The organism is Blautia sp. HCP28S3_G10 (assembly GCF_052065235.1).
Lineage (GTDB): Bacteria > Bacillota > Clostridia > Lachnospirales > Lachnospiraceae > Blautia_A.
This window is the reverse complement of the sequence record NZ_JBQHUL010000007.1, coordinates 1-57,671: the sequence shown is the minus strand read 5'-3', so window position 1 is coordinate 57,671 and position 57,671 is coordinate 1. Positions and strand designations below refer to the sequence as shown.

The following is a 57,671-nucleotide window of genomic DNA, read 5'->3' as shown; positions in this document are numbered from 1 at the left end:
ACTTCATAGTTGAGTGCCGTTCCAACCTCATCACAGTGGTAGTTTGCAGCCATAGATTCATCGATACCAAATTTTCCGGCTTCTGCCGCCGCATCAATATTTGCGCCGAGGAAAAGGAACTCCCAGCCGTAACACTCTTTCTGACGCTCAATCATGTGACGCACCTTATCATAGGTGTAACGGTGGCTGACATTTTCCATGCCATCAGTTGTGATGATAAAGAGGGTCCTTTCCGGCACATCTTCTTTTCGGGCATATTTATGAACATTCCCGATATGGTGGATTGCACCACCAACAGCATCAAGAAGTGCCGTGCAGCCACGTACGAAATATTCCTTATCCGTAAGGTTCGGTACATCTGCAATAGCAACACGGTCATGAATAACCTCTGTTTCGTTGTCAAACAGCACGGTGGATACCACGGCATTACCAGGCTCTTTACGCTGCTTTTCCAACATAGAATTAAAACCTCCGATAGTGTCCTTTTCCAGTCCCGACATGGAACCACTGCGATCTAAGATAAACACAAGTTCTGTCATTTTGAAATCCTCCTGTTCTTTATTGTGATTTCATTATAAAAAAAACAGGAGAATGAATGGTCACATGGTATGCGACATTTTTATGCGCCGATAAGCGGCTGGTCAAAAGCAAACAGAACTTCATTTAGTTCAAACACATTGTAATTCCTGTTTACCAGAAAATACTCCACAATCACATCAAACTTACTACTGTGAGAAAGGGCAAATCCTGCTCTGCCAATAAAGTCCTTTGCTTCCTCAACATCCAGTTCCAGTGCAAAGGCGAAAGCCAGTGCAGTTATCTTTGATGGTCTATAGTCCATATTATTTCGGATTTTCGAGAACAGCTTTCTATCCACATTTGCTTTTTTATAGATTTCGGAATCTTTCTTTCCGGTACGGTCAATCAGTTGCAGGAGTGTTTCAGAAAAACCTGCATCCAGATTTTTAAACAGCTGCCCAAAATCATCAGAATCCATCGGTATGGCTGCTCCTGCAGGCATATCAGGGCATTCTTCCAATGCCTGTGACGGGCAAATATCTTCATAGATTCGATTATTTCGTTTCAGCCGTTCTCTTATACGCCTTGTTTCAACGCGAGAACCATACACGCTTTCCGTTCCATATTCATCAAGCGTTTTGCTGCAGATATAATTTTCATCAATATAACTGCTGACGGATTTGAACAGTTTTTCCGAAAGGGCAAATGCTTCTTTGCCAAACACAACAAGATAGACCTGCATTTCATTTTCCAGCAGGAAAGTACTGATTTCACGAACCGCAATTTGCAAAGCGAGGGGTTTCGGAAATCCGTAATTACCTGTAGCTATCAAGGGAAATGCGATGGACTCGCACTCATGCTCTTTAGCCAATGCCAATGACTTCCTGTAACACGAAGATAAAATTTGCTCTTCTCCGTGATTGCCATCCTCCCAAACAGGTCCTACAGTATGGATAACATACTTAGCCTCCAAATTGAATCCTGGTGTAATAAATGCATTACCGAAAGTAATGCAACCGATTTTTTGTCTTGCCAAAAGCAACTCAGGTCCAGCTTTTTTATGTATTCCGCAGTCAACGCCAGAGCCGATGACAGGGTTGGGATTTGCAGTGTTCACCACCGCATCTACTTGCATATTTACAATATCATTTCGTACTATTTCAAAAGGCATAGGTGACCTCCTTGTTCAGAAGCATGTCGGTTGATCCTGCAACATATCTCAAAAGATTTGTCATTTCTATTACAATACAACAATATCCATAGCCACCTTACAGAGATACAGATTTATTCCGATGCATGAAATGATTTCAAATCTATTGCTATATAACTGTGCTGTTCCGTATAACCATCTCCCGGATTTATTGCACTCAGATTTTGTGCGTCAACAGTCTTTCAAAATAAATTTATGAATAATCTCACCGACACCATCATGATTATTGTCATTAACTGTCACATAATTTCCATATTCCCGTACCCCTGGAAAGGCATTGCACATCACAGCTCCGATCTGTGCTGCTTTCAGCATTTCGATATCATTTTCCGCATCTCCGGCAGCTACGGAGTTTTCGATCGGTATTCCCAGATACTGGCACATCCATTTTACGGCAAAGCCTTTGGATATTCCCTGTGGAACGATTTCCAGATAGGCATCATTGGAATAAAATCCGTGTACAGTTTCCTTCAGCTGATCTACCACTTCTTCTTTGAAACGGTCTTCTCCCTCACGGTCATCATAGCTGATAGCAAGGATTTTATACATATCTGCCGGGACTGCTTCTTCAACTGTATTGACAATCTTATAAGGCTGTCCCGTTCCTTTTACATAACGCAGAAGCTCCGGGCTTTTTTTCAGTGAAAGTACATGTGTGTCTGAATATCCCTGTATATGGAGATTTCTTTTTACCGCTTCGCTGAAAATATATCTGGCTGTCTCTCTCGGAATATTTTTTCCATAAATGGTCTTTTTATGAAAAGGATCATAAATCTGTCCTCCATTAAATGCAATTACATAACAGCCTTCTTTTATAAGTCCTGTTTCCTTCGCACATGTAAGTCCGCTGGCAAGTGGACGTCCTGTAGTGATCACAATCTTATGTCCTGCTGCAAGAGCATCATCTATTGCTTTCTGTGTTTGGGATGTAACTTTTTTCTGATCATTCAGAAGCGTTCCATCCAGATCTGTAAAAAGTATTCTTGTCTGATTATTCATGATATTCCTCCATATACCTCTGCGTATTTTATTTATCTGTAACATTCAGGTATTTTTCTATAACGCTGCGGTTCAGGTTTTCTCCGATCACAATAATGACTTCCTGACCGACTTCCATCTGATTTACTGTAGTCTTGTGTCGTGCAGCATTTATCTCCACCCATTGGTTTTTGTCTTTCCTGACAAAGCCTTTGATTCTCCATACAGAACCACACTCCGGATCCGAGAAAATTCTCTCTGCTTCTGTACAGAGTTTTTCTTCTGTTATCGACTGGTTCATAAAATACAGGGAATCGAATACTGATGTCTCGTCCAATTCCATTTTCTCATAGGTTGCAGCTGTATATCCGCAGGAAAATATTTTTTCAAAATCTTTATCTGTAAAATCTTCCCAGTTTTTCGTGATCACTTCATCTTTCAATGTTCTTTCGCAGTGAATTTCTCTGAGTGCACGGTTGAGATGTGCTATTGTATTACTTATTTCTTCTTCTGATGCCTCCTGGCATCTGCTCAATATCACACTGCCTGCACTGGCAGCCTCTGATGCAAGTACATAATCTGCCTGTGATGACAGATTTTGTGCAAGTGCAGCATCTGCAATTGTGATCACATTTCCTATCTGATACCAGCGATCCAGTGGTTCTTCATATAATGCATCAAAAAAATCATCTACGTCAAATACACCCGACGGTTCGATAAGCACTCTGTCATAACCGCTCATCCCCATTGCAATGAGTTTTGTCCTGAATCTTCTTCTGTAGCAGTCTTTATCGCATCCACCTGAGACCATTTCCAGCTCACAGTTATCTCCTTCAAGATCATGGAGCAGCATCATATCTATATTAACTGGTCCAAGGTCATTTTCAAGTATGCCGATATTCAGCCCCTGTTTCATCAGATAACGGGCGTATTTTTTTATAAATGTTGTTTTTCCGGACCCGAGGAAACCGGTTATCAGGTCAATTTTTATCATGTTATATTCTCCTGTTCAAGCTTTTTCTATTCTGCTCAGTTCTGTTTTTATCTGTGCCGCAAAAATCCTGTGTCCTTCTTCTGAAAAGTGTACCCCGTCGAATAAAACTGGTATGTTCCAGTTTTCTGTACTGATAAAAAGCAGGTTCAGTTTTTCTGAAAGGCGTCTGTATTCTGTATGAAGCCTTCTGGATTCTTCGTACAGTCTGTCGCTGTCCACCCATGCTCCGTATTCCATACTGGCAGGGGATATCAGCCCCAGGTGAATCTGTTTATTTATAATGGCTGGCTGTTTCATTATTTCTGTCAGAAAGTTTCGCATTCTGTCTGTAACGTCTTCTGCTGTAAAGTTCTGATTATCCAGAAGATCATTGGTTCCCAGCATAATCCATATATATGGTGGATTTTCCTGTTTTGTCCAGTTCTGTATCTGTTCACAGGCAAATTTAATCTGGCTTTCTGTATGGGGTATGCTTCTTCCGCAGATTCCGTGGTTGCGGATATCCCAGTCTGTCTGGTTTTTAAGTATTCCGGTCCATCTGATCTCGGCCGGGTACTGGTCTCCCAGGAAGGACCTGGGATCATAGCCGTATGTATTGGAATCTCCGTAAAATATCTGGATTGTTTTCATAATTTTTCTTCTTTCGAGGTTGTATGCTGGTCTGTATTTGTGTTTTATATGTGTGCCTGCAGCCATGCTGCCACTGCTGCTTCTATGATCAGTATAACCGGTATTCCTATTTTGAACAGGGGTTTTCGGGTTTTGTGATGGAAGAAGCTCATTCCTGCCAGTGCACCAATACCGCCTCCTGCCGCTGCAAGACCGATCAGGGTTTTTTCGGGTATTCTCCAGGCGCCTTTGCGGGCTTTGGCTTTATCTATGCCGTAGGTTATGAATGTGATGATGTTGATTATTATGAGGTATATTATTTCTGGTTTCATTTTCCGCTCCTGTGTTTTGTAGATGAATTTATGGTCGGTTCAATAATATCAGAATGATTGTTGGAAACTGTATTTAGTTGATTTAACTGTTGCAGATAGGTTGTATATATGGTTGTTTCAATAGTCACGGAAGGCTCTGTCGGGTAGTTCTGGTGAGCAGGGAAGGATCGGCTTCGTGGTGAGAAAGTTCTAAATATGCCGGTCATCTGTTAAAAGCATGAAAAAAAGGCTCTCAAACTCGCTTCGCTCAGACAATCGGCCTTTTTTCATAACACAGCTGCCTGGCATATCAAGACCTTAAACTCACCTCTCAGATATCCTCCCCCTCTCACCAGAACTCCCGACCTTCCTTCCTGAGTATTGAAAAATCTTCCATGAATCTACCTGCGTCTTCCATATCTTCCGTCATGCATACTAACTCAACGATTTCCGTGAACCTGCTGGAGAGGTGTGCTACATGGTAAGTCAGCCCTGGAAGATGTTCTGAGCTCAGGGCTGTGCGATGCTCTGCAGGAATCGATGGTATCACTTGGATATTCAGTTTCTGTGTTATAGCTTCACAATCACACTGTCTGAGCGAAGCGAGTTTGTGATTTGAAGCTATGTTTTTAGCAGAAAATGAATGTCCTAGTGATTCTCGGTTCCGAAGCCTGTCCACGGACCTGACTCAGAATCATCTTCCAGGAGCGTCACTCATCTGCCCACTCTCCGCAGTTACACAAATCTTCTTCCCAACACCCGCAGATTCTCTCTCCGTGCCATATAATCCGGCAGTTCTGCCTCAACCACTTTCCAGAACTTCGCCGAGTGATTCATCTCTTTTCTGTGTGCCAGTTCATGTACTACCACATAGTCCAGTACTTCTGATGGCATCAGTACCAGCTTCCAGTTAAAGTTCAGATTACCGCCAGAACTGCAGCTTCCCCATCTCGTCTTCTGCTCACGTATAGTGATCCTGCCATAGGAAACACCCATGCGTCTTGCAAAATATGCAGCCCGCTCCGGAAATACCTGCTTTGCCAGCCTGATTCCTTCCGAACGCTGTCTGTCAGTAATTTCCACCCGCTCTTCCTGATACTGTTCCACCTTCGCCATGTTTTTTCTGATCCAGTCCTCATGTTCTCTGACAAAACTATCTATTTTATTTTTTGCCAGGTGCAGAGGTGCCCGTACGATCAGCTGACCATCTGTTTTTATCTGAACAGACAGTGATTTTCTTTTTGAACGAATCAGTGTATATTCCGTATTTTCCATTTTATCTGTTCCTTTGTTATCTTTAATAATTTTATCAGAAATTAACTCTTCTGACTATGATTATAACACATCTTTTAGTTAGAATAAGTGTTCTTTTGTAACTGTTCACAGGTAATATCCCGCGAGGTGTTTTGCCATGAATATGGCAAAATCCCGAGACATACGGGCAAAATCCCATCACCGAAGGTGATTTGGAATGGATTTTGACCAAGTTGCTGTGAACGGAGTGAACAGTAACGTTCTTTTTATTTGTGTGCACCAAAAAGAGAACCCGAATTTCAGGTTCCCTTTTCATATATTACATCTTTACTTTTCGAAAAGATCTACAAGTTCCTGCGCATCATCATAACCCTGAGTCTGAAGTTCTTTTACAAACCACTCATCTACACCGTCTACTGCTTCTTTAAAGGAATCAATATCCATATCCTCTTTCTGAGTAAATGTCACACCATTCTTGGATTCCCAGCGGCTCATGATCTCTTCGTCACCGGAACGGTTGATGTAACGTTCATATTCTACAGCTTTCTGGCCTGCTTCATCTACAACAGCCTGCTGCTCAGCTGTAAGACTGTTATAAATGTCTTCATTGATACAGAAGAACAGACAGTCATAAATTGCATCCCATATGGAGCAATACGGCTGCACTTCCTGTACACTTGCAGCATCAATTGCCGGAAGCGGATTCTCCTGACCTTCCACTGTATTCTGCTGCAGTGCTGTATAAGTTTCTGACCAGTTCATGTTTGTGGCATCTGCACCCCATCTCTTATAGCATTCCATAAGAAGGTTTGATCCTGCCACACGGATCTTCAGGTTTTTCATATCATCTACTGTCTTCACTTCATGTTTGCTGTTGGTCAGCTCACGGAATCCGTTTTCTGCGATTCCCATGCAGTGAAGTCCGTATTCTCCAAGGATCTCTTTCAGCTTATCTCCTGCTGCCCCGTCAAACTTCGCATCTGCGTCATCGTAGGAGTCATAAATAAACGGCAGGGATACTACATTAAATCTCGGGTCAAATGCTGAATAGATCAGGTTTGAATGCATGGAAATCTGTACCGGATCTCCGTTCATCAGTGCCTGGATTCCTTCGGACTGATTTCCATTCGTCAGCTGGTCTGCTGCATAAACATTGACTTTGACTTTTCCTCCGGTAGCTTTTTCCATAAGTTCTCCAAACTTACGTCCGCCATCTGCCCATGTACTTGTTTCAGTTGTGGAGCATGCAAAGTTCCATGTCATCTCCGGCCAGTCAAGATCGCTGTAATCAGCAATTGTATTAAAGGATTCTGATCCGTCACCGGAATCTTTGGAACCAGAGCTGTCGGACTCAGAAGACTGATTTCCTGTATAAGAACCATTCTTTGCAAGTGCTTTCGGAAGTGACACAGACACTGCCGGAACGTATGTAATAACCAGAAGAACAGCAACACTGACTGCGATCATAGGTACAACTGCTTTTGAAATTTCCTGTAAAGTTACTTCCAGACCTTTTTTGATCTTGACACTGATAGCAACAAAAAGGTTTACACCTACCGGAGGTGTTACCTGTCCAATTGCCAGGTTGACAGTGGCCATAACACCAAATGCAACCACATCATATCCAAGTGCCTTACATACCGGAAGCATGATCGGTATAAAGATATACATAGCAGAGTTTGCATCAATAAAACAGCCTGCGATCAGGAATATCACATTTACAATAAGAAGGAAAACAAACTGGTTATGTGCAATGGAAGCCAACAGTTCTGATGCTGCTGATGCAATACCGAATTTTGTACATACAAATGAAAAAAGTGATGCACAGGCAACGATCAGCATAATTCCGCCGGTCGTCTTTGCAGAACCAATCAGAATATCAAAAAGATCTCTGAAAGAAACTTCTCTGTAAATAACCATACCAACAAAAAGTCCGTATACTACAGATACAGCAGCGGCTTCTGTGGGTGTAAAAATACCACCGTAGATTCCTCCAAGTATAATAACAGGCATCAGAAATCCCCAGAATGCATCTTTGAAAGCATCCCATCGTTCTTTTGCGGAAGCTTTTTCTCTGGACGGCTGGATATTGTGTTTCTTTGCCTCAAGTAATACTACAAGTGCAAGTGCCACACCCATAAGAATTCCAGGTACGATACCTGCCATAAACATATCTGCGATAGACACACCTGTAATAGACGCATATACTACGAATGCAATACTTGGCGGAATGACAATGGCTATAGAACTTGATGTTGCCATCAGAGCAGTCGCAAACGGTGCAGAAAATCCACCCTGTTCCACCATTGCAGGAATCAGTACCGCACCAAGAGCTGCTACAGTTGCAGGACCGGAACCGGAAATTGCTCCGAAGAAACATGCAACGATAACGCATACGATAGCAATACCACCCTTTTTGTGTCCAACACAGGTATCTACAAATTTGATCAGTCGTTTGGAGATACCTGCCTTTGCCATAATATTTCCTGACAGAACGAAAAACGGAATTGCCAGAAGCAGGAATTTACTGATTCCTGAATATATGTTAGTTGCAACTATTGTAAGTGATGTTCCTGAATAAAGGATCGCACATACTGATGAAAGTCCCAGACAGATTGCAATCGGCACACCAAGGATCAGGAAAATAAAAAATGAAATAAACAGAATTACGCTGATCATTTATTTATCCTCCTTTTCATCTTTTGTGCAGAAATCCAGGCAGAATTCTATAAAATGCAGAATCATGCAGCCTGCTCCAATTGGAACGAAAGACCAGAATATCCACTCTGGCCAGTCCAGTACGAATGTTCTCTTTCCATTCTGAAGCTGGGTAATTACTTTATCCATTCCATATTTAAAAAGAATTGCTGAAAAAATAATACAGAGAACTGTGATAAGTATCATTGATGGTTTTTTCAGCTTTTTCGGAAGACGGTCTGTAACCAGAGTAAGGCTTACCAGTCCACCTTCTTCTCTTGCAGCCAGTGCAGCTGCCAGAAGCGTGATCAGTACAAACACCGCTACTACAAGTTCCTCTGTAAAGGACCATGAACGATGAATGACTTTACGGGAAAAAACATTTCCCACTGTCAGCACCAGAATAAGCAGAAATGTGATTACAAGCACAATTTTTTCTACCGTTGCAAGTGCATTCATGAATTTTTTGTACGCTTTCATGCTCTTCCTCTCCTTCATTATTTGCGGACAATTTTGCGCAAAAAAAATCCATCCCCGAAGGGACAGACTTATCCTTACGAAACCACCCTGTCTCTTTCTTCATTATAATAACAGTATTAATCACACTTTTACTGTTAAAAGAACAGGAATATTTTACTGCTATTTGTCGTTGCAGTCAAGACATTTGTATGCATCTCGCAGTATAATTATACAGAATTTTCGTTTTTATTACGTTTATAACTACATTTATATGCAAAAAACAGCAGCATCAGTCTCTCGTCATAAGCATCAGCAAAGTTCCTTTTTCATAAGTTACCACTGCTTCTTCATCCTCTATCTCATTGCTTACAGTCAACCCACTGTCAGACGTTGTCAGATGATGTCCATTCAACGGATATTTGAACCCTTTAAGCGTCAGTCCTGTTACATCTCCTCCTATGGAAAAGAAAGATACATATTTACCAAACTGCATATCTTTTTTCAGAACTGTACCGCTTGGAATGAGTGTAATGTAATTATATGCATCCACAAGATCAACGACAGTACCTTTGTTTTCTGCCATTACAAGCAGACCGAAGTTTGCCAGAAGATGATCGATTCTGTTTCCAGTCGCACCAAGAACAGTAATCTGTTTTGCCCCTCTGGCAATTGCATAATTAGTCGCTGACTGCGTATCTGAATCATCTTTTTCAGGTTTCAGTCTGCATATCTCAGTATTTTTCAGCGAATCCAGATAGACTTTTCCCTCAGGGGAAAGGCTGTCAAAATCTCCAACTACTACATCCGGGCTGTATTCCGTACCTGCCAGAAACTCCAGTCCTCTGTCTGCCGCAATAATACACGTATTTTCTTTTTTTCTTTTTTTTAAAAAAGCAAGGGCAAAATCCTTCTGGATACTGCCCCCACTTACTATGATCACATCATTCATATGATACCTCAGTCAAGTTTTGATTTGATCTTTTCCATCTGTACTTCAATCTTTCTCACATTGTCAGCAAGATTGCCATTAAATACATATGAACCGGCTACAACAAGATTTGCACCTGCTTCCATTACTGTTACAAGTGTTTCCTCATTGATTCCGCCATCTACCTGGATATCAACATCAAGTTCTTCTTTGTCAATGATTTCTTTCAGTTCCTGAATTTTCTCAGTACATTCCGAAATATATTTCTGGCCTCCAAATCCTGGCTGTACAGTCATAATGAGAACCATATCCACATCTTCAAGAAGATGACTGATATCATTTACAGGTGTTGCAGGTTTAATTGATACTCCAACCTTTACTCCTGCATCACGAATCAGTTCAATCGCTCTTTCCAGATCTTCACATGCTTCTGCATGAACAGTAATAGAATCCGCTCCACAGTCCACAAAATCCTGAATATAGCGCTCCGGTGCACTGACCATTAGATGTACATCAAAAAACATTTTGGATTCTTTACGTATGGAGCGGATCACCGGCATTCCAAAAGAAATACTTGGTACAAAATCGCCATCCATAACATCAATATGGAGCCATTCAACTCCCTCTTTTTCCAGTGTCTGAATCTGTTCGCCCAGACGGTTGAAATCCGCTGACAAAATCGAAGGGCACAACTGATATTCCATTTAGTATCTCCTTTTCTCTTTCAATTCTTCATATAAACTAAGATAATCTTCATACCGTATCCTGCTGATTTCGCCTCTTTCAAGAGCCTCTTTTACTTCACAGTCCGGTTCATGAATGTGTCTGCATCCCTGGAAACGACATTTTTCTTCATATTTACGGAATTCTGGAAAATAATCTTTAAGTTCCTGTTCTTCCATCCCCATTATATACAGAGAAGAAAATCCCGGAGTATCCATCAGAAATGTATTTTCGCCCACTGGAATCACCTGCGAATGACGTGTTGTATGGCGGCCTCTTTTGAGTTTTCTGCTGATTTCTCCTGTTTCCATTTTTATCTCTCCCTGAAGGAGATTGGTAAGTGAAGACTTACCAACACCGGAAGGGCCGGCCACAACAGTTGTCTTTCCTTCCAGTATCTCACGAATTTCATCGGTTCCTTCTCCGTCCAGCGTACTGGAAAGGATCACTCTGTATCCGCATGATTTATATACTTCATAAAGTTCTCCGGCTTCTTTTTCAGTAACCAGGTCTTTTTTGTTGAAGCATATCACCGCCGGCACCCCTTCCTGTTCCATCATGATCAGGAAACGGTCCAGCAGCATAAAATTCGGTTTTGGTTTATCTGCTGCAAAAATCACAAAAGCCTGATCTACATTGGCAACTGCCGGCCGGATCAGCGAATTTTTACGTGGAAGAATACTTACAAGATTTCCTTCTTTTTCCACCTGATCCAGTATCGTGATTTCTACATTATCTCCTACAAGAGGCTTCTGGTTATCTTTACGGAAAATCCCCTTTGCCTTACATTCATAAAGTTCTCCGTCTTCTCCATATACATAATAGAAGCCGGCTATTCCTTTGATTATTTTACCTCGCATGTATTACTCTGCTTTCTTGAAAGTAAGCGGATACTGACCAAGCTGCTGGAAGTTTCCATCGATCAGTTCTGATACATACAAAGTTCCATCTGCAACTCCCGGTGCACCTGTAACATCAAGCGTATATGGAAACTCTATCTTCTGTCCATCTACGATCTTGGAAGATGTTGTCTCACCGTTTACATCCTGGATCAGTTCAAGACGGATTGCTCCCCCCTGGAAACCTGTCGGTGTATTCAGAGTCTGCGTACATTTCCATACCTCTCCGTTTGCAGCGGCAGCGCTCTGCTGTGCAAGGCTTGACTCGGAAGAAGTGTCTGTAGTTGTTGTATTTGCAGATGTGTCAGTTGTTCCTGCGGAAGACTGGCTTTCTTCTGTTGTGGAAGGTGCCTGATTTCCACTGCTGACTGTAATAGTGATCGGCTGATCCGGATCTGCTGAAGATGGATTTTCATCTGTATTTCCAGCCGGATCCTGAGAAATAACCTCACCTGCCGGAACTTCCGAACTCTGTTCTTCTTTAACCTGAATATCTAACCATTTACCTAAGCTTGTGATTGCATCATTTTTTGTATACCCAACAACATTAGGTACTGATACGCTGTTTCCCCAATCCAGACCACGACTGACAGTCAGTGTCACCGTATCACCAGCAGATACACTTGATCCTTCTTCCGGTGAAATAGACATGACATATCCAGGTTCAACAAGTGGATATGGAGGGTTACTAACACCGTCATCTTCACTGTATTCTTTCTGAACAGTTACGTTAAGACCAAGATCTTCCAGTGTCTGCTGTGCATCTACTCCTGTCTGGCCTGAAACAGTCGGAATAGTAAGCGCCTGCTGGCCTTTACTGATGTAATATTTAACAGTTGTATATCTTTCAACTTTTGTTCCCTGTGGGATATCCTGAGAAGAAATCTTTCCTTTTTCCTGGGTAGAACTTTCTTCTCCCATAAGCTGCTTGCCAAGTTTTACTTCTTCCAGAAGTGCTGTTGCCTCTTCTTCTGTCTTACCAATCAGGTCAGGAACTGTTACCATATTATCATCTTCATCTGCAGCTTCCTGCTGTGCCTGTTCTGTCTGTGAGCTGTCTCCTCCGATCAGACCGGAAGCCTTACCAATAAAGTAAATTGCACAGACAAGGATTGCAGCGCCCACAAGGAGCATGGCAATCGTCAGGCCACGGCTTGCAGCCTTAGGATGTTTTTCTTTCTTTGAAGCTTTACGTCTGGGGACATATTCTTCGTCATCATAATCTGTTTCGTTGATCTCATCTTCGAGCTGAGCCACTTCAGGCTTGCGGCTGCGGTTCTTCGGAGAATGTTTGATCTCACCCAGCTCTTCATCTGAAATTACAACTGTTTTGGCTTCATTATCAACAGAAGATAATTTCACGAAATCCCCCTGTGGATCAATCAGAGAATGCTTCAGATCAGCGATGACATCTTCCATTTTTTCGTAACGTCTGTTTACGCTCTTCTGTGTACATTTCAGAATGATCTGCTCAAGGCTGTATGGAAGATCTTCTGTATAAACACTTGGCGGAACCATTTCTTCCTGAAGATGTTTAATTGCAATAGCAACTGTTGTGTCTCCGTCAAAAGGAACTCTTCCTGTTACCATTTCATAAAGTGTGATACCAAGTGAATAGATATCGCTCTTTTCATCACTGTATCCACCTCTTACCTGCTCCGGAGAACTGTAGTGTACAGAACCCATTACATTGGAACTGATCGTATTGGAAGACGCCGCACGCGCAATTCCGAAATCAGTAACTTTAACTTTTCCGTCTGTGGAAATAATAATGTTCTGCGGTTTTACATCACGATGAACAATCCCATGATTATGAGCTGCTTCCAGTCCCATCGAAACCTGGATTGCAATACTTGTTGCTTCTTTAATAGAAAGTTTGCCTTTTTTGGCAATGTATTCTTTCAGGGTGATTCCCTCGATCAGTTCCATTACAATGTAATAAACACCCTCATCATCACCTACATCAAATACATTAACAATGTTTGGATGGGTAAGACCGGCTGCTGCCTGTGCCTCACTGCGGAATTTGCGGATAAAAGTAGTATCCTCTCTGAATTCCGGCTTCAATACTTTAACTGCCACATAACGGTTAAGTTTATGGTCTTTTGCCTTATATACATCGGCCATCCCGCCGGTGCCTATTTTTCCTAAAATTTCGTAGCGTTCTGCTATTATCATTCCCGTCTTCAACATTTTTCCACCTCATTCGTGAATGGTTCTACCAATATGACTGCAATATTATCTTTTCCGCCGTTCTGATTCGCCTCCCTGAGAAGCTGCTCACCTTTCTGCGACAGTTCTTTTGTATGGTCCAGTATGATTTCTTCCAATTTACTGTCCTCTACCATATTGCTCAGACCGTCGGAACACATAAGTATCACACTGTCAGGTTCCATTTTCAGGTCAAAAAAGTCAATATCTACGGTTCTCTCTGCGCCAAGCGCTCTTGTAATAATATTTTTGTCCGGATGATTTCTTGCTTCCTCCGGTTTGATCTCTCCAATCCTCACCATTTCCTGTACCAGTGAATGATCTTTCGTGATCTGATGGATCTGTCCCTGGATAACGTAAAGACGACTGTCTCCCACGTTTGCCACATAAGCATAATGACCTACTATCGTAGCCACTACCATGGTCGTTCCCATTCCACGCAGTTCATCTTTCTGCTGTGCCTGAGTAAGGATCTCCGTATTAGCAGTCTCAATGGCATGACGAATCACCTTGATAGGGTTAAAATCCGCATCTTTCTGAATCTCTTCAACCAGTGTGTGAACAGCATGAGAAGACGCATAGTCTCCCGCATTATGGCCGCCCATTCCATCGGCTACAACAAACAGATTCGGAAGATTTCCCACCGGATTTTCGGAAACAAACACATAATCCTGGTTCATTTTCCGCTTCTGCCCTACGTCCGTAGCTGAATATACCCTCATGTCACTTCTCACTTTCTGTTTTTTCCATGTATCTTTTTCTTAACTGACCACAGGCACCGTCTATATCGCTGCCCATTTCCCTTCTAATAGTACCATTTATTCCACATTTTTCAAGATTTATTTTGAAATTCTCTACTGCCTGGCGGGTTGAACGCACAAAAGAACGCTCCCTCACAGGATTCACCGGAATCAGATTTACATGGCAGTTAAGTCCCTTAAGCCGGTCAGCAAGCTCCATGGCATTTTCTCTGCTGTCATTTACTCCTGCAACAAGACTGTATTCAAAAGTGATCCTGCGCCCTGTTTTTCTGAAATAATGCCTGCATGCTTCCAAAAGTTCATCTATGGAATATTTATTGGCAATCGGCATAAGTTCACGTCTTTTTTCATCATTTGGCGCATGCAGGGAAACAGCAAGTGTCATCTGAAGTTTTTCCTCAGCCAGCTCATAAATTTTCGGTACAAGCCCGCAGGTAGAAACTGTAAGATTTCTCTGACTGATATGAATACCTCCATCTTCAGTCAGTATATGGATGAATTGCAGAAGGTTATCGTAATTATCCAGTGGTTCTCCGGTTCCCATCACAACAACATTGGAAACCCGCTCGCCTGTAGAAACCTGTATTCTGTAAATCTGATCCAACATTTCTGAAGGAAGAAGATTTCTTGTCAGGCCGCCAATTGTGGAAGCGCAGAATCTGCATCCCATTCTGCAGCCTGCCTGTGAAGAAATACAAACTGAATTCCCGTGCTTATATTTCATAAGAACACTTTCGATCATATTCCCGTCAGCCAGCCGAAAAAGATATTTTCTTGTTCCGTCAATCTTTGAAATCTGTACATCCAGTGCTTCCAGAACCGTGATGGGATAATCTTTCTCGAGTTTCTGTTTCAGTCCTTTTGGCAGATTGTTCATTTCATCGTAAGAAGTAACCAGATGTTCATGAAGCCAGCTGTAGATCTGTTTTGCACGAAACGGTTTCTCACCGATATTTACCATAAGCTCTTTCAGCTCTTCCAGGTTCATTGATTTAATATCTGTCATATTTATTTCCTTCTGAATTTTGCTATAAAGAAACCGTCTGTTCCATGAACACCGGGAAGAAGCTGAAGATATCCAAGTCCTGTAGTCTCGGAACGAAGTTCTTCCGGAATAAACTGATCGATACTTTCAAGCTTAAACGGATGATTATTCATAAACCACATCATATTCTCTTCATTTTCTTCTTTTGCAATGGTACAGGTGCTGAAAATCAGCACACCTCTCGGTTTCACATATTCTGCTGCTTTATCCAGGATATTTCTCTGAAGGATCACAAGTTCTTCTTCTTTCTGTGCAGTAGAACGATATTTGATCTCCGGCTTTCTTCCTATAACTCCGTATCCTGAACACGGAACATCTGCCAGAACAATATCTGCCCTGCATTCAGATTCCACATCAAAGATCGTTGCATCCTGAACCTTTGCCTGGACATTGATTGAATTTGTCCTCTGAATATTTTCCTCTATGAGATTTACTTTATACTGGCTGACATCTCTGGCATCAACAGTTCCAAAACCTTCCATTTTATCACCCATGTGGAGGCTTTTCCCTCCAGGTGCCGCACACATATCAATAATGTAATCACCTTTTTTCGGATTGGCGATTTCTCCCACTAACATGGAGCTTACATCCTGTACGATAATTTTCCCCTGAATAAATGCATCCAGCGCAAGAATGTGATTATAATCTGAAATTCTGAGAGCATACGGAAGATATGGAGCCGGTTCAACCTTAACACCCTGATTCTTCAGGCTCTCACAGGTATCTTTCACGGAATTCAGATATGTACGGCATCTGACTGTGGTAGGTTTTTCTGTCAGGAAATCGGCCAGCATTTTCTCTGTTGTTTCCTCACCATAATCTTTCAGCCACCGTTCTACAAGTTCCTCCGGCATGGAATACCTGACAGAAAGATAGCGGATCAGATTTTCTTCTTTTGAAGGATATTCCAGCTCACCCATCTGCCTCGCAATTGTTCTCAGTACTCCGTTTACAAAAGGTTTCAGATTGTAAAAGCCTTTTTTCTGTGCAAGTTTCACTGCTTCATTACAGACAGCACTGTCCGGCACACGATCCATGTATCTCAGCTGATAAACCGCACTTCTCAGGATTTCCCTGATCGGCGGTTTCATCTTATCTACTGTTATTTTTGAAAAAGAATCTATAATATAATCAATTGTTATCCTGTATTCCAGTGTTCCCTCACAAACTCTGGTCACAAAAGCCCTCTCCTGTTTCGGCAGGAACTGATACTTGGATAATGCATTTCTGATGGCAATATGGCTGTGCTCACCCTCTTCTTCGATCTGGAGAAGGATTTCCAGAATCATCTCTCTTGTATTAATACCATTAGTCATCACGTCTTCTTCCTCCTGCAAGAATCACCAGCCTCAGAAGCTGCAAAATAGAAGCTGCAAGTGCTGCCACATAGGTCATTGCTGCCGCTGTAAGAACTTTCCGGGCGCCTTTTGTCTCATCACTGCCAAGAATTCCCGTACTCTGAAGCATTTTCAGCGCTCTTGAGGAAGCATTGATTTCTACTGGCAATGTCACAAGCTGAAAAAGAACTGCCAGTGAAAAAAGGACTATACCCGCAGTTGTAAGAGGCCGGAGGCCAGCAAACAGACCGATGATAAAAATCGGCCAGGAAAGATTACTTCCAAAATTTGCCACAGGCACCAGCGCACTTCTGAAATCCAGCGGTGCATAGTTAGTCGCATGCTGAATTGCATGACCGCACTCATGCGCAGCAACACCAACTGCTGCCAGAGATGTCTGACCGTAACTGTCCTGAGACAGATTTACCGTCCTGGTTCTTGGATCATAATGGTCCGTAAGGCTTCCTGGAATTGATCTTACTGCCACATCTGTGATTCCCGCTGCCATAAGAATTCTTCTTGCAGCCTGCTCTCCTGTAAGTCCTGATGCACTGCGTACCCGCCGATACTGAGCAAACGTACTTTTGAGTTTTGCTGATGCAGCAAGTGAAAGAAGCATTCCTATTACAAGAAGAATGTAAGTCGGATCAAATCCGTAAAATCCATATCCATATCCGTAACCCATTTCATCACTCCTTATGATCTTTCAGTACTGTCCCTGCCGTTACATGATATCCTCTGAGAAAAGCATCTGTCTCCATTCTCTTTTTGCCTTCCAGCTGAACTTCTTCGAGAATCAGAGTGCCTTCACCACATGCCACATGAATTCCCTTTTTATCCACATCTGTTATCGTTCCCGGTACATCTTTTCCACATGATCCACTCTCTACAGAGCATTTCCATACCTTAAGTGTTTTATTATTAAGAAATGTGTAGGCACTTGGCCACGGATTCATTCCCCTGACCAGTCTTTCAAGCACAACCGCACTTTTGGAAAAATCAAGAAGCCCCATCTGCTTGGTGATCATGGCTGCATAAGGTGTCGGACTTTCTTCCGGTTGTTTTGTATAGACAGCGGTTCCATTTTCTATAGAAGGAATTGTTCTGACCAGAAGTTCCGCGCCTGTCTCTGCAAGTCTGTCAAAAAGACTTCCTCCAGTCTCATCTTCTCTCAGTTTTACAACAGCCTGAGAGATCATATCTCCCGTATCCAGTCCTGTTCCCATCTTCATGATAGTAACTCCGGATTCTTTTTCTCCGTCAATAACTGCCTGCTGGATCGGAGCCGCCCCCCGATACTTAGGGAGAAGGGATGCGTGGATATTGATACAGCCATATTTGGGCATATCCAGGATCACCTTCGGGATGATCTGTCCGAAAGCTGCAACAATAATCATATCCGGTTCAAGTTTCTGCAGTGTTTCCAAAAATTCCGGATCACGGACTTTTGCCGGCTGATATACCGGAATTTCATGTTTCAGTGCTTCTTCTTTTACAGGTGTCGGCATAAGAGTCTTGCCTCTTCCTTTGGGCTTATCCGGCTGTGTTATCACAGCTGTCACTTCATAACCGTTTTCTACAAGCGCAGCCAGTGGCGGCACTGCGAAATCGGGTGTTCCCATATAAACAATTTTCATATATTATCTGCTCCTCTTTCCGTGAAATGATCATTCGTTACTGTTCACTCCGTTCACAGCAACTTGGTCAAAATCCATTCCAAATCACCTTCGGTGATGGGATTTTGCCCCGTATGTCTCGGGATTTTGCCATATTCATGGCAAAACACCTCGCGGGATATTACCTGTGAACAGTAACGATCATTCTTCATAATCATCTTCATCATAATTAGTTCTATGAAGTTCTCCCTCTACCAGATCTGTGTACATTTTACCGTCAAGGTGATCGATCTCATGGCAGAATGCTCTGGCAAGAAGTTCTGTTCCTTCATATATTATTTCGTTCATTTCTTCATCCATGGCCTTTACTTTGACATAATTTGGTCTTGTGACCTGTCCTGCCATTCCCGGTACACTTAAACAGCCTTCATCACCTGTCTGTTCTCCTGAAGTTTCCAGAATTTCAGGATTAATGAGAACGATCGGGCCTTCTCCGATATCAATAACTACGATACGTTTCAGGATTCCCACCTGAGGTGCTGCAAGACCTACTCCCATAGCTTCATACATGGTATCCAGCATGTCATCTATAAGTGTCACGATCTTTGGTGTCACCTCTTTTACCGGTTTACTGATCTTGCGCAGTACCGGATCTTCTTCTGTACGGATTGTTCTGAGTGCCATTTTTATTCTTCCTTTCTGTAATTACCTGTTATCTTCTGTTAATTATAATCCATCTGTATATATATTTTCCGAAAACCGGAATTTACTTCAATGTATTTTTCTGTTTTGGTTTTTATATCCATAAGGACTTGCGGATCACTGTGTTTCATATAAAGAACTTTGTGATAAATATCATTTATCTTTCCTACGGAAGCATATGCGGGGCCAATCACATGAAGCCGGTATTTTTCTCCAATTCTTCTGACAAATTTGGCCATGTACTCCATTCCCTGATTCAAAAGTTCTTCCTCCTCTGCCGACGCAAGGACTGCAAGCATATGTGCCGCAGGCGGATAATCCATCAGCAGGCGGTACGCCATTTCTTCCTGATAAAACATCTCATAATCCTGTGCTGCTGCCGCCCGGATACTGTAATGTTCCGGATGATAAGTCTGAATAACTGCTTCACCTTCTGTATTTCCTCTTCCCGAACGGCCCACGGCCTGTGTCAGCAGCTGAAATGTTCTCTCTGCACAACGATAATCTGCCGCATTCAGTGAGAGATCTGCTGCAACTGCTCCAACCAGCGTTACATCAGGGAAATCATGTCCCTTTACGATCATCTGGGTACCCACAAGAATATCTGCCTCATGAGCTGCAAATGCAGACAGTATTTTTTCATAACTTCCTTTTGCTCTCGTTGTATCATAATCCATTCTCAGCACACGTGCTGCTGGAAAATTCTTATGGAGCACCTGTTCAATCTGCTGTGTACCTGCTTTGAATCCTCCGATATACGGAGATCCACATGACGGACATTTATCCACCATCGGCTGTTCATACCCGCAGTAATGACAGACCAGTCTTCCATTATTATGCTCTGTCAGCGCCACATCACAGTGCGGACATTTCATTGCTTCGCCGCAGGACCGGCAGGACACAAAACCGGCATAGCCTCTTCTGTTCAGAAACAATATTGTCTGCTGATGTGCCTCCAGCCGCTTTTCAACAGCCTCTTTCAACGTTCTCCCAAGCACAGATCTGTTGCCGCTTTTCAGTTCTTCCCTCATATCGGTCACTGTTACCTTCGGAAGCGGTCTGTCTTCATAACGGGAAATCATTTTTACAAGTGCATACTCACCAGACATTGCTCTGCTGTATGCCTCAAGCGACGGAGTCGCAGATCCCAGAACTACTCTGGCATTTTCTGCTTCAGCCCTGTGAATCGCAGTTTCTCTGGCATGATATCTCGGACTCGTTTCACTTTTGTAAGTCTGTTCATGTTCTTCATCAATAATGATCAGTCCCAGATTGGAAAAAGGAGTAAAAAGTGCCGAACGTGGTCCTACCATGATCTGAATTTCCCCCAGTTTTGCTCTTTTGAACTGATCATAACGTTCTCCTGATGAAAGGCGGGAATTCAGTACGGAAACCTTATCTCCGAACCAGCCGTAAAAACGGCGTACAGTCTGATAGGTAAGAGCAATTTCCGGAACCAGAACAATAACCTGTTTTCCTTTTTGCACCACTTCCTGGATCAGTTTCATATAAACCTGGGTTTTTCCACTTCCGGTAACTCCATGGATCAGAACAGGCCTTGGCATCTCTCTGCTCCACTCTTCATGGATCTGATCCAGTGCATGTTTCTGCTGCTCTGTCAGGCTGGAAAGTTCTTTTCTTGGAATAGAACTTCCATCTACTGACATACGGTAGACCTCATCTTCCCTGATTCTTATCACTTCCTGGTCAATAAGCGGCTTCACCACAGCAGCATTAATGCCAAGATCTCTGGCTGCTCTGGTATAATCCAGAGGGTTTTCTTCAAGAAGAGCTTTCAGAAGCCGGGCTCTTGCCTTACAACGGCTTTTTTCAAGATTGCAGAGTATCTGCTGCGCTTTTTCCATCGGAATGTTCAGAAATATCTGTCGCCTGGATCGTGCCTTGACTTTTTCCCGGACCGGAAGAACTGTTTTCAGTGCCTGTGCCATTGTAGAACCGTATCGTTCTCTCATCCAGGCTGCCAGACTGATAAGTTTCTCTTCTGTTGTTTCCTCGCTGCTGCACAGTCCCTTCAGTTTCTTGATTCTGAAAACATCAAACCTGGGTGTATCGGAAAGTCCGATCACATACCCCTTTCTCTCACGGTTGCCATTACCAAACGGGATTGTAACAACCATCCCGATCCGTATCTCCTGTTCCAGTTCCTCCGGAACAAGATACTGGAAACTGCGGTCCAGTTTTTCGTGGGATATATCCACAATGATATCCGCATAAATCATTGTTCTGCTCTCTCTTTGTCCTCCTCAAGGATTTCGGCGATCAGGACTCTCTCATCCATAGGATACTTCTTTCCTTTGATCTCCTGGTAATCTTCATGTCCTTTACCAGCCAGAACTATAATATCCCCTGGTTCTCCATGATGGATCGCATAGGCAATTGCATCTTTGCGGTCACAGATTTCCACATATTTACCGCTTGTCTTCGCAATTCCTTCTTTAATATCATCTATAATTGCCTGAGGCTCTTCAAATCTTGGATTATCCGAGGTAATAATGGTAAGATCTGCCAGACGCCCTGAAACTTCTCCCATCTCATAACGGCGGGATTTTGCACGATTACCACCACATCCAAAAAGGCAGACCAGTCTGTGTGGATTATATTCCCGCAGTGTAGTCAGAAGACTTTCCAGAGCCATCGCATTGTGTGCATAATCAATCATAAGAGTAAACTCGTCGGAGACTTTTACCATTTCAATTCTGCCCTTGACTCTTGCAACCTTCAGAGCCTTGATGATATTTTCCTGAGATACTTTAAAGTGTCTGCATATCGCAATAGCGGTCAGTGAATTATAAATGCTGAATTTGCCCGGAATATCAATTTCCACAGGGAAATCCATGAGTCCTTTTACGTGGTAATAGATTCCCAGATATCCTTTTCCGCCTGTCATATGTGCATCTTCTGCCCTGAGATCCGCTTCGGGTGAAAATCCATATGTCTCAAGCTGACATGTATGTCCTTCAATGATCCTGTCAAAATGTTCATCATCTCTGTTTACAATTCCCACTTTGCACTGGCGAAGAAGCATGGACTTACATGCCAGATAATGGTCAAAATCTTTGTGTTCATTTGGTCCTATATGATCAGGTTCAATATTGGTAAAAATACCGTAATCAAACACAAATCCCTGTGTTCTGTGAAGCATAAGGCCCTGAGAAGAAACTTCCATAACAACACAATCACAGCCTGCATCAACCATTTTGCGGAAATACTGCTGGATCACATAGGATTCCGGTGTTGTATTTGAAGCCGGTATCACTTCGTCTCCGATGATCGCCTCAATAGTTCCGATCAGACCAACTTTATATCCTGCATTTTCAAGGATTGATTTTACCATATAAGTTGTTGTTGTTTTGCCTTTTGTTCCGGTAATTCCGATTGTTTTGAGTTTCCGTGCAGGATGCCCGAAATATGCAGCTGATATAAATGCCATTGCATAGCGGGTATCCTTCACCAGAATGACCGTAACATCTGAAGGAACTTCTACTTTTTCTTCAACAACCAGTGTTTTTGCACCTTTTGCCACTACATCAGATACAAATTTGTGGCCGTCAACTACAGCACCCCTGATACAGATAAACAGGGAATTTTCTTCTGCTTTACGTGAATCATACACAACGGAACTTACTTCCTGTTCCACACTGCCCTGACAGCAGGTATATTCCAGACCTTCCAATAATGATGATACTTTCATATTTTTTACTCCTTTTCGCCCTTGGGCATATTCCATTATAGGATAGCACAATCAAAACATGTTTTCAATGACAGGCCGGCAGTTACATAAAAAATCCACTTGCCAAATATTCTCAGAAATCATATAATGAATATGTCAAACATGAAACGGGGAGCTGGCTGAAGCCGGCTGAGAGGAAACTGAGTGGTTTCGACCCATAACCTGATTTGGATAATGCCAACGTAGGGAAATACCGAAATTTTCAGAGAGGTACCCCTGTGGTGCCTCTTTTTGTTGTCAACAACCTCGTTCCCGCACCTCTCAGGTGTTTCAAATTTTATAAGAAAGGAAATTTATAATGACACAGACAAACTCATATAATGCCACCAAAAAGCTTGCTGCTGCCGGTGTTCTGACTGCTGTTGCTGTTGCAGGAAGCATGATAAGTGTTCCGATCGCCGGAAGCAAATGTGCACCAGTACAGCATATGGTTAATATTTTTGCAGCTGTAATGCTTGGTCCCTGGTGGGGTGTGGCAATCGCTTTCTGCGCCAGCCTGATCAGAAATATTCTTGGTATAGGGAGTTTTCTCGCTTTCCCAGGCAGTATGATCGGTGCTCTCTGCTGCGGACTGATCTGTCATTTCACGGGCCGTCTGGAACTGACCTGTACTGCTGAAGCTCTCGGCACAGGAATTCTCGGAGGACTTGCCGCATATCCCGTGGCACGTTTTGTAATGGGGCTTGCACCTGCCGGCTTTACCGTGTACATGATACCTTTTTTCATCTCCACACTTACAGGCAGTATCCTTGCCTATATCCTTGTGCGTATCTTTGAAAAAAGCCATGTAATAGATGCAGTAAAGAGGTAACTCATATGCAGAAAAAAGATGTACTGAATCTTCTTCATACTATTCATCCACGGATTCACTGCCTCACCAATCCGGTAACCATGCGGGACGTTGCCAATATTCTTCTTGCCGCTGACGGAAGTGCAGTCATGGCGCGCGATCCTGATGAAGTGGAAGAAATCACTTCCATCTGTCATGGAACACTTCTTAATACCGGTGTTCCTGATGAAAAAATCATCAGAGCCTGTATCCTTGCCGGCAAAAAAGCCAACCAGCTTGGACACCCGGTCATTCTTGATCCTGTCGGTGCAGGTGCCAGTACTTTTCGCCGAAAACTTCTGGCAGACCTTCTTGAGTCTGTACAGCCGACGATCGTACGATGTAATCAGGAAGAAGCTGCTGTTCTGTATTCCATGAAAGCGGGCAGATTTTCTGTCACAGATCACGCAGGTGTGGAAAGTGCTCTCCGGCTTCCACCGGAAGATCTCCGTTCTCTGGCTTCTGATGTCTCGAAACTTTATCAATGTACGTTTCTGATCACTGGTTCTTCTGATGTTGTTTCAGATGGCCGCCTGACTCTTTTTCTCACGGGTGGAGATGCCCGTATACGCCGGATCACCGGTGGCGGCTGCATGCTTTCTGCTCTCTGTGCACTTTTTGCAGGTACCGGTATTGAACCTTTTGATGCTGCTCTCATTGCAGGGCAGATATGGAAAGACAGTGCAGAATATGCCGGAATACGCACTGACAAAAACAGCCAGGGCATCGGCAGTTTCCATGTATACCTCACAGATGCTTTAGAAGGACAGATATTTGAAAGGTCGTAATACTTATGCAGATAACACCCAAACAACTGAAATTATATGCGGTCACTGACCGCTCATGGCTGAAAGAAGGCGAAACACTGTATTCTGTTACAGAAGAACTGCTGAAAGGCGGTGTTTCCTGTATACAGCTTCGTGAGAAAAATGCAGCTGATGAACAGATTCTCCATGAGGCTGAACAGTTAAAAGAACTCTGTTTCCGTTATCATGTTCCGCTTATTATCAATGACAGGCCAGATCTTGCACTGAAAACAGGCGCTTCCGGTGTCCACGTAGGGCTTTCCGATATGGGCATCCAGAAAGCCCGGCAGATCCTGGGACATGACTTCATCATTGGTGCAAGCGCCCATAACGTAGAAGAAGCACTTGCTGCTGAAGCTGCCGGTGCTGATTATCTCGGATGTGGAGCAGTTTTTGGAAGCAAAACCAAAACCAATGTTTCCCGTCTTTCTCCTGAAACCCTGAAAAATATCTGCGCAGCTGTACATATTCCGGTTGTTGCCATTGGCGGAATCAGCCTTGATAATCTCCCGGATCTTACCGGCACAGGAATTTCCGGTGCGGCAGTTATCAGCGGCCTGTATGCTTCGGCAGACAAAACCCGTACAGCTTCACAGTTTCTTACTATTCTCGAAAGGATCTGAATATGAAAACAGCTCTGACAATTGCCGGAAGTGATTCCAGCGGTGGTGCAGGAATCCAGGCAGACATCAAGACAATGACCATGAACGGCGTCTATGCCATGAGCGTGATCACAGCTCTCACTGCACAGAATACTACCGGTGTATATGGAATTCAGGAAACTTCACCTGAATTTATCGACCAGCAGATGGACTGTGTTTTTACAGATATTTTTCCGGATGCTGTAAAAATCGGCATGCTTTCTTCTCCAGAGATCATGCGGCATATTGCCTCAGGTCTTCGCAAATACAGTCCCGGACATATTGTCCTCGATCCGGTCATGGTATCTACAAGCGGTCACAGACTTATGCAGAAAGATGCCGAAACAGTTCTGCAGACAGAACTGTTCCCTCTGGCAGAGATCATCACACCCAATATTCCTGAAGCAGAGGCGCTTACCGGTCTTAAGATCACAGATGCTTCTTCTATGGAAATGGCAGCCCGTGAACTCAGCGAACGGTTCCATACTTCAATCCTTCTGAAGGGAGGCCACAGAATTGAGGATGCCAATGACCTGTTATATTCCGAAGGAAAATCTTTCTGGATCCACGGTGAGCGTGTGGACAATCACAACACTCACGGAACAGGTTGTACTCTGTCAAGTGCCATTGCAGCAAACCTGGCAAAAGGTTTTTCACTGGAAGACTCTGTCCGCCGTGCCAAAGCATATATTACAGATGCCCTGAAAGCAGGCCTTGACCTTGGACAGGGCTCCGGTCCTATGGACCACACTCTTGGAAAAAACAGCAACAAATTTTTTATATAAAATACAAATGAAAAGGAGATTTATTATGACTGCTTATACTACTCAGATGGATGCCGCACGCAAAGGTATCGTAACCCCACAGATAAAAACAGTTGCAGAAAAAGAACATATGCCTGTAGACAATCTTATGAAACTGGTAGCTGAAGGAAAAGTTGCAATCTGTGCAAATAAACATCATACCTGCCTGAATCCGGAAGGTGTCGGCAGCATGCTTCGCACCAAGATCAATGTGAATCTCGGCGTATCCAGAGACTGCAAAGATTATAATATTGAAATGCAGAAAGTCATGAAGGCTGTCGATCTCGGCGCTGAAGCCATCATGGACCTGTCCAGTCACGGAAATACCCAGCCATTTCGTCAGAAACTCACACATGAGTGTCCTGCAATGATCGGTACTGTACCGGTTTATGACAGTGTTATCCACTATCAGAGAGATCTTTCTGAACTGACTGCAAAAGACTTTATCGATGTTATCCGTCTCCATGCAGAGGACGGTGTGGATTTCGTAACTCTTCACTGCGGAATCACACGCAAAACCATTGAACAGATCAGGAAACACAAACGTAAAATGAACATTGTCAGCCGCGGTGGAAGTCTTGTCTTTGCGTGGATGAGTATGACAGGTGAAGAAAACCCGTTCTATGAATATTTTGATGAAATCCTTGATATCTGCGAAGAACATGATGTTACCATTTCTCTTGGTGATGCCTGCAGACCAGGCTGCCTTGCTGATGCTACAGACGTATGCCAGATTGAAGAGCTTGTCCGTCTCGGCGAACTGACAAAACGTGCATGGGATCACAATGTACAGGTTATGGTAGAGGGACCGGGACATGTTCCGCTTGATCAGGTTGCCGCAAATATGAAAGTTCAGCAGACTATCTGCATGGGCGCTCCTTTCTATGTACTCGGACCTCTTGTTACTGATATTGCTCCTGGCTATGATCACATCACAGCCGCTATCGGCGGTGCCGTTGCAGCAATGAACGGGGCAGCTTTCCTGTGCTATGTAACACCAGCTGAACATCTGGCACTTCCAAATGTAGATGATGTAAAACAGGGAATCATTGCTTCCAAAATCGCAGCCCACGCCGCTGATATTGCAAAAGGAATTCCTCACGCAAGAGATATTGATGACAAAATGGCTGATGCGCGCCGTGTTCTTGACTGGGATGCACAGTTTGAATGTGCTCTGGACCCGGAAACTGCAAAAGCGATCCGCGATGACCGTCTTCCTGAAGATGACCACAGTGATACCTGCAGTATGTGCGGTAAATTCTGTGCCGTGCGCAGTATGAATAAGGCTCTTGCAGGGGAACATATTGATATTCTGTAATAAAAAGTGGAAATTATAAACTTTTCTTTAGAATTTTTTCGATTTCTTTTAGAAACAGTACACATTTTGCACACATTTCATGGATATAATAGATTTTGGATAGATGAATAACCACTCTCTATCTCCCCCCTCAAAAAAGTTAAGGAAAACCGCCTGCCAGGGCGGTTTTTTCCTGTTCCCGGATCTGGAAACCTATGTTTTTATTGCAATTCCTATCCTATTCTTTTATAATAAGGTATATTATTGTTATATTCTAAATCGAAAAGAAATGAGGAATCCACATGAGCGAAAAAACAGTAGTTGTTGCTCTCGGTCACAAAGCCCTCGGCACAACACTTCCAGAACAGAAACTTGCCACAAAAGAAGCTGCAAAAGCTATTGCAGACCTCGTTGAGGAAGGTACCAGAGTAGTCATCTCCCACAGCAACGGACCTCAGGTTGGTATGATTCATACCGCTATGAACGAATTCGGAAAGGCTCATCCTGACTATACTTTCGCACCTATGTCCGTATGTGCTGCCATGAGTCAGGGTTACATCGGATATGACCTGCAGAATTCAATTCGTTCAGAACTTCTTGCAAGAGGCATTTATAAACCGGTAGCTACTATCCTTACACAGGTAGTTATTGATCCATATGATGATGCATTCGGAGAACCTGAAAAAATTATCGGACGTACTCTTACTTCCGAGGAAGCAGAGGCAGAAGAAGATAAGGGTAATTACGTTACAGAAGTAGCTGAAGGACAGTATCGCCGAATCCTTGCAGCACCGCAGCCACAGCGTATTGTTGAACTTGAAACAGTCCGTGCACTTGCAGATGCAGGACAGATTGTCATTGCAGCCGGCGGTGGCGGAATTCCGGTTATGGAACAGGGTATAGATCTTCATGGTGCCAGTGCCATTATCGAAAAGGATCTCGCAAGCGGTCTTCTTGCTGAATCCCTTAATGCCGATACTCTCCTGATCCTTACCAGTGTTGAAAAAGTCGGTCTGAACCATGATACTGATCATGAGGAACTACTTGACACTGTTACTCCTTCCGATGCTGCCAGATATATTGAAGAAGGTCAGTTTACAAAAGGCTCCATGCTTCCCAAAATCCAGGCAGGTCTTTCTTTCATCAGCAAGGGAGAGGGAAGACGTACCATCATAACAGATATTGCTCACGCCAGAGAGGGATATCTTGAAAAAACAGGTACTGTTCTTAAATGATTTTATCTGTAAACAATAACATCTTTACCTGATTTTTATAACCAGAACTTCTGGATTTTACCGCAAATCAACGACTGTCCCGGCACACAGCCCGGGACAGTTTTTTATTACTTATTTTATTACTTATTTTAATTATTAATATTATTACATTTATTTATATTTATAGTACTTTTTTACGATTTTTTATAGTCAAATAACTGTATTTTTATTAAAAAGATTACAAAAATGCTATTTATCATATTATCATCGCATGTGCGTGGCATTTGTGCCGTTTAATATAATCTTTCCTCTTAACAGCTATTTCGCTATTATATTATATATAAGTTTCACTAGTTTTTTATACAATAGAACAACTATGAGGTGAGTTACATGACAGAATTGAATCCGCTCGACCGGATCTAGGAATTATGCGATGAACGAAACTGGTCTTATTACCAGCTTGCCAAAGTATCCGGCATTGCATATTCAACACTAAGTACAATGATCAACAAACATAACATGCCTTCTCTGCCTACCCTGCAGAAATTGTGCGCAGGATTCGGCATTTCCATTACAGATTTCTTTGAACCGGACCGAAGCAGCAATGGATTAACAGAGGATCAGGCTCAATGTCTGGAGCTTTTCACTGCCCTCAGTCCTGAAGACAAAGCTCTTGCTATTTCTTATCTGAAAGGCCTGTCCAAAACATTATAAAAATCTTCTTGAAAAATGGCGATCTTATATGGTTGTCATTTTTTCTTTTTGTAATTTTTTATTATTTCATATATAATAGAAATAATCTTTTAGAAGAATGGAGCATTAAAATGGAAATAAAAAACAGAATCCTGTCCAATTTTGCCCAACTTGTTGAATCAGGAGAATGCAAAAAATTCCGGGGACGCCTGAAAGTCGGTGTAGACCTTGGTACAGCTAATACTGTACTTGCTGTTGTGGATACCAATAACCGTCCCATTGCCGGTGTTTCAGCCCCTTCTCATGCCATTCAGGACGGCGTGATCGTAAACTATTATGAGTCTGTTCAGCTGGTTACACAACTCAAGACGGAACTGGAAGAAAAACTTGGCACAGAACTCCCATACGCTGCAGCTGCTATCCCTCCCGGAGTTTCCGAAGGAAGCGTCAAAAGCATCGGCTATGTACTGGAAGGTGCCGGATTTGAAGTATGCAATATCGTAGATGAACCTACTGCTGCAGCCGCTGTACTGAAGATCACAGACGCTGCTGTCGTAGACGTGGGCGGCGGTACTACAGGTATCAGTATACTGAAAGACGGCAAGGTCATCTACACAGATGATGAGGCCACCGGTGGCAGCCATATGACCATGACTGTAGCCGGGCACTACAGAATCCCCTATGAGGAAGCAGAAATCCTCAAAACCACTCCCGAAAAAGAAGAAGAGATTTTTCCTGTCATCAAAGCTGTCATTGAAAAAATGGCCACCATCACAGAAAAATTTCTCCAGGGCTATGAAGTGCCTGCTGTATATGTAGTAGGTGGTTCTGCCAGCTTCCGGGAATTTACCGATGTCTTTGAGAAACGGCTTAAACTGCCTGTATACAGGCCTGTACACCCACTTCTGGTCACACCTCTGGGCATTGCCTACTACTGTGACCTTCCACCTGTACCGCCGAAAAAGAAATAAGCAGAAAGACATTATAAACTGAGCATTTTTTATGTACAAGAAATCGAAAAGACTGCCGGCACTTCCTGCACCTTCGCAGGATATGCTGACAGTCTTTTATTGTTTATATAATACCTGTACTAGTATTTACATAGATTTTCGTTCTGCTATCTCGGCCATCTTTGCCTCGTTCAGACGTGTATCTCCATGAACACGGCTATATGACAGATATCCGTTCATACGGTCGATCTTTGTCAGGTTCTTGGAACCACATACCGGACATACGTCCATCTCAAGCTCTTCATGTCCACAGTCATCACAGTAGGCAAGAGAAAGATTTACACCTTCATAGTATCCAAGTTTCATTGCCCTGCGGATCAGGGTACGGATTGCTTCTTTATTGTAGCCAATAGGATATCTTACATACTGGATCTTACCACCGTTGCAGAGTTCCCAGAAACGTCCCTCCAGATCCTGTTTTTCAATCGGGGTAACATCTTCTGTAACATGGCAGTGGAAGCTGTTGCTTACATACGGCCTGTCGGAAACACCTTCAACAATACCATACATCTTGCGGAACTGTTCTACCTGAAGACCACAGAGGCTTTCTGCCGGTGTTCCGTAAATCGCATAAAGATATCCGTCTTCCTGTTTGAACTGGTTTACCTTATCATTGATATATTTCAGAACTTCCAGTGCAAACTGTCCGTCCTCACGGATAGACTTGCCGTTATAAAGTTCCTGGAGCTCATTTAATGCAGTAATACCAAAGGAAGCCGTCATAGGTTTAAGAAGCTTGCCAATCTTTTCATTTGGTTTCAGATGTCCGCCGTAGAAACCTCCCTCACAGTAAGCAAGCGGGTTTGTGGAAGCTCTCATCTGTCCAAGATACTCATAGGTACGGATATGAAGGTTTCTTATCATCTGCAGGTAGAAATCCAGAACTTCATAAAAATCTCTGCTCTCTGCTCTTGCCTTTGCAAGGATCATCGGAAGATGAAGGCTGACTGCACCAATGTTGAATCTTCCTACAAATACCGGCACATCCTGGTCATCTGCCGGATACATTCCGCCTCTTTCATACCATGGGCTTAAGAATGCCCTGCACCCCATCGGACTGATGACTTTGCCATACTGCTTGTACATGCTTGCAATATAGCCTTTTCCTGTAAGGGAAAGCCAGTCTGGATACATTGTTTTTGCAGAACAGTCTACACCTGCCTCAAAAACATCTTCACAGGATTTACCCGGTCCATGAAGATTTTCATCATAAAGAAATACGATTTTCGGGAAAAGTACCGGTTTCTTATGTCCGGCTTTACCCTGTCCGCCTTTATGAACTTCCAGAAGAGACATGTTACACATTTTTTCAAACTGGCCTGTTCCAAGTCCCAGTGTCACTGTCACAAACGGATAATCTCCACGTGAAGATCCTACTGTATTCAGCTTGTACTCAATTCCCTGCCAGCCCTGATCAAAGTCTCTGCGGACTTTGTCAAGAGCATACTCGATTGCTTTTTCTTCTCTTCCGCTCCAGCTTTCATCTGCATATTTCAGGAATTCCTGGATATATTTATCATAACTCTTGCGTGCATAAGGTCCAAGGATCTTGTCAACCTCCGGCACTGTAAATCCGCCATACTGCTGTGCAGCTGTACTGAGGATAATGTCACCCATTACGTCAAAAGCTGTATCAAGTGTCTTCGGTTCATTGTACCAGACATTTCCCATCTCGAATCCGTCCTTAAGCACTGCTCCCACATCAAAAAGGCAGCAGTTCATGGTATCCAGACGTGCTGACTGGTCATGAATATAAATATATCCGTCCTTACAAGCCTGCAATTCATTTCTGTTCATGAAAAATTTCCGGTAAAGTTCCTTATTCAGTTCATTAAAGATCAGGCTTCTCTTTGTGGCAACAAGGGCACTGTCTGTGTTTGCATTACTTTTGTCACCGATATAACGGATTGCCTGGCTTTTTGTATAGACGTCATCCATCATATGGATAAAATCCAGTTTATAGTTTCTATAGTCACGGTAACTCTTGGCTACAGCCGGATTTACTCTTTCCAGTGCCCCCTCTACGATATTATGCATTTCCTGGATCTGAATCTCGTTTTTACCAAGAGAATCTGCATGCTCCTGTGCAAACTGACAGATAAAATCCTTTTCTTCCTGGGAAAATGTATAGAGAATTCTGGCAGCCGATTTATTTACGGCCGCAACTATTTTCTGAGGATTAAATTCTTCTTTTGTTCCATCTTTTTTTATTACATAAATCATACCTTAACTCTCCTAAATCCTGCATTTACAGGTTATTTACCGCTGATCCCCCATGTTTCCAGCAGCATTTTCTCCCCTGTTTTCGCCCCATATGTGGTGCTGCATATCAGAGTATAGCACAACATAATGTAAAATAAAAGGGTAAATTTACTCTTTTATATATTTGTACTGTTTTTATCTATTTTTATTTATTTTCGAGATCTTTTACAAGGTAGAGCGTGTCTGTTGTTTCTGAATATTCCTGGAAAATAATCTCATCACCGTCTTCCAGATCAACAGTTTCGACACTCCCTGTACCCTCTACATCATAGATTTCTTCTGTACTTCCACTTACAATACGGATCTTGAGTACCGTATCATCCAAGGCAAACATCGAATAAATTCCCGGCTCAATCGAGCTGTCTTCTCCTACCTCTATTGTTCCATATCCCGGATCAACAGCGAAATATGCTGTGTCATCCTCTGTCCATGAACGGAAATATTCATTATCCTCATCTGTATCGAATACATCCTGTACAGCCTGATCTTCATCCGTATTTTCCCATGATGAATATCTGTATTCATCGTATGCCTGCCTTGCGAGTTCTACAACTCCGGGTATCAGTCCAGAAAAAATAGAAATCAGCAATATGACAACAACAAGAATCTTGCCTCCCTTTTTGCCGGAGCGTTTCTTTTCTGTTGTCTGATATTTCTTCCCTTCTCTGGGCTGGGCCGGTCTGGTGCTCCCTGTCATACGTTTTACCGCATCCTGACGAACTTTCTTCTGATGCTCCTGAATAATCTCTCTTGTAGCATTTCTTCCAGGAACTGTATCTGCGTTCTGCGGATACTGCTGCTTTTTCATAATCTTTTTTGCCTGCGTCGAAGCGTGTTTATAGTGGTCACTGCGGCTCTCATTCAGATGATACAGAACTTCATCGTTACGATATGGCATTCCACACTGGGTACACCTGCCATTTACAATCGAGCCGTCACATAATGGACATCTCATTTTTCTCTCCTCCTTATGTAAACCATAAGCACCTGTTCACTCCTGAACAGTTGCGTCCCTTATAAGTAATATTGTATATGTTCCTTGAAAATCTTACAAGGTAAAAATTGCAAAGGATGATTTTTCTTGCTATAATGATTCCATGTTAAAAATTAGGAGGACATCTCATGGAACAAATTAAAATTCCTGCCGGTTATCAGTCAGATTTGAATCTTCATGATACCCAGGTTGCAATTAAAACAGTAAAAGACTTTTTTCAGCAGACACTGGCTCAGAAACTGAATCTGCTCCGTGTATCCGCTCCTGTATTTGTATCCCCGTCTTCAGGTCTTAATGATAACCTGAACGGTGTGGAGCGCCCTGTAAGCTTTGACATCAAAGGACAGAGCGAAAATGCAGAAATCGTACATTCTCTCGCCAAATGGAAAAGATATGCGCTTAAGAAATACGGCTTTGCACACGGTGAGGGCCTTTATACAGATATGATTGCTATTCGACGTGATGAAGATTTGGACAATATCCATTCCGTATATGTAGACCAGTGGGACTGGGAAAAGATCATCAGCAAAGAAGAGCGTACCATGGAAACACTGATCAACACAGTACGTACTATTTACAGTGTTCTGCGCAAAACAGAAAAATACATGGCTGTACAGTATGATTACATTGAAGAAATTCTGCCTAAAGAAATTGCTTTTGTATCTACTCAGGAATTGGTAGACATGTATCCTGATCTTACTCCAAAGGAAAGAGAATACAAAATTGTCAAAGAAAAAGGCGCTGTTTTCCTTATGCAGGTAGGTAAAACTCTTACTAACGGGGAACGCCATGACGGACGTGCACCGGACTATGATGACTGGGAACTGAATGGTGATATCCTTGTATATTATCCTGTTCTTGACATTGCTCTGGAACTCTCTTCCATGGGAATCCGTGTAGATGAAGAATCTCTGGACAGACAGCTTACAGAATCCGGCTGCGATGAACGCCGTGATCTTCCATTTCAGAAAGCGGTTCTGAATGCCGAACTTCCATACACCATCGGTGGTGGTATCGGACAGTCCAGAATCTGTATGTTCTTTCTCCGCAAGGCTCATATCGGTGAAGTACATGTTTCCATCTGGCCTGAGGAAGTGATGACTGAAGCTGCTGCAAGAGGTGTAAATCTGCTGTAATATAAAGTGTATATTCTTTTTTTATAGGTGTTTTTCACCAAAATTTAATAATTCATCTTATTGACATCAGGGTACCATCATACTATCATAACTATAGCAATTGATCATTGCCAGAAAAAGTGAGGTACTTATTGTGAATATTTTATTTTTTTTAACACCAAAAAGTGAAGTAGCATATATATTTGAAAACGAAACTTTAAGACAGACTGTAGAAAAAATGGAACACCGGAAATTCTCCTGTATCCCGCTTCTCAGCACAGACGGACGGTATAGAGGTACGATCTCCGAAGGTGACCTGCTGTGGGGAATCAAACGTATGCATCTTACAGATGTCAAAGAAATGGAAGATGTCTCCATTATGGCAATCCCCCGCAGAGCCACTTACAAACCAGTTCATGCAGATGCGGATATGGAAGATCTTCTTGATCGTGCCATCAATCAGAACTACGTTCCTGTTATTGATGATCAGGGCTTCTTTATCGGAATCATCACCCGCAAAGAGATCATCAAATACTGTTACAAAGAACTCAAAGCTTTAAGTAAACTTAAAGAAAAAGAAAGCGAATAAAAAGACCGGCACCGGGATTTTCTCTATATAATCCTGATGCTGGTCTTTTTTTGTCATTTTTATAAATCCGGAAGTACAGGTACTGCTTCTGCCGGTATCGGGCATACATAACCTGATGCTGTTCTCTTTTCAAATTCCTCTCTTGCTTCTTTCAGTAACTTCGGATCTGCAAAAAGATCCATAGCTGCTGCTGCAAGAACTTTTCCCGCATGAATGGCTGCTTTGTACCCTATCTCAGATCCGTCACAGGAAACATTCTGCCAGCTGTGTCCAGGGCAGCCATTCGGCCATGCTGCCACATGGATCTGTGCAGTCGGTGTCAGCCAGCTTACGTCTCCAACATCTGTTGAACCTGCCTTAAAGGCCTCTCCCTGATACAGAGGTGTCAGGAAAGCATTCATGGCATGTCCATATTCTTTCTGCATTCTGATCACTTCCTCACGTGCTTTCGGATCGTTTTCCGCTGCAACTCCGGGAACTGCACTATGATCATAAGTCTCTGCAAGTGCATCTGCATAAGCATTTTCTTCTTCCGTATAAGCAGGTACTCCGAGTTCACGGAAATTACTGAACAGCACTCTCTCCAGAGCAAAGTTGCTTACTGTATCTGCAAGTCCGTCAATAAATTTCTTGCTGAAAGTTGTTTCAGTCATCAGAGCTGCACCTTCTGCTATCTTATCCACTCTTTTTTCCAGTTCTACTGCTTCTGCCACATGATTGGAACGGATCATATACAAAACGCTCGCTCTTGGCTGTACCACATTCGGACTTATTCCACCTGCATCAGTAATTGCATAGTGAATCCTTGCTTTATCGCTCATATGCTCTCTCAGGAACTGCACACCGACATTCATAAGTTCTACTGCATCAAGGGCACTTCTTCCCATTTCTGGTGCTCCCGCTGCATGTGAAGCGGTTCCTGTAAACTTGTACTGAACCTGGATACAGGAGTTGGAGGAACCTGTTGCAACTTCATTTACGTCTTCCGGATGCCAGGTAAGAGCTGCATCCAGTTTTTTCCACAGACCGTCACGTGCCATAAAAGCCTTCGCTGCTCCGCCTTCTTCTCCTGGACAGCCATAAAGAATTACCGTTCCGGGAATTTTATTCTGTTCAAGATAAGCTTTTACACCAAGTGCTGCTGCAAAAGCACCCGCTCCCAGAAGATTATGGCCGCAGCCATGGCCGTTTCCACCCTTATTTAACTCTTTGCGTTCTGTATATCCACCTTCCTGTGAAAGGCCAGACAGTGCATCATATTCCGCAAGGATTCCTATATATGGTCTTCCTTCTCCATAAGATGCAGCAAAAGCAGTTTCTATGCCACAGGTTCCTTTTTCCACCTGAAAGCCTTCTTTTTCCAGTGTTTCACAGTAAAGCTCCGCAGATTTGAACTCCTGAAGGGACAATTCCGCATATTCCCATATTCTGGCAGCAACCCCTGCTATCAGTTCTTTTTTGTCTTCAATTGCCTGCAGAGCAGACTTTTTTTCTGCTGTCATAATGCTCTTACTCCTCCTTTATATATAGTTTCTAGCATTTAGCAAAAGGCAACCAGAACATTCCAGTCACCTTTTTGTTTATAACACTTTAGATAAAAATTCCATAAGACGAGGATTAGTAGGATTATCAAAAATTTCTTCCGGAGTTCCCTGTTCGATCAGCGTTCCGTCTGCCATAAACAGGACACGGTTTCCTACTTCTTTTGCAAAGCCCATTTCGTGAGTAACAACTACCATTGTCATTCCCTCTTTTGCAAGTTCTTTCATAACATCCAGAACTTCTCCTACCATCTCAGGGTCAAGAGCTGAAGTAGGCTCATCAAACAGCATTACTTCCGGCTCCATTGCAAGAGCTCTTACAATTGCTACACGCTGTTTCTGTCCACCTGACAACTGTATTGGATATGCATCCGCTCTGTCCTTCAGTCCTACACGGTCCAGAAGCTCCAGTGCTTTCTTTTCGGCTTCTTCTTTTGAGACACCCTTTACCTTCATAGGCGCAAGTGTCATATTTTCAAGAATTGTCATGTGAGGAAAAAGATTGAAGTGCTGGAAAACCATTCCCATTTTCTGACGGAGACTGTCAATATCAAGTTTAACTGTCTTGCCTGAAGCATCTTTATATTTTTTCTTTGTGATGTCAACTCCGTTAAAGATGATCTCGCCGTCTGTAGGTTCCTCAAGAAGGTTCAGACTGCGAAGGAAAGTAGACTTACCGGAACCGGAAGGTCCGATCACTACCATAACGTCACCCTTATTGATATCTACTGTCACACCATCCAGCGCTTTGATCGCACCTCTGTGATAATGTTTCTTAAGATCATATACCTGAATCAGACTGTCATCTCTTGTCGCCATGGCTCATTCTCCTTTCAAAATATGCAATAAGTTTGGAGGTCGGGAAGCACAGGCAGAAATAGATTGCCGTTGCTACCAGCAATGGTTCAATGATGATAAAGGTCGCACCTTTTACCGCATTTACTGCAGACATGATATCCTGAACACCGATCGTATAGGTAATCGCAGATTCTTTGATGATTACAACGAACTCGTTTGCGATCGCAGGAAGGATATTTTTCAGTGCCTGCGGAAGAATAATATAGCGGAGATTCATTGCCTGGGAAAGTCCCAGTGAACGTGCAGCTTCTGTCTGTCCCTGATCTATGGACTGGATACCTGCACGGATGATCTCGCAGAGGTATGCACCTGAATTCATCCCAAGGGCTACAACACCAGGGAAGAAACGGTTAAATTTAATAAATCCGAACATCTGGAAGGACGGCAGATCGATCATTCCGAACACACCATAATAAATGATAAAGATCTGTACAAGAACAGGTGTGGAACGAAGGATCTCTACATAAGCTGTCGCAATAAATGAAAGCGGATTGAATTTGGAGAGCCATACAAGAGGCCCACCCTCACGGAGATGACCATCTCTGTTTACTGCCAGGAAACGGAACGGACGAACATTTGACATACGCATCAGTGCCAGAATCAGGGCAAGAACAAAACCGATCACAACAGTAAATAAAGACAGCAGTACCGTAACCAGAAGGCCCTGACGGAACAGCTGTGCATATGGAGCGATTTTGCCAAAGTTTGATAGTTTAATAAAACTGTCCATAAAAACTCCTTTCATTATAGTCCTCAGTAAAATTCCTCCCCTTCCGGGGAGGAATGCACTTAAGTAGTCTCAATTAAATGTCAAAAATTATTCAGCATCTTCTGCATCATCATCTGTTTCCGGAACTGCACCATTATCATCCAGTACACCTTCGTATGTCTGGCCTGCTGCAAGCTCTGTTGCATCTGCGATGAATTTATCCATAGAACCATCATCAAGAGCATCTTTAATTGCTGCGTTTACAGCTTTAAGAAGTCCATCATTTCCCTTGCATACACCGATTGCAGAACCTTCTGAATCATACGGAACCTCAAAGAGGATTTCAAGATCCGGATAGTTCTTCTGATAGCTTTCTGCTACAGCTGTCTCAATGAAAGCACCGTCCATCTTACCTGTCAGAAGTTCTGTGATAAGGTCTGTAACTTTCGGAAGGGAAACAATATCTGCGTCCGGAGTATTTTTGTTTGCAAGGTCAAGCTGGATTGAACCGGTCTGAGCACCAATAGAGTAATCGGAGTTGTTTGCATCTTCAAGAGATTTAAACTGGTCAGCTTTGTCTTTTACAGATACGAAAGACTGTCCACCCATGTAATACAGATCAGAGAAATCCATAGCATCTTCACGTGCCGGGTCAGGAGAAAGACCAGCCATGCCAAGGTCAACATTTTTCTGACTAAGTTCACTTAATACACCATCGAAATCCATCGGGATAACTTCAAGTTCAAGTCCCATCTTGTCGGCAATATACTTAGCCAGATCCATATCAAATCCGGAAAGTGTCGGATTTCCATCATCATCGATAGAATAAAATTCATATGGAGCAAAGTCCGGGCTTGTTGCTACGGTAAGTTTGCCGTCAGTTACTGTTTCTACTTTGTCATCTGCAAATACTGTTGCAGACATGGATAATACCATTGCTGCACTGAGTGCCAGTGCCATGATTTTCTTAAGTTTCATATTCTTTTCCTCCTCGTTCTTAAGGGAATATTTATGCATAAACCGTGCATATTTCCTCGTATATGATTTTTATTGTATCATAAACTTCAAAAAAAACAAGTAATACTTTTAAAAGCTGCGATATATAGGAAATAATCCGTAACTGTTCACAGAAACAACAATCTGATTTTCCTGTTGAAGAAATGCATCTGATTCCTTATAATAATAGAAATAACACTTTCACATTTCACACTGTCGCAGTAAAATCACTGCTCCAGTCATACTGTACTAAAGGAGGTTTTTATATGGGAATGAATCAGACACCTGCTTCAGAACGTGTACATATCAGCTTTTTCGGCAAACGAAATGCCGGTAAATCCAGCGTGATCAATGCTGTTACCGGTCAGAACCTCGCCATTGTTTCATCTGTCAAGGGAACCACTACTGATCCTGTTTACAAAACTATGGAACTTCTTCCTCTTGGTCCTGTCATGGTGATTGATACTCCCGGCATTGATGATGAAGGAGAACTTGGCTCACTTCGCGTCAGAAAAAGTTATCAGGTTCTGAACAAAACAGATATTGCTGTCCTGATCGTAGACAGCACTGCCGGAAAAGGTCCTCAGGAAGAAGCACTTATTCAGAAATTTCAGGCAAAAGGTATTCCTTACCTGATTGTTTATAACAAGATCGACCTGCTTCCCGGCGCTCCTGAAAAAGTCTGTCCTGAAGATAATGTAATTTATGTAAGCGCGGCTTCCGGCACTAATATTTATGAACTCAAAGAAAAAATTGCATCACTGAAACCGGAAGATACACATAAATATCCTCTGATCGCAGACCTTATTGATCCCATGGATCTGGTAATCCTGGTCGTTCCCATTGACAAAGCAGCCCCAAAAGGCCGTCTGATCCTGCCACAGCAGCAGACTATCAGAGATATTCTCGAACGTGGTGCTCTGTCTCTGGTTGTTCGTGATACAGAACTGAAAGCCACACTGGATAAGCTCCGTGCGCAGGGAATCCTTCCACGTCTCGTTGTTACAGACAGTCAGGCTTTTGCCAGAGTATCCGGAGACACACCGGAAGATATCACCCTGACTTCTTTTTCTATTCTTTTTTCCAGATATAAAGGTGAACTGGAAGCTCAGCTTCAGGGTGTTTCCGCACTCTCTTCCATAAAAGACGGGGACCGTATTCTGATTGCTGAAGGCTGTACTCATCACCGTCAGTGTGATGATATCGGTACATACAAAATACCAAAATGGATCAGAGAATACACCGGTAAAAATCCTGTGTTTGAATTTACCTCCGGTACAGAATTTCCTGATGATGTTACTTCCTATAAAATGGTTATTCACTGCGGTGGCTGTATGCTTAACGAAAGAGAAATGAAATACCGTATATCCTGCTGTCAGGACCAGAATGTTCCTGTTACTAACTACGGAATCCTGATTGCCCGGATTACAGGAATTCTGAAACGTAGTCTTGGCCCGTTTCCGGAAATGCAAAAACTGATACCATAAGTATCTTCGATTATTCTGTGTTACACACAACCTGTTTTTTATGATATATTTTAGGTTGTCTTCACAGAACCATAACATTTATCCGTTATAGTAATACATTGAGACAAGGGAGTATATAAGATTAATAGGAGGAGTATTATGAAATTCACCAAAATGCATGGTATCGGAAACGATTATGTATATGTAAATTGTTTTGAAGAAACAGTGACAGATCCTTCTGCTGTTGCCAGATTTGTCAGCAACAGACACTTCGGTATCGGTTCAGACGGCCTGATCCTCATCAAGCCATCCGATGTAGCCGACTGTGAAATGGATATGTATAACCTGGATGGATCCCAGGGGGCAATGTGTGGAAACGGTATCCGCTGTGTTGCAAAATATGCTTATGATTACGGCATTGTAAATAAAACCTGTATTTCTGTTGCTACCAAAAGCGGTATCAAATACCTGGATCTGACACTCGGAAAAGACGGTAAGGTTGCACTCGTCAAGGTTAATATGGGGTCACCAATTCTTACTGCCAGACAAATCCCGGTAGTATCCACTTCTGAACATGTGATCAACCAGCCTTTGGATGTAAATGGAACTGAATACCACATTACTGCAGTATCCATGGGAAATCCTCATGCAATTGTTTATATGAATGATCTTGACAATCTTGAAATCGAAAAAATCGGCCCACAGTTTGAAAATCATATTGCTTTTCCGGACCGTATCAACACTGAATTTGTCAAAGTGATCGACCGTCATACGCTTCAGATGCGTGTCTGGGAACGTGGTTCAGGCGAAACTCTTGCCTGCGGCACAGGTGCCTGCGCAGTTGCAGTTGCATCAACACTGAATGGTCTTGTTGATGAAAATCAGCCTGTAACTGTTAAACTTCTTGGCGGGGATCTTCAGATTTTCTGGAACCGTCAGGAAAACCTGGTCTACATGACAGGTCCTGCAACAACTGTATTTGATGGAGAGATTGATCTGTCTTTTCTTGATAAATAATTTTGATTTAAAAAGCCCGGCTGAATCCACTCAGTCAGGCTTTTTTTATCAAAAAAGAAGCCGCATCATAATATGACGCGGTCCCTTTAATATAGAAAGAAAAATGATACCTATGAAATTTATCTGAAGATACCTATTGCGTAACCTGCTACAATCCACACGATCGTAAGTATCCACAGAGGAACAAATGAAAACTTCACATAATCTGCCAGTTCTGTTCCGTCAGCCAGATCACAGGCAAGATAGATCTGTGGCTGCGCAACAGGAGATACCATGGCTCCCATATTCATCAGAAGTGTCAGTACAACAACTTCATTCGGAACACCATATTTGGCACTGACACCGGCAACAATAGGAACCAGTGCATACTGCCAGATATCGTTTGTAAATATCAGCATCAGTGGTGCACTTAAAGCTGCCATAATAAGGTACAGCCATGGACCCATGAATCCCGGAATGATATTGATCAGGAACTGAACCATTGCATCCATCATACCGCTTTCAGAAAGAACACCTACAACAACACCAGAAAGGAATACTGCGCATGCTGTAGAATACATTTCTTTTGAATATTTTTTCAGGAGTTCTCCCTGAAGTTTCAGATCCGGATAGTTTACAGCCAGTGCAATGATAAGTCCAAGTGCAAATACAAAGTAATCCGGACATGGGATAACGCTCAGTCCAACGATCAGTGCAACTGTGAGAAGAAGATTGAACCAGAATAATTTCGGACGTCTCAGTTCAGAATCACTGACCATCATATCATCCAGATTTATTTCTCCGTCAACAAGTCCTGCGCCTTTTTTAATCTGTATTCTTGCCATGATCACAGCAAGAACAATACATAAGCCAATATAGAAAATCATCAGCGGAAGCATTTTTGTAAAAATATAATTCTGCGGATTGTCAATACCCTCCAACAGTGTAGCTGCCCGGAGTGTACGTCCGTTCCACGGTGTTACAAAAAGTGCGCACATGGTTGCCGAACACAGAAGAAGCAGAACCTTCGGATCGATCTTCATCTTTTTGTAAAGAGGAAGCAGCATCGGTACAGTAACCAGATATGTAGATGTTACACTTCCATCAATTTCAGTTACCAGTGAAACCAGAACAGTGATAACGCAGATAATGGTAACGCTGAGTTTTGTCTTTTTCAGCAAAAATTCAACAATCGTATCAAAAAGACCTGCTTCTCGGTATAATGGTAAATGCAAATAATGTACTGACTTTCTTTTTCAGTAAGAGGACTGTAATGAGGATCATCATTACAAATCCCACAAGTGCTGTATAACTCATAACTCTTTCCTCCTATGCAGCTTAACGAACCAGGCAGGGTTTCTTTGAATCGTACTTCCAGTTTGGAATCAGATACTGCATTGCCATTGCATCATTTCTGTCATGAGAAGGCATCTGATTATACAGTTTATTTGCTTCCATAACTCTGTCCATATTAAGTGTAACACCAAGTCCCGGACGATCCGGTACTTCCAGATATCCGTCTTTGATCTTCGGTGCATCGTCCAGAAGCCCCTGGACTATATACTGACTATAGCCCGAAAACAGAACATTACAAAAGCTGCCGAAGAATTGTATATATCTCAGTCTTCTCTCAGTCAGTATCTGGCAAAACTTGAGCAGGATATCGGCGTTCCACTTTTTATACGTGCCAAAGGAAAACTTGAGCTAACTGATGCGGGAAAGCTTTATGTGCAGGCTGCTGAAAAAGTCATAGACATAAAAAATGACCTTTATTATCAGATGCGCAGTCTGAATAACAAAAGTCATATCACGATTGGTATTACCTCTCTTTTTGGCTTAAAAATGCTTACTACCCTTATTCCGGAATATAAAAAAGAATTTCCCGGTGTAACTATAGAAATTTCTGAAACTAATCTTCCTACTATACAGAAAATGATTCTGGAAGAAAGTATCGACTGTGCGGTTATCGCACTTAATGACGTCTCTGCTTTTGATAAAAATCAACTTGAACTGATCGGACAGGAAGAAGTGCTCCTTAGTATTCCGGCAACGCATCCTTATGCTGTCGAAAATGATCATAACCCGATTACATGGGATGAGTTTGCCCGGATTTTCAAAGATGACAATTTTATCCTGTCCAAAAAAGCTTCCACTCTTCGCGTCCTTTCGGATAAAATTTTTTCTGGTATTCATTTCCAGCCCAGAACCATGTGTGAAACAAACAGTATTATCACAATACGTTCGATGGTAGAAATGGGGATTGGCATTGCATTTATTGCAAAAACCTGTGCTGCTGATCACCAGAATATCAAATATTATTCCATGCAGCCACCTATCAGGCGCAAAGTTGCCTTTGTGCACAGAAAGGGCTGGATTCAGAATGCCCCTGAACAGGCGCTGCGGCAATACATAAGGGATTATTTTAACCAAAAAGAAATGCGGACTCTGATCGTTTGATCCAGAATCCACATTTTTCAGTTCCTTTTTTATGCGAAGTATTTTTCTTTGATGATCTCTACCGGCATATCTTCACCTGTCCAGAGTTTGAAAGAAGCTGCTCCCTGATACAGAAGCATGTACATTCCGTTTCCGGTTTTGCATCCTGCTTCTCTTGCCTCACGAAGAAGTCTGGTTTCCTGTGGATTGTAGATCACATCAAATACAAACAGATCTTTGTGGAACATGGACGTGTCTGTGATGATAGTGTTGTCTGTCTTCGGTGCCATTCCTACAGATGTTCCGTTTACGAGGATTGTGCTGTCTGCAATGGATGCACGGAGTACTTCCGGATCGGAAAAGTCATGAAGTGTTACTTTGCAGTCTGTGCGTTCGTTGAGTTTCGCCACAATATCCTCTGCTCTTTTATAGAAAGCATCTTTTACATTAAATACGTTAATCTCTGCTACTCCATCCAGTGCTGCCTGTACGAGGATTGCTGTTGCAGCTCCACCAGCTCCCAGAAGTGTCATTTTCTTTCCGATAATATCCACGCCGTCTTCTTTGACTGCACGCATAAATCCGACACCGTCTGTTGTATATGCTGTCAGTACACCGTTATCATTTACAATAGTATTGCATGCTCCGGAGATCTCGGATGCAGGTGAAACTTTATCTGCAAGTTTGCACATGATATTTTTGCCTGGCATGGTAATGTTCCAGCCTCTTGCTCCCAGTATGCGAAGTCCTTCTACTGCCTCAGGCATTTTTTCTTCCGGCACATCGAATGCCAGATAAGTATAATCCAGTCCCAGCTGATCGCATGCTTCATTATGCATTTCAGGAGAAACGCTGTGTGCGACGGGGCTTCCTAATAAACATAATAAACCTGTGTGTCCTGTGATATGTTTTGACATAATCCCATTTCCTTCCTGTGATACGTTATAGATGGTGTTATTATACACGATTTAAAGTGATAAAGCAAGGCTGTGTTTTATCATGTTTCGTCAAGTGCCAAAAAGCCTTTAAAATCAATGGTTTGCAGATTTCTGAGCAATTTTTATATTTCGTCTGGTTTCATCTATTTTCTTTCATTTGTCATAAAATTTGTCATAAAATTATATTTAAAAAGCCACACCCTAATAGTAGGGGATGGCTCAAATACTGTTGACTACTTCCAGGCACGTTCCCAACAATTAACACTGATCTGGCAATATCCCAAATGTCAGAAGAATCTGATATTCTTTTTCGCCCGTATGCGCCCATTCTTTTATTTGTATGGCAAATTATTAAAAATGTTGTGCCAAATTCCTCGCCTAATGCTATCAACGGATTTAAGCACGAACGCATCTTGTTTCTCTGTGACATATTGACATTATCGGGAACAAAGCTCTGGACAGGGTCAAGTACTGCAAGTGCTGGCTTTGCTTCTGCGATGATATCTTTTAGCAAAGGTGAATTAAACTTCACGTCAGCAAATTGTGGATTCTTTAAATTGACCGAAAAAATATTTTTCAAATTTGCACCAGATTTTCTTAATTTTGTACCGGGTAGTCATTTATACATGTTCCATTTTGTTCTAAAGCATGCTATACTAATCATGTTGTCCAACCGATGTAGGACGGATTTTGCGGACATTCAAAATAAAAAAGAATGTGGAGGTAACAGACAATGGCAAAATCATTATTTGAGGAACTGGGCGGCAAATACGAAAGGCAAGGGGATTATTTGATACCGTGCTTAACTGTACCCGCCGAAGAAGAACAGGCAATAGGCATCTGGGGGCAACGGCATTTAGATTATCTAAAACAGTACCGTAAAGTTACATACACCAATCTTCTTACAAGCGGCAGGCTAAACGCCTACCTTGCCGACATCAACAGACAGGCACAGGAACGCTTTGAAAGGCTCATAGAGGGTATGAAACAGGCACAGGGCATAACGGAACAGCTAAAGGCAGAAAACGCCTTAGAATGGACAGGATGCCTCAATAACATAAGGGCTTGTGCGAGGGAGATTGTGGAAAAGGAAATTATTTTTGCATAAACAGATGATTAGTGGCAGGGGGAAATCCTGCCGCTTTTTCTGCTTTAGTTTGTCAGCTTGACAAATAAAGGGTTAAGGAATATAATTAGATTCAGTATTATACAAGGAGTTAATAAATATGCGGCAAGGTATTCTTAAATAAACTGTCAATTTGATAGTGGGAACAAAAAGTAGCAGTCCCGTTTCACTTTTAATATGGGGCTTAGTTTTTTGTACCCAGTTTAAGAATACTTTTATCATGTAATTTTATATGCCCGAAAACATATAAGTGTTTTGGGGCTATTGGAGTTATTTACCCAGTGATAGGAGTATTTATCACTGGGTATTTTTATGCCCTTTTTTGGGTGTTGATAGGAGGAAAATCACATGAAAATAATTAACTTAGGCATTCTGGCTCACGTTGACGCAGGAAAGACAACATTAACGGAAAGTTTATTGTATACCAGTGGTGCAATTGCAGAACTAGGGAGCGTAGATGAAGGCACAACAAGGACAGATACAATGAATTTGGAGCGTCAAAGGGGAATCACTATCCAGACAGCAGTGACATCTTTTCAGTGGGAGGATGTAAAAGTCAACATTATAGATACGCCAGGCCATATGGATTTTTTGGCGGAAGTATACCGTTCTTTATCCGTATTAGACGGAGCAGTATTATTAGTTTCTGCAAAGGATGGCATACAGGCACAGACCCGTATACTGTTTCATGCACTACAGATAATGAAGATTCCGACAATTTTTTTCATCAATAAAATTGACCAAGAGGGGATTGATTTGCCAATGGTATATCGGGAAATGAAAGCAAAGCTTTCTTCGGAAATTATAGTGAAGCAAAAGGTTGGGCAGCATCCCCATATAAATGTAACGGACAATGACGATATGGAACAGTGGGATGCGGTAATTATGGGAAACGATGAACTATTAGAGAAATATATGTCAGGGAAACCGTTTAAAATGTCAGAACTGGAACAGGAAGAAAACAGGAGATTCCAAAACGGAACGTTATTTCCCGTTTATCACGGAAGCGCTAAAAACAATCTGGGGATTCGGCAGCTTATAGAAGTAATTGCCAGTAAATTTTATTCATCAACGCCTGAAGGTCAATCTGAACTATGCGGGCAGGTTTTTAAGATTGAATATTCAGAGAAAAGGCGGCGTTTTGTTTATGTGCGTATATATAGCGGAACATTGCATTTGAGGGATGTTATTAGAATATCTGAAAAAGAGAAAATAAAAATCACAGAGATGTGTGTTCCGACAAACGGTGAAATCGTCCCGGCTGACCATGCCTGTCCGGGAGAAATTGTTATTTTAGCTGATGATACTTTGAAACTGAACGACATTCTGGGAAATGAAAAACTCCTGCCTCACAAAACATGGATTGATAATCCCATGCCATTACTTCGGACAACGGTAGAGCCGCAAAAGCCGGAGCAAAGGGAAGCCCTGTTAAATGCCCTCGCAGAGATTGCTGATACAGACCCTCTTTTGCATTTTGACATTGATACTGTTACACATGAGATTATGTTATCTTTTTTGGGGAATGTGCAGATGGAAGTCATTTGTGCCATCCTTGAGGAAAAATATCATGTGGAGGCAGAAATAAAAGAGCCTACTGTTATATATATGGAAAGACCGCTTAGAAAAGCAGAATATACCATCCACATAGAAGTCCCGCCAAATCCTTTCTGGGCTTCTGTCGGGTTGTCCATAGAGCCGCTCCCTATTGGAAGCGGAGTGCAGTATGAAAGCAGAGTTTCACTTGGATATTTAAATCAATCGTTCCAAAATGCGGTTATGGAGGGGGTTCTTTATGGCTGCGAGCAGGGGCTGTATGGATGGAAAGTGACAGACTGTAAAATCTGTTTTGAATATGGATTGTATTATAGTCCTGTAAGTACCCCCGCAGACTTTCGGCTGCTTTCCCCTATCGTATTGGAGCAGGCTTTAAAAAAAGCAGGGACAGAACTATTAGAGCCATATCTCCACTTTGAAATTTATGCACCGCAGGAATATCTCTCACGGGCGTATCATGATGCTCCAAGGTATTGTGCAGATATTGTAAGTACTCAGATAAAGAATGACGAGGTCATTCTGAAAGGAGAAATCCCTGCTAGATGTATTCAAGAATACAGGAACGATTTAACTTATTTCACAAATGGGCAGGGAGTCTGCTTGACAGAGTTAAAAGGATACCAGCCAGCTATTGGTAAATTTATTTGCCAACCCCGCCGCCCGAATAGCCGTATAGATAAGGTTCGGCATATGTTCCACAAGTTAGCTTAACAGCTTGCAAAAGTCATATAAAATGAGATTTGAAAGGATTAGAGACTAATTATGATGAAATGCGAATGGATATTGTGTCCTGTTTGTGGGAGCAAAACCCGTAATAAAATTAGGAAGGACACTGTTTTGGAGAATTATCCCCTTTATTGTCCAAAATGCAGACAAGAAAGATTGATTAAAGTTGACAACTTGAAGATAACTGTCATCAAAGAGCCAGACGCTTAAGACGCAGAGCCGATGAAATTGTGGAACAATTCACGAATCATCGGCTCTTTTTGTTTCGTATTTGAAAGAACAAACTCACCAAATAAAAAAAACGATATTCGGGTGGGTTATTTTGTTATACCCTAAATTACCCTCTGAATTTGTTTTTAAATTTGGAGGGATTTTTTTATGTCCTTTTTTCGGGCAGTTATCTATCTGCTCATACGAAGCAAAATTTATCAATACATAGCATATCAGAGAACGGCAGGAAACCAGTTAAAAAAATTTCTGCCAGTGCAACGGTACTTCTCACCTTGAAAGTAGAAGTACAATCTCCATACAATAGAATTACTATTTCCTATAACCGTAAAGGTCACTGAGCCTTTGCGGTTTTTCTTTTGTCGATTTTTGTTGGAAAGTGCCGTAGGGCTGTTTCTGATATGCGGTGTCGTTCTCCGCCTCTCCATCTGGATTTTTTACATTTCAAAAATTCAGATGGGAGGTATTTATGGTGAAATATGCACCAAGAAAGGTATATATCAGAGAAAGTGGCGGCTATGTGGAATTATCCTACACGGAGTTCTGCCGTTGCAGGGAATCCGACCAGACCTATATGGACAAGCTGTTTATCCCCATTCAAGGCTGTCTGCTTGAAGTCGTGAGGGAGCAATACACAGACTTCTACCGTGACAAGGAACGGTGGCGTTATCTGCAAAAATTAGATACAAAGAATAGACTGCTATCTCTCGACGGATTTACGGACAGCGAGGGGAATCCTCTGGACTTTATCACTGATGAAGCGGTGGACATTGCAGAAACCGTTGTCAATGCGGTCATGGTGGACAGGCTGAAAGCCGCCCTGCCTTTGCTGTCGGATAGTGAACAGGAGCTGATACAGGCAATCTTTTTTGACGGACTTTCCGAGCGTGAAGTCGGGGCGAGGTTGGGCATAACCCAGAGCGTTGTAAACAAACGCAAAGCCAGAATCCTAATAAAACTAAGAAAGATAATAGAAAATTAAAATTTAAGGCGTTCAGCCCCCTTGTTTTTTCCTTTGGGAAGATGAGGGGGCTTTTCTCTGCCCTCTCAATCAATTCTGATTGGAGGAAGTAAGAATGGCATACAACCACGGACGGGAGGACAGGAAATGGCGTATCTGGAAAGAAGCGGAGGAAAAGCTGCTGCGTGAGTGCGGCGTTGATGAAGCGACCATTGAGCAGATACGCATGGCGGACAGGGCAGACTTCAATTCCAACAGGCGGTTTTACCGATGGACGAATGACGTTGCGGAATATCTTGAGGACATGGCAGGCAGGGAGCGGCAGGCGGAAGTGGGTACGGTTGCGGAGTTACTGGAAGAGATTGAGAGCGAAAATCTCTATCAAGTATTAGTCACGGTGGACGGGCGTACCTTGAAAATCGTCCTGCTGAAAATGCAGGGGTATTCCACAAAGGAGATTGCCCCGCTTGTGCATTTGACGACTGGTGCCATCTATGCGAGGTTAGACCATCTGCGGAAGAAGCTGCGGAAAATTTTATAGCTTCTAAAACAGCCTGCCATCCTGCGGGCTACTGGGTGAGGGATGGAAATCCCCTCACTCATTTTTTGCAGGAGGACAACAGGATGGCATACAGGGTTAAGGCATACACGCTTCGGGAGGAATCCACGGAAAGCGGCACAAGGTATTTTATCAGCTTTAAGGACGGGCAGGGCAAATCCCACGAGTTGGAAGTGTCGGAACAGTTCTTTATGGAGTTTCGGCAGATGGAGCGCAGGAACAGGAATCTTTTCTAATGGGACGAGCGGCACAGGGAGTTTAACGAGGTATGGGACGAAACCCTTTACAGACGGGCGTTGCGTGTGCCTAAGAGCCTTGATGAACGCATGGTTGAGGAAGAACGGAATGAAACGCTCTATAAGGCGGTTGGGAGCCTTCCAGAGATACAAAGGCGGCGTTTCCTGCTCTACTACGAGTATGAGTTCAATTTTTACCAAATCGCCGCTATGGAGCATTGCACCGCTTCGGCAATACAGAAATCTGTTGCGATTGCAAAGGAGAAAGTAAAGGCGGAAATTGAAGAAATATCTCCAACCGTGACCGACACCGCCCGAAAAAGAAATCTGTTTTTTATTTGTGTGGGATTGGCGGCATTACATACTCTCACTTTTTTCCGTGGGAGTAAATCTATTTTTAAGGAGGTCAACGCCTATGTGCAACGAAAACAAAGACACCGCCCGAAAGGAGGAAAGCCATGCAGAAGTTACAGACAGTCAACGCCGAAACGCTCCTTTATGAACCGCTTGAGAAACCATCCTTTGTGGTGGACAGCCTTATCCCGACAGGCTTATCGCTGTTCTGCGGCTCACAGAAGATAGGCAAAAGCTGGCTCATGCTGAAGCTATGCTTATGCGTGTCGCAGGGAATCCCTTTATGGGATATGCCGACAATGGAGGGCGATGTGCTTTACCTCTGCCTTGAGGACACGTTCTGCCGCATACAGGACAGGTTATTTCGTTTGACGGACGAAGCAAGCGGGCGGCTCCACTTTGCCGTGGCAAGCTGCAAGCTGTCAGACGGTCTTATCGTGCAGCTTGAAGATTATCTGAAAGATTACCCAGACAGCAGGCTCATTGTCATTGATACCTTGCAGAAAGTCCGTACAGCTTCAAAAGACAATGCCTATGCAAGCGACTATGGGGACATCTCCCTCATCAAAGACTTTGCCGACAGGCACTCTCTGGCGGTCATTGTCGTACACCACATCCGAAAGCAGAATGACAGCGACGTGTTCAACAAGGTGTCTGGGACGACAGGATTAACGGGGAGTGCGGACGCTACCTTTGTTCTGGAAAAGGAGAAACGTGCGTCTGACACCGCCAAGCTGTATGTGACGGGCAGGGACACGCCTTATCAGGAATACACGCTGCGTTTCCGTGATTGCCGTTGGGAGCTTGTGGAGCGGAAAACGCAGGAGCAGCTTGCGAAAGAAACGATACCAGATGTCCTTTTTCGGTTGGTGGATTTTATGAGGGATAAGGAAGAATGGATAGGCACGGCAACGGAACTGTTAGCCGCTATGGGGGAAACGGAAACCATACCCACGGTGATTACGAAATGGCTGAATGAATACCGCACCACATTTTTAAGCGAGAACCGTATCTGCTACCAGTACAGCCGCAGGAAAGACGGCAGGCGGATTGCCCTTGCAAGGAGGGCGGGTGACAGCGGTGATGGTGGTGACAGCGATATTAGGATACCCCCCTGTTACTGTCATTGACGCTTAAAGCCATGTAAAGCTGGCGGCTCTGCCCTGCGGGTGACAGCAGTGACGGTGGTGACAGTGATTTTAGGATACCCTGCCGCTGTCATCCCTACGGGAGAACACCCCGTAAACGCAAAATGCAGGCGTGAGATTTACTCGCCCTTTTCGGTCGTGTAAAACCACCCCTGCGGTCAGAAAAATCATTCCGATTTTTCCGACTGCGTTTACAGGGTGTAACACACTACACTTTGCCCTGCAAAGTCGTGTGCCAGACGTTCCCTCTGGACTCCCTTAAGGCAGGGCTGTGCCCTGCTATCCTACGCCTTACGGCTTCGGATAAAAGAATGGCGGCATGACGGTGACGGCTCTTGCGAGGGGGGTATCCCAAAAACACCGTCATCATCGACATGACCGTCATGCAGGGGGTGAGGGTGACAGTTGCGGCAGTCGGCAGGGGGTATCCCAAAACTGCTGTCACCACCGTCACCGCTGTCACCCCAAAGGACGGTCACCCGCCGAAAGAAAGGAGGAATCCGCCTATGCCTTATGCAATCCTGCGTTTCCAGAAACGAAAAGCGGGCGGCGTTGCGGCTTGTGAACGCCACAACGAGCGGAAGAAAGAAGCCTACAAAAGCAACCCAGATATAGATATGGAACGCTCTAAAAACAATTACCATCTCATAGCACCACCAAAGTACACCTACAAGAAAGAGATTAACCGCATGGTAGCCGAAGCGGGGTGCAGGACAAGGAAAGACAGCGTGATGATGGTGGAAACGCTCATCACAGCTTCACCAGAATTTATGAACCAGTTACCGCCCGAAGAACAAAAAGCGTATTTCCAGACGGCTCTTGACTTCATTTCGGAGCGTGTTGGAAAGCAGAATATCCTCTCCGCTGTCGTCCATATGGACGAGAGAACGCCCCATATGCACCTCTGCTTTGTGCCGATTACGCCAGACAATAAGCTGTCAGCGAAAGCTATCTTAGGCAACCAGAAATCATTATCCGAGTGGCAGACCGCCTACCATGAGCGGATGTCCTCACGGTGGAATCAGCTTGAACGGGGGCAGTCCTCAATGGAAACCAAGCGGAAACACGTCCCCACATGGCTCTATAAATTAGGCGGCAGGCTTGATAAACAGTATGAAGAAATCGTGTCTGCCCTATCCGACATCAACGCCTTTAACGCAGGGAAGAAAAGGGATAAAGCGTTAGATTTACTCTCTGCATGGCTGCCAGACGTGGAGAAATTCTCTAAGGAAATCGGGAAACAGCAGGCGTATATCGACAGTTTGAAAGAGAGAATTGGGCAGGAATCAGACTATGCGGGGCGTATGCGTGATGAAAAGTACGAGCAGGAACTAAAGGTGCAGAAAGCGAATCAGAAGATATTTGAATTGCAGAGAACCAACGAGCAGATGGGGCGGCTGCTGTCAAAAATACCGCCCGAAGTGTTGGAAGAATTGCAGAAAAATCATAGAAGCAGAGCGAAAGAAAGGTAGATATGTGAATGAAGAAACAGGATTTTAAGGTGTTAAAGACCAAAGACTTGTACCCGTTCCCCGACAATCCGTTTCATGTGGCAGAAGATGAAACACTGTCAGAGTTAGCGGAAAGCATCAAGGAATTTGGCATTGTCACGCCGATAATCACACGCCCGAAAGAGGACGGGGACGGTTATGAAGTGATTGCAGGACAGCGGCGTGTCCGTGCTTCTGAACTTGCAGGGATAAATACCGTGCCTGCGTTTGTCCTGCCCTTAGACCGTGACCGAGCCATCATCACCCTTGTAGACAGCAATTTGCAGCGTGAGAATATCCTGCCATCGGAGCGGGCGTTTGCTTACAAGATGAAATCCGAAGCCATGAAGCGGCAGGGTTTCCGCACAGACTTAACCTCGTCACAAGTTGTGACGAAGTTGCGGACGGACGACAAGGTGGCACAGGGCTTCGGCGTGGGCAGGATGACCGTGCAGCGTTTTATCCGCCTGACGGAACTGATACCGCCGATTTTGCAGATGGTGGACGAGGGGAAAATCGCCCTCACGCCTGCGGTGGAACTGTCCTTCTTGAAGAAAGACGAGCAGGAAAACCTCTTTGCCACGATGGAGAGCGAAGAAGCAACGCCCTCACTCTCACAGGCACAGCGGATGAAACAGTTAAGCCAGAGCGGGCGGCTTGACATGGATACGATATTTGCGATTATGACGGAGGAAAAGGGCAACCAGAAAGAAACCTTGAAAATCAACACAAGCAAGCTGAAAAAATACTTTCCGAAGAACACAACGCCGAAGCAGATGGAGGAAACCATCATCAAACTTTTGGAGCGTGAGTTGCAGAGGAAACGCAACCGTGACAGCCGCTAATCTTCTTTTTTCGGGAAGTAAATACAGAGAGTTGAGGTATGGAGAATGAGAGAAATCCAGTATGAAATCGTAAAGGAAATCGCAGTATTGTCTACGGGCGACAGTGGCTACACAAAGGAAATCAATCTCATTTCATGGAATGGGAAAGAGCCGAAGTATGACATCCGCAGCTTTTCCCCGAACCGTGAAAAGTGCGGCAAGGGAATCACGCTGAACGCTGATGAAGCGGCGGCACTCCTTAAAGCATTACAGAAAGAATTAAACAGCGAGGATTAATGGTATCTGATTGGCAGGGCGGGGACATTTCCAAACTCTTCCCTGCCCTGTCTGGAAAGGAAGATTTAAGTATGGGCGAGGATAAGAAAGCAGATAAAAAGAGAAAGCGTATCGTGCCAAAAGCACCAGTGCAGATGATAATCAGCCGTGAATATGTCGGCACACAGACCGTTACAGAAGCGTTTGTCCCGATTATCTCCGAGGATATTCGGAAGAAGATTGCCGAGGGCGACACCTTCGACAATGAGGGGCTGTCCGCTTAGAATGTACGCAATGGGACATGAAAACAGATAGGACAGATACGGAGGTTTTACAGTATGGCAGGAATCAAAGAAGAAAAGAAAATCTATTTAGTCGGCATTTATTGCCGCTTATCTAAAGACGATGGTACGGATAACGAGAGTGCGAGCATTGCGACACAGAAATCCATCCTCACGGATTATGTGAAAAAGCAGGGATGGCACATAGCAAAAACGTATGTGGACGATGGTTATTCTGGTACAAATTTCCAAAGACCAAGTTTCCAGAATATGATAAAAGACATTGAAAGCGGTCTGATAAACTGCGTGATTACGAAAGATTTATCCCGTCTGGGGAGAAACTATCTTGATTGTGGGTTATATCTGGAAGTTTTCTTCCCAGAGCATAACGTGAGGTATATAGCGGTCAATGACGGCGTAGATACCTTGAATAAATCTGCTATGGACATCACGCCTTTCCGCAACATTTTAAACGAAATGTATGCCGCTGACATATCTGTTAAGATAAAATCGGCATATCGGGCGAGGTTTCAACAGGGGAAATTCATGGGAACTACCGCCCCTTATGGCTATATCAAAGACCCTGCCGACCACAACCATCTGCTGATAGATGATAAAGTGGCACATGTTGTAAAAGAGATATTCGACCTTGCATTAAAAGGGAATGGAGTTGCCAAAATTTGCAGACATCTTAATAAACAGCATATCCTACGCCCTGCCGCTTATGCGGCGGAGCGTGGCGAAACAGGCTTTGAACGTCATTTTGAGGGGAACGAGGACAAACGCTATATTTGGAGTGGGAACAGCGTGAGGAGCATTTTAAGAAGCCCGATATATGCGGGAAATCTTGTAGGCTACAAACGGATTGCCGCCAATATGAAAAGCAAGAAACGCCCCTCTAAGCTGCCCGAAGAATGGGAAGTGATACCCAATACCCATGAGGGAATAGTCACGCAGGAGGAATTTGATATTGTCCAACAGCTTATTACAAGTCGTAGGCTTCCACAGAACAAGGGAGGATTTGTAAATATTTTTGCAGGCGTTATCAAGTGTGTGGACTGCGGATGTGCTCTGCGGGCAATGAACGTACACAGGAGGAAACGCCCAGAGATTATCGACTGTGTACAGTATTCATGTAATAATTATGCAAGAAACGGAAGAAGCGAGTGTAGTGCCCACAATATAGAAGCAAGGGATTTATTCAATGCCGTTCTTGCCGACATCAACTGTTTTGCGGATATGGCAGTGAATGATGAAAAGGCGGTCAGGGCCATAGAAAAGCGGCTCACGGAAACAGACCAGAGCAGGGCGAAAGCATTAGAGAAAGAACGTAAGAAGCTGAACAAACGCCTTGCGGAACTGGACAGGCTGTTTTCCTCTCTCTACGAGGATAAGGTCATGGAGCGTATTACCGAGCGGAATTTTGAGATGATGTCGGGGAAATACCAGAAAGAGCAGCTTGAAATTGAAGCAAGGCTGAAAGAGGTGACGGAAACTCTTAATGAAAGCTACGAGAAATCACGGGGAATCCGTGACTTCCTCGCCCTTATCCGAAATTATCAAGGCTTAAAAGAACTGGATGCAACAGTTATAAACGCACTCATAGACAAGATACTTGTTTCGGAGCGTGAGAAGATGGCAGACGGAACAGTGAAGCAGGAAATCAAGATTTACTATAAATTCATCGGCTTTGTCGATGAATTACATATCATACCTACAAAACGGTGGGCAGCAATGCCCGCTAAAAATTGTACGGTGTGCGGCGTTGAATATGTCCCGGGCTCTGGTGCATCAAGGTATTGTCCTGCTTGTGCCAAGAAGATACGGAGGGAGAAATCAAACGAGAGCAAACGCAGGAGCAGAGAACAGAAAAGGATAGCATGTATGAACTGTCCGCAAAAAATGACCGACTGATGCCCGGCAACGGGAGGAGGTGAACACATGGAAATAGTCATATCTTTTTTGGTGGCTGTTGCGGCAGGTGTGACTTGCCATCTCATTTGCAAATGGTTAGACAGTCATAACAAGGACAACGAATAGCCTAGTGGATGCTCAACCACTGAAATAAAAAGAGAAGAACCCTCGCATGTATTGGTGGTACATACGGGGGTTCGTTCTTTGTTCACATGGAACATCGTCATATCTTTTTTGCCTATTGGCATTATAGCATATGCGTTTCTGTAAATCAATATGTCTGATCTCGGTATTTTATGAATTTCTTTGGCATTTGTCACAAAAATGTCATAAAATTCCATTTTCTTTTACTCTATCATACCGTGAACTGCCGTGAAATCAAGGATTTTCCGACATTATCGAGAAATAATACACGATTTAAAGTGATAAAGCAAGTGCCGGGACTCTGGTTGGGTGAAGGTGAAAGGTTCAACATACCGTATTAATACTCTACAACACCCATATATCTTCTCATAGAAGTAGGATGTTTTCTTACATTATCCAGTGCATCTCTATACAAAACACTAAATTCATAAAATAATGGTGCGTTAAAATAATCAACACAACAAGCGGATATTTCTTTTAATCCATATTTTTCTGCATCAATGATCTCATAATCCCTACTATATTTTTCAATAAAGTTATAAAGTGAACCCATTTGTCAAGACATTTTTTTAAAAAAATTAAGTTGGATTTCGGAAGGGATACTCCCATCCTTTTCTCCCTTGTTTACCCACTAAGTGTGGATATATGAG

At 43.2% G+C, this 57,671-nt stretch carries 54 protein-coding genes, 3 pseudogenes and 1 riboswitch (1 of these 58 running past the window's edge); of the genes and pseudogenes, 25 read left to right on the top strand and 32 right to left on the bottom strand.

Translation table 11 applies throughout. The annotated features are described in order from the left end of the window. The 21 genes from ACTNB8_RS05005 to ACTNB8_RS04905 form a co-directional block, all read right to left on the bottom strand. Nucleotides 1-539: the 5' portion of a vWA domain-containing protein gene (locus ACTNB8_RS05005; protein WP_441052813.1), read on the bottom strand. Its footprint begins 106 nt before the window's first position; 539 of the gene's 645 nt are visible here — the first part of the coding sequence; its start codon is at nt 537-539; its stop codon lies off the left edge, out of view. A gap of 80 nt (nt 540-619) precedes the next feature. Then, nucleotides 620-1,690, bottom strand: coding sequence for a macro domain-containing protein (locus ACTNB8_RS05000; protein ID WP_441052811.1), 1,071 nt, complete (start codon nt 1,688-1,690; stop codon nt 620-622). A 210-nt stretch (nt 1,691-1,900) separates the two neighbouring features. After that, entirely contained in the window at nt 1,901-2,728 is an 828-nt protein-coding gene (locus ACTNB8_RS04995) for a Cof-type HAD-IIB family hydrolase (RefSeq protein ID WP_441052809.1), read from the bottom strand. Between the two features lie 28 nt (nt 2,729-2,756). Further along, nucleotides 2,757-3,701: a GTP-binding protein gene (locus tag ACTNB8_RS04990; RefSeq protein WP_441052807.1), complete on the bottom strand. Its 945-nt coding sequence runs from the start codon at nt 3,699-3,701 to the stop codon at nt 2,757-2,759. Between the two features lie 15 nt (nt 3,702-3,716). After that, on the bottom strand, nt 3,717-4,331 hold the full coding sequence (locus ACTNB8_RS04985) for an SGNH/GDSL hydrolase family protein (RefSeq protein WP_441052805.1): 615 nt from the start codon (nt 4,329-4,331) through the stop codon (nt 3,717-3,719). A 44-nt stretch (nt 4,332-4,375) separates the two neighbouring features. Next, a complete protein-coding gene (locus ACTNB8_RS04980) occupies nt 4,376-4,642 on the bottom strand; it encodes a DUF1294 domain-containing protein (RefSeq protein ID WP_441052803.1) in 267 nt (88 codons plus the stop codon). Nucleotides 4,643-5,356: 714 nt separating this feature from the next. Continuing rightward, nucleotides 5,357-5,896: a M48 family metallopeptidase gene (locus ACTNB8_RS04975; RefSeq protein WP_441052801.1), complete on the bottom strand. Its 540-nt coding sequence runs from the start codon at nt 5,894-5,896 to the stop codon at nt 5,357-5,359. A gap of 306 nt (nt 5,897-6,202) precedes the next feature. Next, nucleotides 6,203-8,554, bottom strand: coding sequence for a TRAP transporter large permease subunit (locus ACTNB8_RS04970; RefSeq protein ID WP_441052800.1), 2,352 nt, complete (start codon nt 8,552-8,554; stop codon nt 6,203-6,205). Further along, nucleotides 8,555-9,052 (bottom strand): TRAP transporter small permease, encoded by a 498-nt coding sequence (locus ACTNB8_RS04965; protein ID WP_441052798.1) that lies wholly within the window; start codon nt 9,050-9,052, stop codon nt 8,555-8,557. A gap of 268 nt (nt 9,053-9,320) precedes the next feature. Continuing rightward, nucleotides 9,321-9,980 carry a thiamine diphosphokinase gene (locus ACTNB8_RS04960; protein ID WP_441052797.1) on the bottom strand — a complete coding sequence of 220 codons (660 nt, stop codon included), beginning with the start codon at nt 9,978-9,980 and terminating at the stop codon, nt 9,321-9,323. A gap of 8 nt (nt 9,981-9,988) precedes the next feature. Continuing rightward, a complete protein-coding gene (gene rpe / locus ACTNB8_RS04955; RefSeq protein ID WP_441052796.1) occupies nt 9,989-10,663 on the bottom strand; it encodes a ribulose-phosphate 3-epimerase in 675 nt (224 codons plus the stop codon). Further along, nucleotides 10,664-11,542 carry a ribosome small subunit-dependent GTPase A gene (gene rsgA, locus ACTNB8_RS04950; RefSeq protein ID WP_441052794.1) on the bottom strand — a complete coding sequence of 293 codons (879 nt, stop codon included), beginning with the start codon at nt 11,540-11,542 and terminating at the stop codon, nt 10,664-10,666. It lies immediately after the preceding gene. Nucleotides 11,543-11,545: 3 nt separating this feature from the next. Beyond that, nucleotides 11,546-13,774 carry a Stk1 family PASTA domain-containing Ser/Thr kinase gene (gene pknB, locus ACTNB8_RS04945; protein ID WP_441052792.1) on the bottom strand — a complete coding sequence of 743 codons (2,229 nt, stop codon included), beginning with the start codon at nt 13,772-13,774 and terminating at the stop codon, nt 11,546-11,548. Further along, nucleotides 13,768-14,514, bottom strand: a complete 747-nt coding sequence (locus tag ACTNB8_RS04940) for a Stp1/IreP family PP2C-type Ser/Thr phosphatase (protein WP_441052790.1) — start codon at nt 14,512-14,514, stop codon at nt 13,768-13,770. Before ACTNB8_RS04940 ends, pknB begins: the two co-directional genes overlap by 7 nt. A 1-nt stretch (nt 14,515) precedes the next feature. Then, complete coding sequence (gene rlmN / locus ACTNB8_RS04935) at nt 14,516-15,559, bottom strand: 23S rRNA (adenine(2503)-C(2))-methyltransferase RlmN (protein WP_441052788.1); 1,044 nt, start codon at nt 15,557-15,559, stop codon at nt 14,516-14,518. A gap of 2 nt (nt 15,560-15,561) precedes the next feature. Then, nucleotides 15,562-16,914 carry a 16S rRNA (cytosine(967)-C(5))-methyltransferase RsmB gene (gene rsmB / locus ACTNB8_RS04930; protein ID WP_441052786.1) on the bottom strand — a complete coding sequence of 451 codons (1,353 nt, stop codon included), beginning with the start codon at nt 16,912-16,914 and terminating at the stop codon, nt 15,562-15,564. After that, nucleotides 16,907-17,620, bottom strand: coding sequence for a zinc metallopeptidase (locus ACTNB8_RS04925; RefSeq protein ID WP_441052784.1), 714 nt, complete (start codon nt 17,618-17,620; stop codon nt 16,907-16,909). The genes rsmB and ACTNB8_RS04925 overlap by 8 nt, the downstream gene beginning before the upstream one ends. 4 nt (nt 17,621-17,624) lie before the next feature. Then, a complete protein-coding gene (fmt, locus tag ACTNB8_RS04920) occupies nt 17,625-18,572 on the bottom strand; it encodes a methionyl-tRNA formyltransferase (RefSeq protein ID WP_441052782.1) in 948 nt (315 codons plus the stop codon). Between the two features lie 180 nt (nt 18,573-18,752). Then, complete coding sequence (def, locus tag ACTNB8_RS04915; RefSeq protein WP_441052780.1) at nt 18,753-19,235, bottom strand: peptide deformylase; 483 nt, start codon at nt 19,233-19,235, stop codon at nt 18,753-18,755. A gap of 38 nt (nt 19,236-19,273) precedes the next feature. Next, complete coding sequence (gene priA, locus ACTNB8_RS04910; protein WP_441052778.1) at nt 19,274-21,493, bottom strand: replication restart helicase PriA; 2,220 nt, start codon at nt 21,491-21,493, stop codon at nt 19,274-19,276. After that, complete coding sequence (locus ACTNB8_RS04905; RefSeq protein WP_441052776.1) at nt 21,490-22,965, bottom strand: UDP-N-acetylmuramoyl-L-alanyl-D-glutamate--2,6-diaminopimelate ligase; 1,476 nt, start codon at nt 22,963-22,965, stop codon at nt 21,490-21,492. Before ACTNB8_RS04905 ends, priA begins: the two co-directional genes overlap by 4 nt. Nucleotides 22,966-23,102: 137 nt before the next feature. Beyond that, nucleotides 23,103-23,211: riboswitch (TPP riboswitch) on the top strand. A 91-nt stretch (nt 23,212-23,302) separates the two neighbouring features. On the opposite strand from ACTNB8_RS04905, the gene thiW reads away from it, so the two are divergent. The 8 genes and pseudogenes from thiW (at nt 23,303) to eutJ (ending at nt 30,258) form a co-directional block, all read left to right on the top strand. Continuing rightward, nucleotides 23,303-23,815, top strand: coding sequence for an energy coupling factor transporter S component ThiW (gene thiW, locus ACTNB8_RS04900; protein WP_441052774.1), 513 nt, complete (start codon nt 23,303-23,305; stop codon nt 23,813-23,815). Nucleotides 23,816-23,820: 5 nt separating this feature from the next. Further along, the gene (locus ACTNB8_RS04895) at nt 23,821-24,621 is read left to right on the top strand and encodes a hydroxyethylthiazole kinase (protein ID WP_441052773.1); all 801 of its coding nucleotides are present in this window, start codon (nt 23,821-23,823) and stop codon (nt 24,619-24,621) included. 5 nt (nt 24,622-24,626) lie between these two features. Continuing rightward, nucleotides 24,627-25,262, top strand: coding sequence for a thiamine phosphate synthase (gene thiE / locus ACTNB8_RS04890; protein ID WP_441052771.1), 636 nt, complete (start codon nt 24,627-24,629; stop codon nt 25,260-25,262). Between the two features lie 2 nt (nt 25,263-25,264). Further along, nucleotides 25,265-26,065, top strand: coding sequence for a bifunctional hydroxymethylpyrimidine kinase/phosphomethylpyrimidine kinase (thiD, locus tag ACTNB8_RS04885; RefSeq protein WP_441052769.1), 801 nt, complete (start codon nt 25,265-25,267; stop codon nt 26,063-26,065). A gap of 25 nt (nt 26,066-26,090) precedes the next feature. Beyond that, a complete protein-coding gene (gene thiC, locus ACTNB8_RS04880) occupies nt 26,091-27,401 on the top strand; it encodes a phosphomethylpyrimidine synthase ThiC (protein WP_441052767.1) in 1,311 nt (436 codons plus the stop codon). Nucleotides 27,402-27,682: 281 nt separating this feature from the next. After that, entirely contained in the window at nt 27,683-28,615 is a 933-nt protein-coding gene (gene arcC / locus ACTNB8_RS04875) for a carbamate kinase (protein WP_441052765.1), read from the top strand. A gap of 414 nt (nt 28,616-29,029) precedes the next feature. Next, nucleotides 29,030-29,308 (top strand): annotated as a pseudogene (locus ACTNB8_RS04870) (helix-turn-helix domain-containing protein); the annotation flags it as partial. A 110-nt stretch (nt 29,309-29,418) separates the two neighbouring features. Then, nucleotides 29,419-30,258: an ethanolamine utilization protein EutJ gene (eutJ, locus tag ACTNB8_RS04865; protein WP_441052762.1), complete on the top strand. Its 840-nt coding sequence runs from the start codon at nt 29,419-29,421 to the stop codon at nt 30,256-30,258. A 126-nt stretch (nt 30,259-30,384) separates the two neighbouring features. On the opposite strand, the gene nrdD is transcribed toward eutJ, so the two are convergent. Both nrdD and ACTNB8_RS04855 read right to left on the bottom strand, forming a co-directional pair. After that, entirely contained in the window at nt 30,385-32,520 is a 2,136-nt protein-coding gene (nrdD, locus tag ACTNB8_RS04860; protein WP_441052760.1) for an anaerobic ribonucleoside-triphosphate reductase, read from the bottom strand. Between the two features lie 184 nt (nt 32,521-32,704). Further along, nucleotides 32,705-33,514, bottom strand: coding sequence for a hypothetical protein (locus ACTNB8_RS04855; protein WP_441052759.1), 810 nt, complete (start codon nt 33,512-33,514; stop codon nt 32,705-32,707). Between the two features lie 167 nt (nt 33,515-33,681). Between ACTNB8_RS04855 and asnA the strand changes: the two genes are divergently transcribed. Beyond that, nucleotides 33,682-34,689, top strand: a complete 1,008-nt coding sequence (gene asnA, locus ACTNB8_RS04850) for an aspartate--ammonia ligase (RefSeq protein ID WP_441052758.1) — start codon at nt 33,682-33,684, stop codon at nt 34,687-34,689. A gap of 133 nt (nt 34,690-34,822) precedes the next feature. Then, complete coding sequence (locus tag ACTNB8_RS04845) at nt 34,823-35,257, top strand: CBS domain-containing protein (RefSeq protein WP_441052756.1); 435 nt, start codon at nt 34,823-34,825, stop codon at nt 35,255-35,257. A 59-nt stretch (nt 35,258-35,316) separates the two neighbouring features. On the opposite strand, the gene ACTNB8_RS04840 is transcribed toward ACTNB8_RS04845, so the two are convergent. The 4 genes from ACTNB8_RS04840 to ACTNB8_RS04825 form a co-directional block, all read right to left on the bottom strand. Next, on the bottom strand, nt 35,317-36,759 hold the full coding sequence (locus tag ACTNB8_RS04840; RefSeq protein WP_441052754.1) for a M20 family metallopeptidase: 1,443 nt from the start codon (nt 36,757-36,759) through the stop codon (nt 35,317-35,319). A 78-nt stretch (nt 36,760-36,837) separates the two neighbouring features. Further along, the gene (locus tag ACTNB8_RS04835) at nt 36,838-37,617 is read right to left on the bottom strand and encodes an amino acid ABC transporter ATP-binding protein (protein WP_441052752.1); all 780 of its coding nucleotides are present in this window, start codon (nt 37,615-37,617) and stop codon (nt 36,838-36,840) included. Further along, complete coding sequence (locus tag ACTNB8_RS04830; RefSeq protein ID WP_441052750.1) at nt 37,601-38,386, bottom strand: amino acid ABC transporter permease; 786 nt, start codon at nt 38,384-38,386, stop codon at nt 37,601-37,603. The genes ACTNB8_RS04835 and ACTNB8_RS04830 overlap by 17 nt, the downstream gene beginning before the upstream one ends. Nucleotides 38,387-38,473: 87 nt before the next feature. Further along, a complete protein-coding gene (locus tag ACTNB8_RS04825; protein ID WP_441052748.1) occupies nt 38,474-39,343 on the bottom strand; it encodes a transporter substrate-binding domain-containing protein in 870 nt (289 codons plus the stop codon). A gap of 284 nt (nt 39,344-39,627) precedes the next feature. On the opposite strand from ACTNB8_RS04825, the gene hydF reads away from it, so the two are divergent. Further along, nucleotides 39,628-40,848, top strand: coding sequence for a [FeFe] hydrogenase H-cluster maturation GTPase HydF (gene hydF, locus ACTNB8_RS04820; protein WP_441052746.1), 1,221 nt, complete (start codon nt 39,628-39,630; stop codon nt 40,846-40,848). Nucleotides 40,849-40,986: 138 nt separating this feature from the next. After that, a complete protein-coding gene (dapF, locus tag ACTNB8_RS04815) occupies nt 40,987-41,844 on the top strand; it encodes a diaminopimelate epimerase (RefSeq protein ID WP_441052744.1) in 858 nt (285 codons plus the stop codon). Between the two features lie 119 nt (nt 41,845-41,963). Here the strand turns inward: dapF and ACTNB8_RS04810 are convergent, their stop codons facing one another. Next, complete coding sequence (locus ACTNB8_RS04810; protein ID WP_441052742.1) at nt 41,964-43,058, bottom strand: SLC13 family permease; 1,095 nt, start codon at nt 43,056-43,058, stop codon at nt 41,964-41,966. 103 nt (nt 43,059-43,161) lie between these two features. After that, nucleotides 43,162-43,293: a hypothetical protein gene (locus tag ACTNB8_RS04805; RefSeq protein WP_441052740.1), complete on the bottom strand. Its 132-nt coding sequence runs from the start codon at nt 43,291-43,293 to the stop codon at nt 43,162-43,164. A gap of 138 nt (nt 43,294-43,431) precedes the next feature. Here ACTNB8_RS04805 and ACTNB8_RS04800 point away from each other — a divergent pair, with 138 nt between their 5' ends. Then, on the top strand, nt 43,432-44,280 hold the full coding sequence (locus ACTNB8_RS04800; RefSeq protein WP_441052738.1) for a LysR family transcriptional regulator: 849 nt from the start codon (nt 43,432-43,434) through the stop codon (nt 44,278-44,280). A gap of 29 nt (nt 44,281-44,309) precedes the next feature. On the opposite strand, the gene aroE is transcribed toward ACTNB8_RS04800, so the two are convergent. After that, nucleotides 44,310-45,176, bottom strand: a complete 867-nt coding sequence (gene aroE, locus ACTNB8_RS04795) for a shikimate dehydrogenase (RefSeq protein ID WP_441052737.1) — start codon at nt 45,174-45,176, stop codon at nt 44,310-44,312. Between the two features lie 193 nt (nt 45,177-45,369). Continuing rightward, the gene (locus ACTNB8_RS04790) at nt 45,370-45,777 is read right to left on the bottom strand and encodes a hypothetical protein (protein ID WP_441052735.1); all 408 of its coding nucleotides are present in this window, start codon (nt 45,775-45,777) and stop codon (nt 45,370-45,372) included. 153 nt (nt 45,778-45,930) lie between these two features. On the opposite strand from ACTNB8_RS04790, the gene ACTNB8_RS04785 reads away from it, so the two are divergent. From ACTNB8_RS04785 to ACTNB8_RS04730, 12 genes and pseudogenes are all read left to right on the top strand, one after another. After that, nucleotides 45,931-46,305, top strand: coding sequence for a TnpV protein (locus ACTNB8_RS04785; protein ID WP_001129922.1), 375 nt, complete (start codon nt 45,931-45,933; stop codon nt 46,303-46,305). A gap of 366 nt (nt 46,306-46,671) precedes the next feature. After that, a complete protein-coding gene (tet(O), locus tag ACTNB8_RS04780) occupies nt 46,672-48,591 on the top strand; it encodes a tetracycline resistance ribosomal protection protein Tet(O) (RefSeq protein WP_006427719.1) in 1,920 nt (639 codons plus the stop codon). Nucleotides 48,592-48,642: 51 nt separating this feature from the next. Next, complete coding sequence (locus ACTNB8_RS04775) at nt 48,643-48,816, top strand: cysteine-rich KTR domain-containing protein (RefSeq protein WP_002779755.1); 174 nt, start codon at nt 48,643-48,645, stop codon at nt 48,814-48,816. Between the two features lie 490 nt (nt 48,817-49,306). After that, complete coding sequence (locus ACTNB8_RS04770; protein WP_105116765.1) at nt 49,307-49,816, top strand: sigma-70 family RNA polymerase sigma factor; 510 nt, start codon at nt 49,307-49,309, stop codon at nt 49,814-49,816. Nucleotides 49,817-49,910: 94 nt separating this feature from the next. Further along, nucleotides 49,911-50,336 (top strand): sigma-70 family RNA polymerase sigma factor, encoded by a 426-nt coding sequence (locus ACTNB8_RS04765; RefSeq protein WP_000323895.1) that lies wholly within the window; start codon nt 49,911-49,913, stop codon nt 50,334-50,336. Between the two features lie 83 nt (nt 50,337-50,419). Continuing rightward, a pseudogene (locus ACTNB8_RS04760) lies at nt 50,420-50,894 on the top strand (RNA polymerase sigma factor). 154 nt (nt 50,895-51,048) lie between these two features. Then, nucleotides 51,049-52,081 (top strand): annotated as a pseudogene (locus ACTNB8_RS04755) (AAA family ATPase). A 517-nt stretch (nt 52,082-52,598) separates the two neighbouring features. Next, entirely contained in the window at nt 52,599-53,564 is a 966-nt protein-coding gene (gene mobV / locus ACTNB8_RS04750; RefSeq protein WP_001820668.1) for a MobV family relaxase, read from the top strand. 8 nt (nt 53,565-53,572) lie between these two features. Then, nucleotides 53,573-54,427: a ParB/RepB/Spo0J family partition protein gene (locus ACTNB8_RS04745; protein WP_000743700.1), complete on the top strand. Its 855-nt coding sequence runs from the start codon at nt 53,573-53,575 to the stop codon at nt 54,425-54,427. A gap of 45 nt (nt 54,428-54,472) precedes the next feature. Continuing rightward, a complete protein-coding gene (locus ACTNB8_RS04740; RefSeq protein ID WP_001206986.1) occupies nt 54,473-54,703 on the top strand; it encodes a YdbC family protein in 231 nt (76 codons plus the stop codon). Between the two features lie 71 nt (nt 54,704-54,774). Then, nucleotides 54,775-54,966 carry a hypothetical protein gene (locus tag ACTNB8_RS04735; protein ID WP_001820669.1) on the top strand — a complete coding sequence of 64 codons (192 nt, stop codon included), beginning with the start codon at nt 54,775-54,777 and terminating at the stop codon, nt 54,964-54,966. A 54-nt stretch (nt 54,967-55,020) separates the two neighbouring features. Further along, a complete protein-coding gene (locus ACTNB8_RS04730) occupies nt 55,021-56,877 on the top strand; it encodes a recombinase family protein (protein ID WP_001820670.1) in 1,857 nt (618 codons plus the stop codon). Between the two features lie 481 nt (nt 56,878-57,358). Here ACTNB8_RS04730 and ACTNB8_RS04725 read toward each other — a convergent pair whose 3' ends face one another. Next, complete coding sequence (locus tag ACTNB8_RS04725; protein WP_441052733.1) at nt 57,359-57,574, bottom strand: hypothetical protein; 216 nt, start codon at nt 57,572-57,574, stop codon at nt 57,359-57,361. Between the last annotated feature and the right edge of the window lie 97 nt (nt 57,575-57,671).

Coding starts and splice junctions, on each gene's coding strand:
- ACTNB8_RS05000 (WP_441052811.1), bottom strand. CDS start 1,690: ATGCCTTTTGAAATAGTACGAAATGATATTGTAAATATGCAAGTAGAT.
- ACTNB8_RS04995 (WP_441052809.1), bottom strand. CDS start 2,728: ATGAATAATCAGACAAGAATACTTTTTACAGATCTGGATGGAACGCTT.
- ACTNB8_RS04990 (WP_441052807.1), bottom strand. CDS start 3,701: ATGATAAAAATTGACCTGATAACCGGTTTCCTCGGGTCCGGAAAAACA.
- ACTNB8_RS04985 (WP_441052805.1), bottom strand. CDS start 4,331: ATGAAAACAATCCAGATATTTTACGGAGATTCCAATACATACGGCTAT.
- ACTNB8_RS04980 (WP_441052803.1), bottom strand. CDS start 4,642: ATGAAACCAGAAATAATATACCTCATAATAATCAACATCATCACATTC.
- ACTNB8_RS04975 (WP_441052801.1), bottom strand. CDS start 5,896: ATGGAAAATACGGAATATACACTGATTCGTTCAAAAAGAAAATCACTG.
- ACTNB8_RS04970 (WP_441052800.1), bottom strand. CDS start 8,554: ATGATCAGCGTAATTCTGTTTATTTCATTTTTTATTTTCCTGATCCTT.
- ACTNB8_RS04965 (WP_441052798.1), bottom strand. CDS start 9,052: ATGAAAGCGTACAAAAAATTCATGAATGCACTTGCAACGGTAGAAAAA.
- ACTNB8_RS04960 (WP_441052797.1), bottom strand. CDS start 9,980: ATGAATGATGTGATCATAGTAAGTGGGGGCAGTATCCAGAAGGATTTT.
- rpe (WP_441052796.1), bottom strand. CDS start 10,663: ATGGAATATCAGTTGTGCCCTTCGATTTTGTCAGCGGATTTCAACCGT.
- rsgA (WP_441052794.1), bottom strand. CDS start 11,542: ATGCGAGGTAAAATAATCAAAGGAATAGCCGGCTTCTATTATGTATAT.
- pknB (WP_441052792.1), bottom strand. CDS start 13,774: ATGTTGAAGACGGGAATGATAATAGCAGAACGCTACGAAATTTTAGGA.
- ACTNB8_RS04940 (WP_441052790.1), bottom strand. CDS start 14,514: ATGAGGGTATATTCAGCTACGGACGTAGGGCAGAAGCGGAAAATGAAC.
- rlmN (WP_441052788.1), bottom strand. CDS start 15,559: ATGACAGATATTAAATCAATGAACCTGGAAGAGCTGAAAGAGCTTATG.
- rsmB (WP_441052786.1), bottom strand. CDS start 16,914: ATGACTAATGGTATTAATACAAGAGAGATGATTCTGGAAATCCTTCTC.
- ACTNB8_RS04925 (WP_441052784.1), bottom strand. CDS start 17,620: ATGGGTTACGGATATGGATATGGATTTTACGGATTTGATCCGACTTAC.
- fmt (WP_441052782.1), bottom strand. CDS start 18,572: ATGAAAATTGTTTATATGGGAACACCCGATTTCGCAGTGCCGCCACTG.
- def (WP_441052780.1), bottom strand. CDS start 19,235: ATGGCACTCAGAACAATCCGTACAGAAGAAGATCCGGTACTGCGCAAG.
- priA (WP_441052778.1), bottom strand. CDS start 21,493: ATGATTTATGCGGATATCATTGTGGATATATCCCACGAAAAACTGGAC.
- ACTNB8_RS04905 (WP_441052776.1), bottom strand. CDS start 22,965: ATGAAAGTATCATCATTATTGGAAGGTCTGGAATATACCTGCTGTCAG.
- thiW (WP_441052774.1), top strand. CDS start 23,303: ATGACACAGACAAACTCATATAATGCCACCAAAAAGCTTGCTGCTGCC.
- ACTNB8_RS04895 (WP_441052773.1), top strand. CDS start 23,821: ATGCAGAAAAAAGATGTACTGAATCTTCTTCATACTATTCATCCACGG.
- thiE (WP_441052771.1), top strand. CDS start 24,627: ATGCAGATAACACCCAAACAACTGAAATTATATGCGGTCACTGACCGC.
- thiD (WP_441052769.1), top strand. CDS start 25,265: ATGAAAACAGCTCTGACAATTGCCGGAAGTGATTCCAGCGGTGGTGCA.
- thiC (WP_441052767.1), top strand. CDS start 26,091: ATGACTGCTTATACTACTCAGATGGATGCCGCACGCAAAGGTATCGTA.
- arcC (WP_441052765.1), top strand. CDS start 27,683: ATGAGCGAAAAAACAGTAGTTGTTGCTCTCGGTCACAAAGCCCTCGGC.
- eutJ (WP_441052762.1), top strand. CDS start 29,419: ATGGAAATAAAAAACAGAATCCTGTCCAATTTTGCCCAACTTGTTGAA.
- nrdD (WP_441052760.1), bottom strand. CDS start 32,520: ATGATTTATGTAATAAAAAAAGATGGAACAAAAGAAGAATTTAATCCT.
- ACTNB8_RS04855 (WP_441052759.1), bottom strand. CDS start 33,514: ATGAGATGTCCATTATGTGACGGCTCGATTGTAAATGGCAGGTGTACC.
- asnA (WP_441052758.1), top strand. CDS start 33,682: ATGGAACAAATTAAAATTCCTGCCGGTTATCAGTCAGATTTGAATCTT.
- ACTNB8_RS04840 (WP_441052754.1), bottom strand. CDS start 36,759: ATGACAGCAGAAAAAAAGTCTGCTCTGCAGGCAATTGAAGACAAAAAA.
- ACTNB8_RS04835 (WP_441052752.1), bottom strand. CDS start 37,617: ATGGCGACAAGAGATGACAGTCTGATTCAGGTATATGATCTTAAGAAA.
- ACTNB8_RS04830 (WP_441052750.1), bottom strand. CDS start 38,386: ATGGACAGTTTTATTAAACTATCAAACTTTGGCAAAATCGCTCCATAT.
- ACTNB8_RS04825 (WP_441052748.1), bottom strand. CDS start 39,343: ATGAAACTTAAGAAAATCATGGCACTGGCACTCAGTGCAGCAATGGTA.
- hydF (WP_441052746.1), top strand. CDS start 39,628: ATGGGAATGAATCAGACACCTGCTTCAGAACGTGTACATATCAGCTTT.
- dapF (WP_441052744.1), top strand. CDS start 40,987: ATGAAATTCACCAAAATGCATGGTATCGGAAACGATTATGTATATGTA.
- ACTNB8_RS04805 (WP_441052740.1), bottom strand. CDS start 43,293: ATGGACAGAGTTATGGAAGCAAATAAACTGTATAATCAGATGCCTTCT.
- aroE (WP_441052737.1), bottom strand. CDS start 45,176: ATGTCAAAACATATCACAGGACACACAGGTTTATTATGTTTATTAGGA.
- ACTNB8_RS04785 (WP_001129922.1), top strand. CDS start 45,931: ATGGCAAAATCATTATTTGAGGAACTGGGCGGCAAATACGAAAGGCAA.
- ACTNB8_RS04775 (WP_002779755.1), top strand. CDS start 48,643: ATGATGAAATGCGAATGGATATTGTGTCCTGTTTGTGGGAGCAAAACC.
- ACTNB8_RS04765 (WP_000323895.1), top strand. CDS start 49,911: ATGGCATACAACCACGGACGGGAGGACAGGAAATGGCGTATCTGGAAA.
- mobV (WP_001820668.1), top strand. CDS start 52,599: ATGCCTTATGCAATCCTGCGTTTCCAGAAACGAAAAGCGGGCGGCGTT.
- ACTNB8_RS04745 (WP_000743700.1), top strand. CDS start 53,573: ATGAAGAAACAGGATTTTAAGGTGTTAAAGACCAAAGACTTGTACCCG.
- ACTNB8_RS04740 (WP_001206986.1), top strand. CDS start 54,473: ATGAGAGAAATCCAGTATGAAATCGTAAAGGAAATCGCAGTATTGTCT.
- ACTNB8_RS04735 (WP_001820669.1), top strand. CDS start 54,775: ATGGGCGAGGATAAGAAAGCAGATAAAAAGAGAAAGCGTATCGTGCCA.
- ACTNB8_RS04730 (WP_001820670.1), top strand. CDS start 55,021: ATGGCAGGAATCAAAGAAGAAAAGAAAATCTATTTAGTCGGCATTTAT.
- ACTNB8_RS04725 (WP_441052733.1), bottom strand. CDS start 57,574: ATGGGTTCACTTTATAACTTTATTGAAAAATATAGTAGGGATTATGAG.